This is a genomic window from Streptosporangium sp. NPDC049644 (assembly GCF_040675205.1).
Taxonomy (GTDB): Bacteria; Actinomycetota; Actinomycetes; order Streptosporangiales; family Streptosporangiaceae; genus Streptosporangium; species Streptosporangium fukuiense.
Window position 1 is genome coordinate 57055 of sequence record NZ_JBFAOJ010000007.1, and the last position, 57260, is coordinate 114314.

The 57260-nt window shown below is 70.8% G+C and carries 48 protein-coding genes (2 of these 48 only partly in view); 24 read left to right on the forward strand and 24 right to left on the reverse strand.

The features are described 5' to 3' along the window. The 7 genes in view from AB0J58_RS05830 to AB0J58_RS05860 are tightly spaced (each overlapping or abutting the next) and all read left to right on the forward strand, a layout consistent with a single transcriptional unit that may run on beyond the window. Positions 1 to 1067, forward strand: partial view of a class I adenylate-forming enzyme family protein gene (locus AB0J58_RS05830; protein ID WP_364210789.1) — the 3' portion only. It extends 412 nt beyond the left edge of the window; the window shows 1067 of its 1479 coding nt (coding positions 413–1479); its start codon lies off the left edge, out of view; the stop codon is at positions 1065 to 1067. Further along, on the forward strand, positions 1067 to 2356 hold the full coding sequence (locus AB0J58_RS05835; RefSeq protein WP_364210792.1) for a condensation domain-containing protein: 1290 nt from the start codon (positions 1067 to 1069) through the stop codon (positions 2354 to 2356). The genes AB0J58_RS05830 and AB0J58_RS05835 overlap by 1 nt, the downstream gene beginning before the upstream one ends. Next, entirely contained in the window at positions 2335 to 2574 is a 240-nt protein-coding gene (locus AB0J58_RS05840) for a phosphopantetheine-binding protein (RefSeq protein ID WP_343982507.1), read from the forward strand. Before AB0J58_RS05835 ends, AB0J58_RS05840 begins: the two co-directional genes overlap by 22 nt. Further along, on the forward strand, positions 2567 to 3490 hold the full coding sequence (locus AB0J58_RS05845; RefSeq protein ID WP_364210795.1) for a thiamine pyrophosphate-dependent dehydrogenase E1 component subunit alpha: 924 nt from the start codon (positions 2567 to 2569) through the stop codon (positions 3488 to 3490). The genes AB0J58_RS05840 and AB0J58_RS05845 overlap by 8 nt, the downstream gene beginning before the upstream one ends. Then, positions 3481 to 4464: a transketolase C-terminal domain-containing protein gene (locus tag AB0J58_RS05850; RefSeq protein WP_364210798.1), complete on the forward strand. Its 984-nt coding sequence runs from the start codon at positions 3481 to 3483 to the stop codon at positions 4462 to 4464. The genes AB0J58_RS05845 and AB0J58_RS05850 overlap by 10 nt, the downstream gene beginning before the upstream one ends. Next, positions 4457 to 5620 carry a 2-oxo acid dehydrogenase subunit E2 gene (locus AB0J58_RS05855; protein ID WP_364210800.1) on the forward strand — a complete coding sequence of 388 codons (1164 nt, stop codon included), beginning with the start codon at positions 4457 to 4459 and terminating at the stop codon, positions 5618 to 5620. The genes AB0J58_RS05850 and AB0J58_RS05855 overlap by 8 nt, the downstream gene beginning before the upstream one ends. Further along, complete coding sequence (locus AB0J58_RS05860) at positions 5617 to 11286, forward strand: amino acid adenylation domain-containing protein (RefSeq protein WP_364210803.1); 5670 nt, start codon at positions 5617 to 5619, stop codon at positions 11284 to 11286. Before AB0J58_RS05855 ends, AB0J58_RS05860 begins: the two co-directional genes overlap by 4 nt. A 171-nt stretch (positions 11287 to 11457) precedes the next feature. On the opposite strand, the gene AB0J58_RS05865 is transcribed toward AB0J58_RS05860, so the two are convergent. Beyond that, complete coding sequence (locus AB0J58_RS05865) at positions 11458 to 16485, reverse strand: ATP-dependent helicase (RefSeq protein ID WP_364210805.1); 5028 nt, start codon at positions 16483 to 16485, stop codon at positions 11458 to 11460. Between the two features lie 261 nt (positions 16486 to 16746). Between AB0J58_RS05865 and AB0J58_RS05870 the strand changes: the two genes are divergently transcribed. Both AB0J58_RS05870 and AB0J58_RS05875 read left to right on the forward strand, forming a co-directional pair. Then, complete coding sequence (locus AB0J58_RS05870) at positions 16747 to 17235, forward strand: VOC family protein (RefSeq protein ID WP_364210809.1); 489 nt, start codon at positions 16747 to 16749, stop codon at positions 17233 to 17235. Positions 17236 to 17399: 164 nt separating this feature from the next. Further along, entirely contained in the window at positions 17400 to 17594 is a 195-nt protein-coding gene (locus tag AB0J58_RS05875) for a DUF3046 domain-containing protein (protein ID WP_030904097.1), read from the forward strand. Positions 17595 to 17612: 18 nt separating this feature from the next. Here the strand turns inward: AB0J58_RS05875 and AB0J58_RS05880 are convergent, their stop codons facing one another. Beyond that, on the reverse strand, positions 17613 to 17891 hold the full coding sequence (locus AB0J58_RS05880) for a hypothetical protein (protein ID WP_364210812.1): 279 nt from the start codon (positions 17889 to 17891) through the stop codon (positions 17613 to 17615). 325 nt (positions 17892 to 18216) lie between these two features. On the opposite strand from AB0J58_RS05880, the gene recA reads away from it, so the two are divergent. The 3 genes from recA to rny all read left to right on the forward strand — a co-directional run bounded on the left by recA (position 18217) and on the right by rny (position 22059). After that, positions 18217 to 19341: a recombinase RecA gene (recA, locus tag AB0J58_RS05885; RefSeq protein ID WP_364210815.1), complete on the forward strand. Its 1125-nt coding sequence runs from the start codon at positions 18217 to 18219 to the stop codon at positions 19339 to 19341. 16 nt (positions 19342 to 19357) lie between these two features. Next, complete coding sequence (recX, locus tag AB0J58_RS05890) at positions 19358 to 20164, forward strand: recombination regulator RecX (RefSeq protein ID WP_364211053.1); 807 nt, start codon at positions 19358 to 19360, stop codon at positions 20162 to 20164. Positions 20165 to 20448: 284 nt separating this feature from the next. Further along, a complete protein-coding gene (gene rny, locus AB0J58_RS05895; RefSeq protein WP_364210818.1) occupies positions 20449 to 22059 on the forward strand; it encodes a ribonuclease Y in 1611 nt (536 codons plus the stop codon). Between the two features lie 70 nt (positions 22060 to 22129). On the opposite strand, the gene AB0J58_RS05900 is transcribed toward rny, so the two are convergent. From AB0J58_RS05900 to AB0J58_RS05920, 5 genes are all read right to left on the reverse strand, one after another. Then, positions 22130 to 24019, reverse strand: a complete 1890-nt coding sequence (locus AB0J58_RS05900) for a prolyl oligopeptidase family serine peptidase (RefSeq protein WP_364210820.1) — start codon at positions 24017 to 24019, stop codon at positions 22130 to 22132. Between the two features lie 263 nt (positions 24020 to 24282). After that, complete coding sequence (locus AB0J58_RS05905) at positions 24283 to 25224, reverse strand: amino acid ABC transporter permease (protein ID WP_364210823.1); 942 nt, start codon at positions 25222 to 25224, stop codon at positions 24283 to 24285. Beyond that, entirely contained in the window at positions 25221 to 25889 is a 669-nt protein-coding gene (locus AB0J58_RS05910; protein ID WP_364210825.1) for an amino acid ABC transporter permease, read from the reverse strand. Before AB0J58_RS05910 ends, AB0J58_RS05905 begins: the two co-directional genes overlap by 4 nt. A 60-nt stretch (positions 25890 to 25949) precedes the next feature. Further along, positions 25950 to 26741 (reverse strand): glutamate ABC transporter substrate-binding protein, encoded by a 792-nt coding sequence (locus AB0J58_RS05915; protein WP_364210827.1) that lies wholly within the window; start codon positions 26739 to 26741, stop codon positions 25950 to 25952. Between the two features lie 66 nt (positions 26742 to 26807). After that, entirely contained in the window at positions 26808 to 27563 is a 756-nt protein-coding gene (locus AB0J58_RS05920; protein ID WP_364210830.1) for an amino acid ABC transporter ATP-binding protein, read from the reverse strand. 172 nt (positions 27564 to 27735) lie between these two features. Between AB0J58_RS05920 and miaB the strand changes: the two genes are divergently transcribed. The 4 genes from miaB (at position 27736) to AB0J58_RS05940 (ending at position 31512) form a co-directional block, all read left to right on the forward strand. Beyond that, positions 27736 to 29229, forward strand: coding sequence for a tRNA (N6-isopentenyl adenosine(37)-C2)-methylthiotransferase MiaB (gene miaB / locus AB0J58_RS05925; protein WP_364210833.1), 1494 nt, complete (start codon positions 27736 to 27738; stop codon positions 29227 to 29229). 326 nt (positions 29230 to 29555) lie between these two features. Further along, positions 29556 to 30095: a hypothetical protein gene (locus tag AB0J58_RS05930; protein WP_364210836.1), complete on the forward strand. Its 540-nt coding sequence runs from the start codon at positions 29556 to 29558 to the stop codon at positions 30093 to 30095. Positions 30096 to 30208: 113 nt separating this feature from the next. Next, complete coding sequence (locus AB0J58_RS05935; protein ID WP_364210839.1) at positions 30209 to 30898, forward strand: hypothetical protein; 690 nt, start codon at positions 30209 to 30211, stop codon at positions 30896 to 30898. A 98-nt stretch (positions 30899 to 30996) separates the two neighbouring features. Further along, a complete protein-coding gene (locus AB0J58_RS05940; protein WP_364210841.1) occupies positions 30997 to 31512 on the forward strand; it encodes a methylated-DNA--[protein]-cysteine S-methyltransferase in 516 nt (171 codons plus the stop codon). Positions 31513 to 31548: 36 nt separating this feature from the next. Here AB0J58_RS05940 and AB0J58_RS05945 read toward each other — a convergent pair whose 3' ends face one another. Next, complete coding sequence (locus AB0J58_RS05945; protein WP_364210844.1) at positions 31549 to 31824, reverse strand: antitoxin; 276 nt, start codon at positions 31822 to 31824, stop codon at positions 31549 to 31551. Between the two features lie 74 nt (positions 31825 to 31898). Here AB0J58_RS05945 and miaA point away from each other — a divergent pair, with 74 nt between their 5' ends. The 4 genes from miaA to AB0J58_RS05965 all read left to right on the forward strand — a co-directional run bounded on the left by miaA (position 31899) and on the right by AB0J58_RS05965 (position 37195). Beyond that, positions 31899 to 32804 (forward strand): tRNA (adenosine(37)-N6)-dimethylallyltransferase MiaA, encoded by a 906-nt coding sequence (miaA, locus tag AB0J58_RS05950; protein WP_364210847.1) that lies wholly within the window; start codon positions 31899 to 31901, stop codon positions 32802 to 32804. Positions 32805 to 32978: 174 nt separating this feature from the next. Further along, positions 32979 to 33785 carry a diaminopimelate epimerase gene (dapF, locus tag AB0J58_RS05955; protein WP_364210850.1) on the forward strand — a complete coding sequence of 269 codons (807 nt, stop codon included), beginning with the start codon at positions 32979 to 32981 and terminating at the stop codon, positions 33783 to 33785. Positions 33786 to 34005: 220 nt separating this feature from the next. Next, positions 34006 to 36282, forward strand: coding sequence for a tetratricopeptide repeat protein (locus AB0J58_RS05960; protein ID WP_364210853.1), 2277 nt, complete (start codon positions 34006 to 34008; stop codon positions 36280 to 36282). A 154-nt stretch (positions 36283 to 36436) separates the two neighbouring features. Continuing rightward, entirely contained in the window at positions 36437 to 37195 is a 759-nt protein-coding gene (locus tag AB0J58_RS05965) for an SDR family oxidoreductase (protein WP_364210856.1), read from the forward strand. Positions 37196 to 37269: 74 nt separating this feature from the next. Here the strand turns inward: AB0J58_RS05965 and AB0J58_RS05970 are convergent, their stop codons facing one another. Further along, positions 37270 to 37719, reverse strand: a complete 450-nt coding sequence (locus AB0J58_RS05970) for a peptidase inhibitor family I36 protein (RefSeq protein ID WP_364210859.1) — start codon at positions 37717 to 37719, stop codon at positions 37270 to 37272. 296 nt (positions 37720 to 38015) lie between these two features. Between AB0J58_RS05970 and AB0J58_RS05975 the strand changes: the two genes are divergently transcribed. Then, entirely contained in the window at positions 38016 to 38690 is a 675-nt protein-coding gene (locus AB0J58_RS05975; protein ID WP_364210862.1) for an HNH endonuclease family protein, read from the forward strand. Here the strand turns inward: AB0J58_RS05975 and AB0J58_RS05980 are convergent, their stop codons facing one another. The 3 genes from AB0J58_RS05980 to AB0J58_RS05990 all read right to left on the reverse strand — a co-directional run bounded on the left by AB0J58_RS05980 (position 38691) and on the right by AB0J58_RS05990 (position 41218). After that, a complete protein-coding gene (locus tag AB0J58_RS05980; protein WP_364210865.1) occupies positions 38691 to 39026 on the reverse strand; it encodes a PepSY domain-containing protein in 336 nt (111 codons plus the stop codon). 252 nt (positions 39027 to 39278) lie between these two features. Further along, complete coding sequence (locus AB0J58_RS05985) at positions 39279 to 40538, reverse strand: HAMP domain-containing sensor histidine kinase (protein WP_364210867.1); 1260 nt, start codon at positions 40536 to 40538, stop codon at positions 39279 to 39281. Next, the gene (locus AB0J58_RS05990; protein WP_343979941.1) at positions 40535 to 41218 is read right to left on the reverse strand and encodes a response regulator transcription factor; all 684 of its coding nucleotides are present in this window, start codon (positions 41216 to 41218) and stop codon (positions 40535 to 40537) included. Before AB0J58_RS05990 ends, AB0J58_RS05985 begins: the two co-directional genes overlap by 4 nt. A gap of 93 nt (positions 41219 to 41311) precedes the next feature. On the opposite strand from AB0J58_RS05990, the gene AB0J58_RS05995 reads away from it, so the two are divergent. Continuing rightward, on the forward strand, positions 41312 to 41806 hold the full coding sequence (locus AB0J58_RS05995; RefSeq protein WP_364210869.1) for a hypothetical protein: 495 nt from the start codon (positions 41312 to 41314) through the stop codon (positions 41804 to 41806). Between the two features lie 132 nt (positions 41807 to 41938). Here AB0J58_RS05995 and AB0J58_RS06000 read toward each other — a convergent pair whose 3' ends face one another. The 6 genes from AB0J58_RS06000 to aceB all read right to left on the reverse strand — a co-directional run bounded on the left by AB0J58_RS06000 (position 41939) and on the right by aceB (position 49120). Beyond that, a complete protein-coding gene (locus AB0J58_RS06000) occupies positions 41939 to 42709 on the reverse strand; it encodes an IclR family transcriptional regulator (protein ID WP_364210872.1) in 771 nt (256 codons plus the stop codon). 61 nt (positions 42710 to 42770) lie between these two features. Beyond that, a complete protein-coding gene (locus AB0J58_RS06005) occupies positions 42771 to 44018 on the reverse strand; it encodes a heterodisulfide reductase-related iron-sulfur binding cluster (RefSeq protein ID WP_364210875.1) in 1248 nt (415 codons plus the stop codon). A 1-nt stretch (position 44019) separates the two neighbouring features. Continuing rightward, positions 44020 to 45258: an FAD-binding oxidoreductase gene (locus tag AB0J58_RS06010; protein WP_364210878.1), complete on the reverse strand. Its 1239-nt coding sequence runs from the start codon at positions 45256 to 45258 to the stop codon at positions 44020 to 44022. Further along, positions 45258 to 46715: an FAD-linked oxidase C-terminal domain-containing protein gene (locus tag AB0J58_RS06015; RefSeq protein ID WP_364210881.1), complete on the reverse strand. Its 1458-nt coding sequence runs from the start codon at positions 46713 to 46715 to the stop codon at positions 45258 to 45260. Before AB0J58_RS06015 ends, AB0J58_RS06010 begins: the two co-directional genes overlap by 1 nt. Positions 46716 to 46809: 94 nt before the next feature. Further along, the gene (locus AB0J58_RS06020) at positions 46810 to 47424 is read right to left on the reverse strand and encodes a DUF1016 N-terminal domain-containing protein (protein ID WP_364210884.1); all 615 of its coding nucleotides are present in this window, start codon (positions 47422 to 47424) and stop codon (positions 46810 to 46812) included. A gap of 109 nt (positions 47425 to 47533) precedes the next feature. Next, a complete protein-coding gene (gene aceB / locus AB0J58_RS06025) occupies positions 47534 to 49120 on the reverse strand; it encodes a malate synthase A (RefSeq protein ID WP_364210887.1) in 1587 nt (528 codons plus the stop codon). Between the two features lie 232 nt (positions 49121 to 49352). Here aceB and AB0J58_RS06030 point away from each other — a divergent pair, with 232 nt between their 5' ends. Next, on the forward strand, positions 49353 to 50042 hold the full coding sequence (locus AB0J58_RS06030) for a DUF4097 family beta strand repeat-containing protein (protein ID WP_364210890.1): 690 nt from the start codon (positions 49353 to 49355) through the stop codon (positions 50040 to 50042). A gap of 229 nt (positions 50043 to 50271) precedes the next feature. Continuing rightward, positions 50272 to 51639 (forward strand): GTPase HflX, encoded by a 1368-nt coding sequence (gene hflX, locus AB0J58_RS06035; protein WP_364211056.1) that lies wholly within the window; start codon positions 50272 to 50274, stop codon positions 51637 to 51639. Between the two features lie 51 nt (positions 51640 to 51690). Here hflX and AB0J58_RS06040 read toward each other — a convergent pair whose 3' ends face one another. The 6 genes in view from AB0J58_RS06040 to AB0J58_RS06065 are tightly spaced (each overlapping or abutting the next) and all read right to left on the reverse strand, a layout consistent with a single transcriptional unit that may run on beyond the window. Continuing rightward, on the reverse strand, positions 51691 to 53268 hold the full coding sequence (locus AB0J58_RS06040) for a SpoIIE family protein phosphatase (protein ID WP_364210893.1): 1578 nt from the start codon (positions 53266 to 53268) through the stop codon (positions 51691 to 51693). Then, positions 53261 to 54943, reverse strand: a complete 1683-nt coding sequence (locus AB0J58_RS06045; RefSeq protein WP_364210896.1) for an ATP-binding protein — start codon at positions 54941 to 54943, stop codon at positions 53261 to 53263. Before AB0J58_RS06045 ends, AB0J58_RS06040 begins: the two co-directional genes overlap by 8 nt. Further along, positions 54940 to 55950, reverse strand: coding sequence for an ATP-binding protein (locus AB0J58_RS06050; RefSeq protein ID WP_364210899.1), 1011 nt, complete (start codon positions 55948 to 55950; stop codon positions 54940 to 54942). The genes AB0J58_RS06045 and AB0J58_RS06050 overlap by 4 nt, the downstream gene beginning before the upstream one ends. Then, on the reverse strand, positions 55938 to 56339 hold the full coding sequence (locus AB0J58_RS06055; protein WP_343979903.1) for an anti-sigma regulatory factor: 402 nt from the start codon (positions 56337 to 56339) through the stop codon (positions 55938 to 55940). The genes AB0J58_RS06050 and AB0J58_RS06055 overlap by 13 nt, the downstream gene beginning before the upstream one ends. After that, the gene (locus AB0J58_RS06060; RefSeq protein WP_343979899.1) at positions 56336 to 56716 is read right to left on the reverse strand and encodes an STAS domain-containing protein; all 381 of its coding nucleotides are present in this window, start codon (positions 56714 to 56716) and stop codon (positions 56336 to 56338) included. The genes AB0J58_RS06055 and AB0J58_RS06060 overlap by 4 nt, the downstream gene beginning before the upstream one ends. Further along, positions 56716 to 57260, reverse strand: partial view of an STAS domain-containing protein gene (locus AB0J58_RS06065; RefSeq protein WP_364210902.1) — the 3' portion only. Its footprint extends 319 nt past the window's final position; 545 of the gene's 864 nt are visible here — the last part of the coding sequence; its start codon lies off the right edge, out of view; it ends in the stop codon at positions 56716 to 56718. The genes AB0J58_RS06060 and AB0J58_RS06065 overlap by 1 nt, the downstream gene beginning before the upstream one ends.

Below are 57260 nucleotides of genomic sequence, written 5' to 3' on the forward strand. Positions count from 1 at the left end.
AAACGTCCTATGAGAAGGCCGACCTCGCGGCACCGGAGCCGGGAGATCTCGCCCAGATCCTCTACACCTCCGGCACCACGGGCCGCCCCAAGGGAGTCTCGGCCACCCATGCCAACCTGACCTATGGCTGCGGTTCCGGACGCCGCCCGTTCGCGCACTCCCGGCATCTCGTGCACGCCTTCCCGATCGGCACCAACGCCGGGCAGACGATGCTGATCAACGCGCTCGACGCCCGGCCGGCCGTCGTGACTCTGCCGCGCTTCACCCCCGGCCGCTTCGCGTCGTTGATCGAGTCCTACCGGGCGGGGACGGTCTTCCTGGTCCCCGCGATGGCCATCGAGCTGATCAACGCGGGGGTGGCCGAGCGGCACGACCTGTCCAGCGTGCTGCTGCTCGGCTCGGCCGCCGCGCCACTGCCCTCGGCCGTCGCCCAGGCGCTGACCACGGCCTTCCCCAGTGCGACGATCGCCAACTACTACACCTCAACCGAGGCGGCCCCGGCTCAGACGATCATGATGTTCGACCCGGAGCGGCCGGGAAGCGTCGGCCGTGCCATCGCCGGGGGACGGGTCAGGATCGCCACCGCGACGGGCGGGCCGCTGGCGCGGGGGGAGACCGGAGAGGTCTGGATGCGATCCCCCGCGGTACCGCGCGCCTACTACGGCGACCCCGGCAGCGAGACCTTCCGCGACGGCTGGGTGCGGATGGGCGACCTCGGCTACCTCGACGCCGACGGCTATCTCTACCTCGTCGACCGGGAGGGCGACGTGGTGAAGTCCGGGGCCTTCAAGGTCTCCACGATCCACGTCGAGGAGGTCGTCCACCGGCACCCGGCGGTGATCGAGGCGGCCGCGTTCGGGGTTCCGCACCCGGTGCTCGGAAGCGTCGTCACCGTCGCCCTCGTCACCTCGGAGCCCCTCGCGCCGGAGGAACTGCGGATCTTCCTCAAGGACCGGCTGGCCCCGCACGAGTTGCCCGCGCACGTCGTCACCGTCGGCGCCCTGCCGCGCAACGCCGGCGGCAAGGTCGACAAGAAGGCGCTGCGCCGGACGATGGGGAGCGTGTGATGTCCGGGTCCGAGGTCACGTTCACCCAGCAGGGGATGTGGGTGACCGAGCAGGCCGCGGGCGGCGGCACCGCCTACCACATGCCGTTGATCGTTCATCTCCGCGGCGCCCTGGACACCGGCGCGCTGCTGGCGGCCTGCGCCGCGGTGGTCGACCGGCACCCGGCGCTGGGCGGCGTGGTGGCGGAGGTGGGCGCCGAGCTGCGGCTCGTGCCCGGCGCCGAGGTTCCGGTACGCCGGGCGGCGGCCTTCCCCGCTGATCCCCCGAACGACGTCCCGGGAGGTTCCCCGGGGAGCCCGGACCATGGGCCGGGCGTGCGCGCGTCGGTGCGGGAGGAGATCATGCGCGCCTTCGACCTGGGGAAGGGCCCGCTGGCCCGCTTCACCCTGTTCGAGACCGGCCCCGAGCGGCACCTGCTGCTCTTCGTCGCCCATCACCTGATCTTCGACGGGCAGTCCAAGGACATCCTGGTGCGCGACCTGGCCGCCTTCCACAACGGCGAGCCGCCGCCCCCGCTGCCCGAGATCGACCACGGCAGGGCCGAGCGCGACCGGGTGGCCGCCATGCTTCCCGCCGCGCGCGAGTTCTGGAAGCCCCGCTGGCGAGATCCGGGCGAGACCGTCGTGCTCGGCCGGGCGCTGAGGTCCCGGCGGGCGGGCGAGGGACGGGTGCTCCGGTTCACCCTCGGCCCACAGGTCCCCTCGGTGCCCGGCCTGACCCGGTTCGAGGCGCTGCTGGCCGCGCTGCACGCGCGGCTCCTTGGCTACGGCAACGCCTCGGTGACCACCGCCGTCGACCTGTCCACCCGGCCCGAACAGGCCGTCGGCCACATCGGCCTGTTCGTCAACGAGCTCCCGGTCGCCTCCACCCCGTCCGGGCGGCAGACCTTCCGCGAGTTCGCCACCGCGCTCCGCGCCGAGCTGCGCGAGGTCTACCGGTTCCGCCAGGTGCCGCTCTCCCGGGCGCTGCCCCGCATCCGGCCGCACGCCGCGCTGGTGCCCGTCTCCGTCAGCTACCGCGTCCGCCGCGACGCCGACCCGGCCTTCACCGGCCTCGACACGTCCGTGGAGTGGACGGTCTTCAACCACGGGGTACGCGGCGCGCTGCACCTGCAGTGCGTGGACGGCCCCGGCGGGCTGGAGATCAGCCTGCGCCACGACCCCGAGACGGTGCCCGACGCCGCCAGGGTGGCCGAGGACCTGCGCCTCCTGCTGGAACGCGCCACCGATGACCCCGACCTGCCACTGCACGAACTTCTGGAGAACGAATGGGTTCCGTCACCACGTTGACCGACCAGGTGCGCGAGATCTGGGAGGAGGTCCTGGGCATCTCGCCGATCGAGGACGACGACGACATCTTCGACCTGGGCGGTCACTCGCTGACCATCACCCAGATCATCGCCCGGATGCGCAAGCGCCTGGACATCGAGGTCTCCCTGGACGACTTCTTCGACAATCCGACGATCGCCGGGATCACCGGGATCGCGAGCTCCCTCGGCGATGACTGAGATCCTCGACGGGCTCCGTCTCTCCCGCCTGGCCGACGACGACCTGGAGCTCCTGCTGCTGGTCAGGCACTTCGAGCTCAAGCTCCTGGAGCTGTACGGCAGGGGTGAGCTGGGCGGCACCACCCACACCTGCCTCGGCCAGGAGTACGTCCCGGTCGCGCTCCGCCCCCTGCTCGGCCCGGCCGACCACGTCTTCAGCAACCACCGGGGCCACGGCCACTACCTGGCCAGGTTCCGCGACCCGCACGGCCTGCTCGCCGAGATCATGGGCAGGCAGGGCGCGGTCTGCGGAGGCGTCGGCGGCAGCCAGCACATCCACCGCGACCGCTACCTGTCCACCGGGGTGCAGGGCGAGAGCATGCCGGTCGCCGCCGGTGTCGCGCTCCATCTCAAGCGCGCCGAGCCGGGGGCCCTGGCCTGTGTCCACATCGGCGACGGCACCTGGGGCGAGGGAGCGGTCTACGAGGCGCTGAACCTCGCCGCGCTCTGGCGGCTCCCGCTGCTCGTCGTGGTGGAGAACAACGGCATCGCCCAGTCCACCCCGACCGCGTCGCAGATGGCGGGCACGGTGGCCGGGCGGGCGGCGGCCTTCGGCATCCCGCACCTGCGGGTCGTCTCCACGGACGTCAACGAGATCCGCCTCACGCTGGAGGAGGAGGTGGCGCGGGTGCGCGAGGCGGGGCCGCTGGTGGTCGAGTTCGTCACCCACCGCCTCGGGCCGCACAGCAAGGGCGACGACGTGCGCCCGGCCGACGCCGTACGGGCCGCCAGGGACAACGACTGGTACGGCCGCTACGCCCACCACCATCCCGAGCAGTTCCACCGGATCGACGGCGCGGTCAGGGCCGAGGTCCAGGCCGTCGCCGACGAGGTCGCGGCCCGCCCGCTCTCCCGCTGGGAGGCACCGTGCGGGTAGCGGAGAACCTCAACGCGGCACTGCACGGGCTGCTGGACGACGACCCCACCGCCTACGTCCTCGGCGAGGACATCCTCGATCCGTACGGAGGCGCCTTCAAGGTCACCAAGGGCCTGTCCGGCCGCTTTCCCGGGCGCGTGATCGGCACTCCGATCAGTGAGGGCGCGCTGACCGGCGTCGCGGCGGGTCTGGCGCTGACCGGCAACACGGCCGTGGCCGAGATCATGTTCGGCGACTTCGTGACGCTCGCCTTCGACCAGCTCTGCAACTTCGCCGCCAAGTCGGTGTCGATGTACGGCGGGCGGCTGCCGCTGCGGATGGTGGTGCGCTGCCCGACCGGCGGCGGCCGGGGCTACGGCCCGACGCACAGCCAGAGCCTGCAGAAGCACTTCGTCGGCATGCCGGGGCTGTCGCTGTACGAGATGTCCCCCTTCCATGACAACCGCGCGGTGCTCGCGGCGATGCTGGAACGGGGCGAGCCGTGCGTGTTCTTCGAGGACAAGATCCTCTACACCCGGCCGATGGGCCGGGTGGATCCGCCGTTCCTCCTCCGCCGCGACGGAGACCTGGCCGTGGTGGACATCCGCGACTCCGCGGAGCGCCCCGACTGCGTGGTCATCGCCCCCGGCGGGATGGCCCACCGGGTACTGGCCGCGATGCGCTCCCTGCTGGTGGAACAGGAGATCTGCACCCGGCTGCTGGTGCCCTCCCGCCTCTATCCGCTGGACGCCGACGCGCTCCTGCCGCACCTCGCGGACGTCGTCGTGGTCGCGGAGGAGAGCACCGCCGGGGGTACCTGGGGCAGTGAGGTGGCCCACCTGCTGCACGCCCGCGTCTGGGAGCGCCTGCGCGGTCCCGTCCGCCTCGTCCACTCGCGGGCCGCCGTGATCCCCACCGCCGCGCACCTGGAGAACGAGGTCCTGGTCGGGGAGTCCACGATCCACCGTGCCGTACGGGAGGCCCTGCGTGGCTGACATCCGCGTCCCCAAGCTCAACAACAACGACACCGAGTACCTGATCGTCGAGTGGCTCGTCGAGGACGGCGGGCCCGTCGTCGCGGGGCAGGCGGTCGCTGTGCTGGAGACCTCCAAGGCCGCCGACGAGCTGGAGGCGGAGGAGTCCGGCCACCTCTACCACGCCGCCGCTCCCAACACCTGGATCGCTCCCGGCGCGCTCCTCGCCCGCGTCACCGCCGAGGCCGTCCCCCCGGAGGGTCCCGCTCCCGCTCCGTCCGGTGCCGAGCCGGCGACAGGCGAGGACGAGCCGGAGCTCCGGCCGCTCGTCACCGATCCCGCCCGCGCCGCCATGGAGGAGCTCGGGGTCTCCGACTCCGACGTCGCGTCCCTGGGCCTGGCCGTCGTCCGCCGGGCCGACGTGGCGGCCCTGGCAGCCCGCAGTACCGGGGCGGCGACCGGCACCGTGCGGGCGGACGCGCCGGGACCCGGTACGGACCCGGACAAGGCCAACGGGCGACAGGCGGGCACCCACCGCCTGTCGCGGGTGCAGCGCGCCGTCGCGCGCGCCGTCACCGTCTCGCACACCGCGATCCCCGCCGCGTACACGGTCGTGAGGTTCGAGGTGGGCCCGCTGCTGGCGCGGACCGGGGAGCTGAGCAGACAGGTCCGCAGGCCGGTCGGCCTGGCGGAGCTGTTCGTACAGGCCGTGGCGGCGCTGCACCCCGCCTTCCCGCTCTTCTTCGCCTCGATCGACGGGGACGAGGCACGGCTGGCCGACGCGCCGCGCGTCGGCGTCACGTTCGACCTGGGCGAGGGCCTGTACGTGCCGGTCGTCCGCGACACCGGGTCGCTGCGGGAGATCGCCGAGGCGCTCATGCGCTACCGGCTCGCCGCGGCCGAGGGGGACTTCCGCGAGAAGGACCTCACCGGCGCCAACATCGCCGTCACCCTGCACACCGACGCCGACGTCGTCCTCGCGATCCCGCTCGTCTTCCCCGGCACCGTCTGCGCCCTCGCGATCACCTCGCCGCAGTCCGAGCCGGTACTCGCCGAGGACGGCACGGTGACCGCGCGAACCGTCGCCAACATCGGCCTCGCCTACGACCATCGACTGATCAACGGCCGGGACGCCGCGCTCTTCCTCGCGGCCCTCAGAACGGAGCTGCGGGCTTGAGCGAGACAACGCTGTCGGACGCGAAGAAGGCACTGCTCGCGAGAAGGCTCCGGAACCGGGGGGAGTCGCGCACCGTCGTCGCCCGCGCCCAGGGAACCGTCCCGCCCCTGTCCCACGCGCAGGAGCGCCTGTGGTTCCTGGAGCAGTACCGCCCCGGCACCACCACCTACACGGTCCCTGTCGCGGTGCGCCTGCGCGGGAAGCTGGACGCCGACGCGCTGCGCCGGGCGCTGGACGAGATCGTCGCGCGCCACGAGGCCCTGCGGATGCGGTTCCTCACCACCGAGGACGGCACCCCCGAGCTCGTCGTCGACGAGCCGGGCCCCGCCGAGCTGCGTGTCACCGAGGCGGCCGACGTGGACGCCGCGATCGAGCTGCTCGACACCGAGCTCGCCGTCCCGTTCGACCTGGAGCGCGGCCCGCTCTTCCGAGCGGTGCTGGTCCTCCTGGCGCCCGACGACCACGTGCTCCTGCTCGCCGCCCACCACACGGTCATCGACGGCTGGTCGAGCGACCTGCTCATCCGCGAGCTGCTCGCCCTGCACGACGGTGAGACCCCGCCGCCCGCGCCGGTCGGCTACGGCGACTACGCCCGCTGGCAGCGGGACCGGGACCACCGCCGCGAGCTCGGTCACTGGCGCGACCGGCTCGCCGGGCTGCCCGCACTCGAACTGCCCACCGACCGGCCGCGCCCCGCCGAGCAGTGCCACGAGGGAGCCGCGCTCGACGTCCGGGTGGACGCCGACCTCACCCGGCGGCTGGCCGAGCTGGGCGCCGCGTCCGGCGCCACGCCGTACATGACGTTGCTGGCCGCCTTCCAGGTGCTGCTGGCCCGCTACTCGGGGCAGGCGGACTTCGCCGTCGGCTCCCCGGTCGCCGGACGCGGGCTGCCCGAGCTGGACGGTGTCGTCGGCATGTTCGTCAACACCCTGGTCCTCCGCGCCGACCTGGCGGACGACCCGCCGTTCACCACCTTCCTGGCCCGCACCCGGGAGAGCGCGCTGGACGCCTTCGCGCATCAGGAGCTCCCGTTCGACCAGCTGGTCAGCGAGCTGAACGTGGTCCGCGACGTCAGCCGCTCGCCGCTCGCGCAGGTCACGTTCGCGCTGCAGAACTTCAAGGCGGGCCGGGAGGACGGGCGTCTCTCCTACCTCACCCTCCCGGCCAGGACGACCCGGTTCGACCTCGGCCTCTACCTGTTCGAGAGCCCGGACGGGCTGGTCGGTCACCTCTCCTACAGCACCGCGCTGTTCGACCCCGAGACCGTGGAGCTGCTGGCGGCGCGGTTCGAGACGCTACTGCGCTCGATCGTGGCGGATCCCGGTGCGCGGGTGGGCGAACTCTCGCTGCTCAGCGAGGACGAGCGGGACCTGGTCCTGGGCTTCGGGGCCGGTCCCGCGCTCCGGCCGTCCGGCCACGACCTGCTCCACGACCTCCTCACCGCGCAGGCCGCGCTGACCCCCGACGCGACGGCGGTGGTCCACGGCGGCTCGCCGGCCTCGGGTACGGCGTCCGTGACGTCCGGGGTCCGCGGCGGCTCGCTGACCTACGCCGAGCTCGACGAGCGCTCCACCCGGATCGCCGCCCTGCTGAGGAACCGCCACGGCGTGGGCCCGGACAGCAGGGTCGGTGTCCTCCTGGAGCAGTCCACGGATCTCGCGGCGGCGGTCATCGGCGTGCTGAAGGCCGGTGGCGCGTACCTGCCCCTCGACCCCAAGCAGCCCCGCGACCGCCTGGCGTACATGCTCGCCGACGCCGGGGTCGTCGCCGTCCTCACCGCCTCCGCCCTGTGCGACCTGATCCCCGACCTCCCCGGGGCGCCGGTGATCCGCCTGGACTCCGAGGCGCTGGACGAGACCGGGTTCGAGCCTCCCGGAGTCTCGCCGGACCACCTGGCGTATGTGATCTACACCTCGGGGACCACCGGGCGGCCGAAGGGCGTCGGGGTGCAGCACCGGCAGGTGCTCAACTACCTCACCGGGGTCAGGGAGCGTTTCGAGGTCGAGCCCGCCTCGGTCCACACGCTGCTGCAGTCGCTCTCGTTCGACTTCGGGGTGACGATCCTCTACCTGTCGATCATGACCGGCGGTGAGCTGCACCTGGCCGACCCGCAGGCCCCGGCCGAGGAGCTCGCCGGGCAGCTGAGCAGCACCGACTACCTGAAGATGACCCCCTCCCACCTCGCCTCGCTGCTCGCCGCGGTGGACGACCCCGCCGAGCTGCTCCCGCGCAGGCTCCTCGTCCTCGGCGGCGAGGCCTCGGGGTGGAGCTGGGCCCGCGGACTGGCCGCGCACACCACGGTGGTCAACCACTACGGCCCCACCGAGGCCACGGTCGGCGTCTCCACCCACGCGGTCACCGGGGAAAAGGAGCGGGCGCCGAACCTGCCGATCGGCAGACCGCTGCCCGGCGCCCGGGTCTACGTGCTGGACGAGCACCTGCGGCCGGTCCCGCCGGGCATGACCGGCGAGATCCACCTCGGCGGTGACCGGCTCGCCCGCGGATACCTCGGCCGCCCCGGGCTGACGGCCGACAGGTTCCTGCCCGACCCGTACGGCGAATCCGGCGCCCGGATGTACCGGACGGGCGATCTGGGCCGCTGGCTGCCCTCGGGCGACCTGTGCTTCCTCGGCCGCCGAGATCTGCAGGTCAAGGTCAGGGGCTACCGGGTGGAGCTGCCGGAGATCGAGTCGGTACTCGCCGACCAGCCGGGGATCGCCCACGCCGTCGTCGAGCTGCGCGCGGACCGGCTGGTCGGGTACGTCGTCGCGGAGACCGCCGGCGACCGGAGCAGCGTCAGCGAGCTGCGGGCGAGGCTCGGCGAGCGGCTCCCCGAGTACATGATCCCCGGCCGGTTCGTCTGGTTGGACGAGCTGCCGCTGAAGTCGCACGGCAAGGTCGACCGGGCAAGGCTGCCGGAACCCGACGAGGCACGACCCGACCAGGAGGCCGGGTTCGTCCCGCCGGGAACGCCGCTCGAAGAGGCGATCGCAGCGGTATGGGCGAAGGTGCTGGGACTCGTCCAGGTCGGCGTGCTGGACGACTTCTTCGACCTGGGCGGGCACTCGCTGCTCGCCGCGCAGGTGGTCGCCCGCCTCAGAAAGGCCCTCCCGGAAGGCGGGCGCCAGGTCACCATCCTGGACCTGTTCAAGAACCGGACGGTCCGCGAGCTCGCCCGGCTCGTCGAGACGGCCGACGACGGCCCGCGCATGCTCCTGCACCGGCTCACCCCGGCCCGCGCGGCCACCTCGACCCTGGTCTGCGTGCCGTACGGCGGTGGCAGCGCGGCCATCTACCAGCCGCTGGCCGACGCGTTGCCGGCGGACTGGGCACTGCACGCGGTCGCCGTCCCCGGCCAGGAGATGGGGCTGATCGAGGAGACCCGGCCGGTGGAGGAGGTCGCGCGGGGCTGCGTGGCTGAGATTCTCCGGGACGTCCGGGGGCCGCTCGCGCTGTACGGGCACTGCGGGCTCGGCGTCATGCTGACCGTGGAGATCGCCCGTCACCTGGAGGCGGCCGGCCGCCAGGTCGAGGCGATCTATCTCGGTGGCATCTTCCCCTTCGCGCGCCCCGACTCGCTGCTGGCCCGGCTGTCGAACCTGACCGACCGCCTCCGCAGCGACCAGGTCTGGGCCAACGCCCTGCAGGCCGCCGGTCTCGACGTGGAGGACCTGGAACGCGACCAGCTCAAACTGATGATCGACAACCGCCGCAAGGGCACCAGGGAGGCGGAGCGCTATTTCACCCGCCTCTTCACCGACGGCGTCGAACCGCTCAGGGCGCCGATCATCTCCGTGGCGGGCGACCGCGATCCGGCCACCGAGTTCTACCAGGAGCGCTACCGCGAGTGGCACCTGCTGACCGGCTCCACGGCCGTGGTCGTCCTTGACGAGGCTGGGCACTTTTTTCTGAAATATCGGGCGGCGGAGCTCGCGGCCATCGTCACCGGCACCCACGGGGCCATCGCCTCCGGCGACACGGCGAAGCTGGGCCGCACCGACAGGTCCACCTGGTGGCTCGACGGCGTCTCCGTCCAGGACGCCCGCGCTCGTGACACATCGGCCGGGGCCGCCTGCACCGACCCGGTCCTCGTCCGAGCCGTCACCGCCCCGGCCGGCCCGGTGAAGGACGCGGAGAGCGGAACCGGTCAGGACCCCGGTGAGCGGTCCGTACCCGCCGGAGCCGTCGTCCGGGCTGGGCGGACCCCGGCCATGCCCGCTCTCGCCGGTCCCGGCACGGGTGGCGTGCCACCGGCGGCCGGGCCCCCCGGAACGGCGGTCTCCCCGGTGAGGCCCGGCCCCCAGCCGAGCATGAGGCGGTTCGCCACCGTGGCCGCGGGACAGCTCGTCTCGATCGTCGGGTCTTCGCTGACCGAGTTCGCCGTACCGCTGTGGATCTACATCACCACCGGCTCGCTCGCCAGGTTCGCCCTGTTCTCAGTCCTCGCACTGGTCCCGGGCATGCTGGTCTCCCCGCTGGCCGGTGCCCTCGTCGACCGTTACGACCGGCGCCGGGTCATGCTTGCCGGAGACATCGGCGCCTTCGGCACCCAGCTGGCACTCGGTGTCCTGCTGTGGACCGGCAACCTCCAGGTCTGGCACATCTACCCGCTTCTGGTGCTGCTGTCCGTGGCGCTGACCTTCCAGCGCCTCGCGTACAACTCGGCGGTACCGCAACTGGTCCCCAAGCGCTTCCTCGGCCACGCCAACGGGGTGGTCCAGATGGTCACCGGCACCGCACAGCTGGTCGTCCCGCTGCTCGCGGTCGGCCTGATGGCGGTGATCGGCCTGGAGGGCATCCTCGTCCTGGACGTCGTCTCCTACGTCTTCGCGATCGGGGTGCTGCTCTTCGTGCGCTTCCCGAAGGCCATGGCGTGGAAGCGCAGGGAGTCGCTGGTCGCCGAGATGGTCGAGGGCTGGCGGTTCTCCTGGGGCAACCGGGGCTTCCGCGGCATGCTGTTCTTCTTCGCGGTGCTCAACGTCTTCCTGTCCCCGCTCTTCCTGCTCATCTCGCCGCTGGTCCTCGGCTTCGCCACGCTGGAGGACGTCGGCCGGATCTCCTTCTTCGGAGGCCTCGGCGTCTTCCTCGGTGGCCTGACCATGACCGTCTGGGGAGGCCCAAGACGGCGACGGCTGCGCGGCGTCATGCTCTCCACCCTCGTGCTGGGCGCCTTCTGCCTGGTCACCGGCCTGCAGCAGAACCTGATCCTGATCGGGATCGGTGCCTTCGGGATGTCGTTCTGGCTGACCATGCTCAACGGCGTCTACGCGACGATCATCCAGGTCAAGGTGCCGCAACGGTTCCACGGCCGCGTCATCGCCCTCAACACGCTCATCGCCTGGTCCACGCTGCCGATCGGGTTCGGTCTGGTCGCGCCGTACGGCAGTGCCCTGTTCGAGCCGCTGCTCGCGCCAGGCGGGCCGCTGGCCGGCACCGTCGGCCTCGTGCTCGGCACCGGCGAGGGCCGCGGCGTCGGACTGATGTACGTGCTGTTCGCGGTCGCCATCGCGGTCACGGCGCTGGTCGCGATGCGGACCCGCACGCTGTCCAGGTTCGACACCGACGTCCCCGACGCGCTCCCGGACGATCTGGTCGGCTTCCAGACCATCCGGAGGCGTCAGGAGCGCGAGCGGGACGAAACGGCTGCCCAGGTGATCTCCACCTAGGCCCCGCCCCCTCCTCGCCGGGGTGAGGAGGGGGCGGGGCGGCGCCTCGCGGAATGGAGACTCGCGGGACAGGGGTTCGCGGGACAGGGGAGGGAACCATGGTGTGCCGCGGTGACCGGCGGCGACACGGTGAGGCATCACCCGGCGGGCCGAGGCTCCGGCGGTCAGGTGCTAACTCCGCAGACGCAGCCCTCGGGGGGTCGGGTGGAACCCGGCGGACTCCAGGGCGGCGGCCAGGGGGGAGTCGTTGACGGCGGTGCCGTCCGCGCGCTCGACGGTCAGCTTGCCGAGGGCACCGTCGCGTACGGCGAGCGCGAGGGCGTCGACGGCGGGCTGGAGGCGGTCGTCTCCGGAGAAGGAGAGCAGGGTCCTACCACCGCGCTCGACATAGAGGATCAGGTGCCCGTCGACGAGCACGACCAGGGATCCGGCCTTCCTGCCCGGTTTGTGGGTCACCTCGCCAGGGTGGGCGGGCCACGGCAGGGCCGCCCCGTACGGGTTGGCCGGGTCGGTCGCCGCCAGCACCACCGCTCGGCGGCCGCTCTCCCCCGTGCCCTCGGGCTTCCGGGAGCTCCACGGGTCGGGCACCGGTGCCGCGCTCGGCGGTGCGGCGAGTGAGACGGACATGGCGCGCATCCGGTCGACGGCACCGGGAAGGGCGAACTGGGCGCCGCCCAGCCCCTCCACGAAGTAGCCCCTGCGGCACCGGCCGCTCTCCTCGAAGGCGCGAAGCACCTGGTAGACGGCGGCGAACCCGCCCGGCAGCCGCTCGGCGGCCACCGCGCCCCTGGTCACCACGCCGTACCGCTCCAGCAGCACCTCGGCCTGGGCGTGGGCGCGCTGGGTGGCGTCCTCGGCGGGAGCGGGCAGCGTCCACCAGCGCCCGCCCACCGTGGGCGGGCCGCTCCGGCTCGGCAGCACCGCCCGCCGACGCCGGGTCGGCGCCGGGCGATGCGCGGGGCGTCCCGTCCCGAGCGTGGCCCGCAGTGGTGCCAGCGTGTCACCGGTGATCCGGCCCGACCACACCAGGTCCCACACGGCGGCGGACAGGGCACGGTCGTCCGGGACCGAACCGGCCAGAAGAACGCCGGCCCGGCTCGCCAGCTCGCGGAAGAAGAGCGCGCCCCCGCCGCCCAGCACCTTCAGCACCGCCTCGTGCACCGGGGTCAGCGTGATGTCGGCGGGATCGGGCATCAGCAGCGGCGCGGTGTCGGCGAAGTAGAGCGACACCCAGCCGTCGCCACCCGGCAGGGATCCCTGTCCCGCCCAGATCACCTCGCCGGAGGCCGTCAGCTCGTCCAGCAGCGACGGGTCGTATCCGGGCACCCGCGAGGGCAGGATCAGCGTCTCCAGCGCCGAAGCGGGCACCGCCGAGCCCTGCAGCTGCTCGATCACGCTCACCAGCGCGTCGATCGGCGGCCTGCCCCGCCGCGGGGAGTCGGTGATGCCGTGCCAGGCGGGGGCGAAGACGGCCAGGGTCTCCGCGGAGACCGGCTCCACCTCCTTGCGGAGCCTGGCCAGGGATCTGCGGCGCAGCGTCCGCAGCACTCCGGCGTCGCACCATTCCTCGCCCCGGCCACCCGGCCTGAACTCCCCGCTCACCACCCGCCCGGAGGCCGCCAGGCGGCGCAACGCGTCGGTGACGACCGCGGTGCCGAGGCCGAACCTGGCCGCGGCCGTGCTCGCGGGGAAGGGGGCGCGGGTGCGGGCGTGCCTGGCGAGCAGGTCGCCCAGCGGGTCGTCCACCGGTTCCAGGAACACGTGCGGCACCCCCACCGGCAGCGGCACGCCGAGCGCGTCGCGCAGCCGGGCGGCGTCCTCGATCGCCGCCCACCGCTCCTGCCCCGCCACCCGAACCCTGATCGCCCGCCGGGAGCCCTCCAGCATGGCCAGCCACGCCGTATCACCCTCGCGCACGCTCACGTCCTCGGCCACCAGGGGGCCGTGGGAGCGGAGCAGGTCGGCCAGGTCCTCGGCGTCGCGCAGCGGCCGGTCCAGCCGGGCCAGCTCCCGCTCGGTGTCGGCGATCACATCGGGGTCGAGCAGCTCGCGCAGGTCGGCCTGGCCCAGCAGCTCGGCCAGCAGGCTCGTGTCGAGCGCGAGCGCCTGGGCGCGGCGCTCGGCCAGCGGAGCGTCCCCCTCGTACATGAACGCGCCGATGTAGTTGAACAGCAGCGACGCCGCGAACGGTGACGCCTTCCCGGTCTCCACCTCCACCAGCCGGACCCGCCGCGCCTCGATGTCGCGCATCAGCCGGACCAGTCCCGGAACGTCGAACACGTCCTGAAGACACTCGCGCATCGTCTCCAGCACCACGGGGAACGACGCGTAGCGGCCGGCCACGTTCAGCAGGTGCGACGCGCGCTGCCGCTGCTGCCAGAGCGGCGACCGCCTGCCCGGCACGCGGCGGGGCAGCAGCAGGGACCGCCCCGCGCACTCGCGGAACCGCGCCGCGAACAGCGCCGAGCCGCCGAGTTCCTCGGTGACTATCCGCTCGATCTCGTCCGGGTCGAAGGCGGCGACGTCGGACGGAGGTTCCGCGAGCGTGTCGGGGATGCGCAGCACGATCCCGTCGTCGGAGTGCACGGCCTGCACGTCGACGCCGTGGCGCTCCCGCAGCCGCCGCCCGATCGCCAGCGCCCACGGCGCGTGCACCCGTGCTCCGTAGGGGGAGTGCACCACCACCCGCCAGTCGCCCAGCTCGTCGTGGAACCGCTCGACCAGCAACGTCCGGTCGTCCGGCACATAACCGGTCGCCTGCCGCTGCTCGGCCAGGTAGGCGAGCAGGTTGGCCGCGGCGAACCCGTCCAGCCCCGCGGCCCTGATCCTCTCCAGCGCCCCGTCCCGTGCCGCGTTTCCGGCCTCGGCGTTCTCCGTCTCGGAGCTCCCCGCTCCCGCCTCCGGGTTTCCCGCCCCTGAGCCCGGTGTCCCCGGGCGCGCCGTCCCCGTGCTTCCCGTCCGTGCGTTCCCCGCCACCGAGCTCGGCGTCGTTCGGTCTCCCGCCCCCGCGTCCCTTGGCCGCGCGCTCTCCGTAGCACCGTCTCCCGCCTCGGCGTCCGCGCCCGCCGCGGACATCTGGCGGAGGAACGCGCCGATGGCCCTCCCCAGCTCCGCCGGGCGCCCCGCGGTGTCGCCGTGCCAGAACGGGAGCTTTCCCGGCTGTCCTGGCGCCGGAGTGACCAGCACCCGGTCAGCAGTGATCTCCTCGATCCGCCAGGAGGTCGCACCCAGCACGAACACGTCACCGGCCCGCGACTCGTAGACCATCTCCTCGTCCAGCTCGCCCACCCGGGAGGACTTCTCCCCGACCAGGAACACACCGAACAACCCCCGGTCGGGGATCGTGCCACCGTTGGTGACCGCCAGCCGCTGGGCTCCAGGACGGCCCCGCAGGGTGCCGGCCACCCGATCCCAGACGATGCGCGGTCGCAGCTCGGCGAACTCCTCGCTCGGGTAGCGCCCGGCGAGCATGTCGAGGGTCGCCTCCAGCGCGCTTCTGGGCAGCGTCCGGTAGGGGGCGGCTCGCCGTACGACCTCCTCCAGCTCGTCCACGGTCCACTCGTCCAGCGCGGTCATCGCCACGATCTGCTGGGCGAGGACGTCGAGAGGGTTGCGCGGATAGCGCAGTTCCTCGATCTCCCCACTTCTCATCCGTTCGGCCACCACGGCCGTCTGGACCAGGTCACCCCGGTACTTGGGAAAGATCACACCACGTGAGACGGCTCCCACCTGGTGACCGGCCCTGCCGATCCGCTGCAGGCCGCTCGCCACGCTCGGCGGTGCCCCCACGCAGGCCACCAGGTCCACCGCACCCATGTCGATGCCGAGTTCCAGGCTGGAGGTCGCGACCACGGCGGGCAGTCGCCCGGACTTGAGCGCCTCCTCGATCTGGGAACGCTCCTCCTTCGACACCGACCCGTGGTGGGCCCGTACGATCTCCGGGACGACCCCCTTGGCCGAACCGGCCTGCGCCATCATGGCCGCAGGGGTGGAGAGGGAGGCGGGAGGCTCGGAGAGGTTCTCGGCCCGGTGCGCGGGACCCGCCTCCGTGCCCGCCTCGAACCGCTCCGCCTCGGCGGTCCGCCGCTCCCAGGCCAGCTCGTTGAGGCGGGTGCAGAGCCGTTCGGCCAGCCGTCGTGAGTTGGCGAACACGATCGTGGAGCTGTGCCCCCCGATCAGGTCGAACAGCCGCTCCTCCACATGCGGCCAGATCGACCGCTTGGCCGGGGACTCGGTCGGCCACCGGTCGTCGTCGAGGGCGGGGGAGGCGGGCGGCGTGTCGAGCTCCGTCATGTCCTCGATCGGGACGACCACCTCGACCTCGATCTCCTTACCCGCGGGCGGCTGGACCACGGTCGCCGGGCGGGGCCCGCCCAGGAAGGCGGCGACCTCGCTCACCGGCCGTACGGTCGCCGACAGGCCGACGCGCTGCGCGGGCCGGGCCAGGAGGGCGTCGAGCCGCTCCAGACTGAGTGCCAGGTGCGCGCCGCGCTTGGTGGCGGCCACCGCATGCACCTCGTCGACGATGACCGTCTCCACGCCGCGCAGTGCCTCGCGGGCCTGACTGGTGAGCAGCAGGAACAGCGACTCGGGGGTGGTGATCAGAATGTCGGACGGCCTGGCCGCGAACCGGCGCCGCTCCTCGGGCGAGGTGTCGCCCGAGCGGATCGCCACCGAGATCTCCGGCACCGGCAGGCCGAGCCTTCTCGCGGTCTGCCTCAGCCCGGCCAGCGGCGCCCGGAGGTTGCGCTCGATGTCGACGGCCAGAGCCTTGAGCGGCGACACGTAAAGGACCCGGCACGGCCTCGGCGGCTCCTCGTCCCGTCGGGAACGGCTCCGCCTCCCCCCGGCGCCCGTGCCGCCCGTCACGTCCGGGCCGGTGGCGCCCGCCGGGGCGTCCGTGATCGTGGTGGTGTCCCGGGCGCTTCCGGGGAACCCGGCGTCCCCCGAAGAGGCGGCGTCTCCGGGAGGCCCGATGGCCGAGCGCTGGGCCGCCAGCCGGTCGAGCGACCACAGAAAGGCGGCCAGCGTCTTGCCGGAGCCGGTGGGGGCGACCACCAGGGTGTTGTCGCCCCGGGCGATCGCCGCCCACGCCCCCTCCTGTGCCGCGGTCGGCGCGGCGAAGGCCCCGGTGAACCAGTCCCTGGTCATCCGGGTGAAGTGCCCCAGCGCCCCGTCCGCGCCTGCCGTCTCGCTCATCGCGCCCCCTGTCTCCCGGCTCGGCCGACCAACCGGGCCACCGCCCATACTGCACGGCGCCACCGACAGAACCCGCCACCGCCTGTCGGCTCATCACCTGCGGATACGTGATCCACCGGTGCCACGGCCGGATCACCGGGCCTGTACGCCGGACGCGTTCGAGGGGGCGTCGCCGGTACGGCCCGCCCCAGGAGTAGGTTGGCTCCTGTCGCCACTGGCATGCTTTGGCGAACACAGGACGCATTGAGTGGTGAGCTGACGGTGAGCATCGACTACCAGGCCATCGAGGCGAAACGCGAGCGGATCAAGGCGGAGCACCTCAGGGAGGACCGTCCGCCGAGCAGCGCGAGGGGACTGCACCACTTCGCGCTGATCTCCTCGGACGTCGAGGCGACGATCAGGTTCTACCAGGACCTCCTGGAGTTCCCCCTCACGGAGATCTTCGAGAACCGCGACTACCAGGGGTCGAACCACTTCTTCTTCGACATCGGCAACGGCAACCTCCTCGCCTTCTTCGACTTCCCGGGGCTGGACCTCGGTCCCTACCGGGAGGTCCTCGGCGGGCTCCACCACGTCGCCGTCTCCGTGGACCCCTCCACCTGGGAGCGTCTGCGCGGCAAGCTGGCGGCGGCGGGCGTGCCGCACCAGGTGGAGAGCGGTACCTCCATCTACTTCACCGACCCGGACGGGGCGCGGGTGGAACTGCTCGCCGACCCCCTCGGCGAGATGTACGGCTCCCGCGTGCTCTGACGGACCGCCGCCTCTCCGCCGGTCGCCCCCGGCGGGGTTCCCGCGGGCGTGCGAACCCCGCCCCCGCCTCTCCCTCTCACCGGGACCGGACGACCGGGACGCCGCCGGCCCGCGGCATGCCGGTCGCGGGCCGCGGCACGCCGGGGTGGTCCCATACTTGGGGCATGCGCCTGTCGGATTTCTGGAAACGGATGAAGCTGCACTTCGGCGACCAGTACGCCGAGTCGTGGGCCCATGACTACGTCATCGCCGACCTCGGCGGCCGGACCGTGATCCAGGCGCTGGCCGAGGGGGTCGGGGCGAAGGAGGTCTGGCACGCCGTGTGCGGGGTGACCGACGTCTCTCCCCGGCTCCGCTGAGGAGCGGGCCGGGGGCGGTCAGGAGGGTTCCGCGGGCGGAGCGAGAAGTCTCTCCACCGAGCCGGCCGCGAGCGCGGGGTCGTCGGCACTCTCCTCGCCGTCCGGCGACCACAGAAACAGCCAGCCGCCCTTGACGGGGGTGGCGAAGACGATGGTCTGCCGGCCGCTGTCCGGATGCCATACCCACAGCACCGGAGCGGCGCCTCCGAGGGTGCGGCTCACCAGCCCTCGTTGTCGCAGTTCGGCGGCCAGGGAGTCGAGATGGGCTAGGCGTTGCTGCGTGAACGTGTTGGGCACGTCGGGCACCTCGGGTCGTTTCCCCTCAGGATCACCCCAGGTCAGCCTGGTTACAACAGGCTCAGGACAATTCTCGGAAATGTCGCCTCCCGGATGGGTCCGCGCTCCTCGCCGCCATGGCCCCGCGTCTGTGGCCGGCCCCGTACGGGAGAGTCCCGCGGTGGATCACGGTTCCTGGAAACGTGATGCCAACGGGCCGCGATCGAACAGTCGTTCGGCTATATTGAACGGGCCGTCACTCCTGGCGTGCCCTCCCGAAATTGTCGGCGGCACCCCGTAGCTTTCTGGCAACCGATCCAACCCGCGACCCTCCAGGGGGGCTCCCATGGCAGCTAACGACCGCGAGAAGGCGCTCGAGACCGCCCTCGCTCAGATCGAGCGGCAGTTCGGCAAGGGCTCCATCATGCGCCTGGGCGACGAGACCCGGGCGCCCATCGAGGTGGTCCCCACCGGCTCCATCGCGCTCGACGTGGCGCTCGGCATCGGGGGCTTCCCGCGCGGCCGCATCATCGAGGTCTACGGTCCCGAGTCCTCGGGAAAGACCACGATCGCCCTGCACGCGGTGGCCAACGCCCAGCGTGGCGGCGGCATCGCCGCGTTCATCGACGCCGAGCACGCGCTCGACCCCGAGTACGCCCAGAAGCTGGGCGTCGACACCGACGCGCTGCTCGTCTCCCAGCCGGACACCGGTGAGCAGGCACTGGAGATCGCCGACATGCTGATCCGGTCCGGCGCCGTCGACCTGCTGGTCATCGACTCGGTCGCGGCCCTGGTGCCCAAGGCCGAGATCGAGGGCGAGATGGGCGACAGCCACGTCGGCCTCCAGGCACGCCTGATGTCCCAGGCGCTGCGCAAGGTCGCGGGCGCGCTCAACAACACCGGCACCACCGCGATCTTCATCAACCAGCTCCGCGAGAAGATCGGCGTCATGTTCGGCTCGCCCGAGACCACGACCGGTGGAAAGGCGCTGAAGTTCTACGCCTCGGTCCGTCTCGACATCCGCCGTATCGAGACGCTGAAGGACGGCACCGAGGCGGTCGGCAACCGCACCCGGGTGAAGGTCGTCAAGAACAAGATGGCCCCGCCCTTCCGGGTGGCCGACTTCGACATCCTCTACGGTGTCGGCATCTCCCGCGAGGGCGGCCTGATCGACATGGGCGTGGAGCACGGCTTCGTCCGCAAGTCCGGAGCCTGGTACACCTACGAGGGCGACCAGCTCGGCCAGGGCAAGGAGAACGCGCGAAACTTCCTCAAGAACCACCCGGACATGGCGAACGAGATCGAGAAGAAGATCAAGGAGAAGCTCGGCGTCGGCCCGCGCGTCGACAGCCCGGCCACCCCGCCGCCTGCCGCTCCGGCGACCGCCGCGCCCGGCCGTGGTTCCGGTCCGGCGGCCGCCGCGTCCGGTCGCGGTTCCAAGGCGGCCACTCCCAAGCCGGGTGACGCCTGATTCGGGCTGATCGATGATGACGGGAGCCGACCTTGGTCCGCCCGGTGAGGGCGGGCCGAGAGACTGGGGTGCCTGGCCCGACGAGCCCCGGGGCGGCTCGCCGGGCAGAAGCGGGCGCGGGCGCGGCGATGCTCTCCCCGCTTTCGAGGGAGAGGGCGCAGGTCCCGCCGCCGGCGAGCCGCGAAGCCGGCGGGGACGTGGCTCCCGGCGTGGTGAGCGACGCTCCGGGGGCGGTTCTTCGGGCACCGATCCCGATGGCCTCCTTCCTGACGGACCGGCCGAGGAATCTCCCGCGAGCCGGGGGGCCGGGACCGATCCGCAGGCGGTGGCGCGGGCGATCTGCCTGCGGCTGTTGACGATGGCGCCGCGCACCCGAGCTCAGCTCGCGGAGGCGTTGCACAAGCGTGAGGTGCCCCAGGAGGCGGCGGACGCCGTGCTGGAGCGCTTCTCCGAGGTCGGGCTCATCGACGATGAGGCGTTCGCCGCGGCATGGGTGAGCTCTCGCCACGCCGGGCGGGGGCTTGCCAGAAAGGCCCTTGCCTCCGAGCTCCGGCACCGGGGGGTGGACGAGGAGACCGTGAAGGACGCGGTGGAGCAGCTCGACCCCGAGCAGGAGGCGGAGACCGCCCGTCGCCTTGTGCGGCGCAAGCTCTCCTCGACCCGCGGTCTGGACCCTGCGGTCAGGACCCGCAGGCTGGCCGGCATGCTCGCTCGAAAGGGATACGGTCCTGGCCTGGCGTTTCGCGTTATCCGCGAAGTGCTGGAGGATGATGAGGCAGAAACAGCGCCATTCACGGAAGATTCGGGCTATCCCCTCGACTAGCTCAAAGCAGCCTGACGCCAGGTCTTTGCTTGCTCGTTACCTCTCTGACGCTTAATCTCAACGGCAGTGAGGAGTTACTCCGCGCAGTGCGGATTGTCATAGCGGTGTATACGGACAAACAGGCTTGGCGGATGAGGGCGGGAGAGCGGGCCGGCGGGAAAAGCCGGTGAGTGATCCCTCTGGGTTCACTTCTGTCCCGGCAGCGCCGTCTCTTGGGCTTTCCGTGCCGTGCGTGTGACCCCTCGCGTGCTTGATATTTGCGACGCGAGGAAGGTGAGGCGCGCATGGATCCGGTCGTGGTCGTCATATTGGCAGTGGCGGTTGTGGCTCTTGCCGTGATGACGGCCGTGCTGGTCGTGTTGCTGCGTCACATCGGAGGAGCCGGGCCGAAGGGCCTCACCCCGGAGCAGGAGGCCGAGGTTTCGGCCCAGCTGGAGGAGGCCAGGCGTGAGGCCGCCGGTATCCGGGCGAAGGCCCAGGACGACGCCGGAGAGCTCCTGCGCAAATCGGAGGCGGCGGTCGAGGCGGCGGCCGAGATGCGCAAGGAGGTCGAGGCCGAGGGCAAGGTGCTGAAATACGAGCTCAAGGAACTCCGGGCAGACCTCGAACGCAGGGAGAACCGGCTGGCCGAGCGGGAGCAGCGCCTCGACGATGAGGCCAGGCGCCAGGCCGACCGGGCCCGCAAGCTCGCCGAGACGGAGACCGAGCTGGCCGATCGCCGCGAGGATCTCGAACGGGTGGCCGAGGAGCGCAAGGCCATCTTGGAGCGGGTGTCCGGGCTCACCGGCGACCAGGCCAGAGCCGAGCTGGTCCGGGAGATCGAGAACCAGGCCAAACGCGAGGCGGCCCTGATCGTCAGGGAGATCGAGAGCGAGGCGCGCAAGGAGGGCGAGAAGCGCGCCACCAAGATCGTTACATTGGCGGTCCAGCGGGTGGCCACCGAGCAGACCGCCGAGTCCGTCGTGAGCGTCCTGCACCTGCCGGGTGACGAGATGAAGGGGCGCATCATCGGCCGCGAGGGCCGCAACATCCGTGCCTTCGAGTCGACCACCGGAGTCAACCTGATCATCGATGACACGCCGGAAGCCGTGTTGCTGTCATGCTTCGACCCGGTCCGCCGCGAGACCGCCCGGCTGACCCTGGAGAAACTCGTCCTCGACGGCCGTATCCATCCGCAGCGCATCGAGGAGGCACACGAGCGCAGCAAGGCCGAGGTTCAGGAGCTGTGCGTGCGGGCGGGGGAGGACGCCCTGGTGGAGCTCGGCATCACCGACATGCATCCCGAGCTGGTCACCCTCCTCGGCCAGCTCCGCTACCGCACCTCCTACGGCCAGAACGTGCTCGGCCACCTCATCGAGTCTGCCCACATCGCCGGCATCATGGCGGCCGAGCTGCGGCTCGACACGACGCTGCTCAAGCGCTGCACGCTCCTGCACGACATCGGCAAGGCCCTCACCCACGAGGTCGAGGGCAGCCACGCGCTCATCGGCGCCGAGATCGCCAGGCGGTACGGCGAGCACGAGGACGTGGTCCACGCCATCGAGGCCCACCACAACGAGGTCGAGGTCAAGACCGTCGAGGCCATCCTCACCCAGGCCGCCGACGCGATCAGCGGCGGCCGTCCAGGCGCGCGCCGAGAGTCGCTGGAGGCCTACGTCAAGCGGCTGGAGCGCCTGGAGGAGATCGCCACCTCCTACGAGGGGGTCGAGAAGGTCTTCGCCATGCAGGCGGGCCGTGAGATCAGGGTCATGGTCAAGCCGGGCTCGGTCGACGACATCCAGGCTCAGGTGATCGCCCGCGACGTCGCCAAGCAGATCGAGGAGGAGCTCACCTACCCCGGTCAGATCCGCATCACGGTCGTCCGTGAGTCCCGGGCCACCGAGTTCGCCCGCTGACGCCCGGCACCCGAAAGGTCGCCCGCCGGACGGACGTTCGCGCCGGGGGCGGGAGGCCGCGGGTGAGCGTTCAGACGTGGAAGATCTGCTGGTAGAAGGCGAGTTCGGTGGCCAGTGCCGCGCTGCGGGTCTCGGCGCGGCGGAAGCCGTGGGCCTCGCCCTCGAACGTGAGATAGGTGCAGGGAATGCCACGCTCGGCGAGAGCGTCGACGAAGGACTGTGACTGCTCGGGGGGGACCACGGGGTCGGAGAGGCCCTGCAGGAGCAGCATCGGGCAGTTCACCCCCGCCACCTGGCCGAGAGGCTCGCGCGAGGCGTACAGAACGGGATCTTCCGGTCCGATCAGCCATTCGATGTAGCGCGACTCGAAGTCGTGGGTGGTCGCGCTGAACGTGGCGAGCGAGCTCACACCGTAGTAGGAGACGCCTCCGGCGAACGCGTCGGACGTGCAACAGGCCGCCATGACCGTCCAGCCGCCCGCGCTGCCGCCCCGGATCGCGATCCGTGCCGGGTCGGCCAGCCCTTCCGCGGCCAGCCATTCGGCCGTGGCGATCGAGTCCTCGACGTCGACCACACCCCACTGGCCGCGCAGCCGCTCGCGGTAGGCGCGGCCGTAGCCGGTGGAACCGCCGTAGTTGACGTCGATCACCCCGATGCCCCTGCTGGTGAAGAACGCCTTCTCCAGGTCGAGTGCTCCGGCGCTGTGCCCGGTCGGCCCGCCGTGCACGAACACGACGTACGGCGGGGGGCCCTCGCCGCGTGCCAGGGGGTTGGACGGCGGATAGAGGAACGCGTGCACCTCGCGCCCGAACCGGCTCTCGAACTCCACGGTTCTGGGGAGCGGCAGGTAGGCGGCGTCGGGCAGCTCGTTGATGTCCCTGCGCAGCTCCTGCGCGCCGCCGGTCAACGTGTCGACCCGGACGATCGAGCGGGGCAGCGCCGGGCCGTACCCGATACCGACCAGGGCGTGCCCGTCGGTGGCCAGTACCGGATCCCAGCCGTCGTAGGGCACGTCCAGGTCGCTCAGCAGGCCGCTGTCCGGGTCGAAGACACCCAGCCGCAGGCCGCCCAGCCCGTGCAGGACCGCGAGGCTGCCGTCGGCTATCGGCGCGTACGGTGTCGCGCCGAGCTGCCACAGCGGGCCCGCGAACTCCTCCTCCATCGGGTAGAGGGCCCGGGTCGCGGTGCCGTATATCCCGACCAGGTAGAGATTCCACCAGCCCGACCAGTCGGAGATCGCGTAAAGGTGTCGCTCGTCACGCCACCGCGGGGCGAGCACCGACTCGGAGACGCCCCCCTTGACCTTCCAGGAGGTGCCGTCGGCCAGCCGGCAGACCCGCAGCTCGGTGCCGTTCCACGGCATCTGGGGATGGTTCCAGCAGATGAAGGCCAGGTGCTCGCCATCGGGGGAGATGGTGGGGGAGGCGTAGAAGTCATGCCCGCTGATCCGCTCACGGGGCTCGGCCCCGCCGGAGAGGGGGCCGGAGAGAGGGATCGACACGATCGACCGGCTCACCTCGCCGTCGGCGTGCCGCTCCCTGACGCACCAGATCTGACCGTCGTGGACGAGGAGGTCCGCGTAGCGCAGGGCGGTGGGGTGCTCGGGCTCGGGGGTGAGCGGCCGGGGCTCGCCGCCGGTGGGCAGCAGGTAGAGCCGCTGGTCTGTGAAGTTCGTGAACACCAGGCCCTCGCCGGGCACCACCGCGTACGACCGCCCGCCGTACTCGTGGACCCTGGTCCTGGCGCTCCACGGCGCGCTCAGCAGATCGTGCTGCGTGCCGTCCGCGCTCTGGTGCACGATGGTGGTCCGCCCGCCCTCGGCGGGACGGTCCTCGGTCCACCAGACCTCCCCGCCGAGCACTGTCGGGAACCCGAGGCGCAGCCCGGAGCGGGCGACGTCGGAAGTGGAGATCGGCGAGGGCCAGGTGGCGTACGGCAGGATGGCCTGCTCGGGGGACATGGCGCAATCCTGCCCGATAACCCGCTCCGTGTCGCCGGTATCACGCTCGCGTCACCAGAGATATGCCGCCGACGGTCGGCACGAGCCGCAGGATCGGGGGGAATGAGGGGGTAAAGGTGGTTGATCCGACCTCTTTCGCAGGCCGGGTTTCACCGGCCGCGGGAGCCTCACCTGCCTCGGAGCGCCCGGCCACCCGGTCCGGGGCCCGGCATGGGAGGAGGGCGGCCACCGGACCCGGTGACCGCCCTCGACCGCTGTGCTTCCTACGGTGCCGGATTTCCCACGCCGCCCTCGACCGCGGTCGGTGAGTCGGGCCGGGCGATCGGCTGGGCCGCCGTCTTCCTGCTGCGACGGCTCCGCATCTCCAGCCAGGTGGCGATGGCGCCCACCATCACGTTGATGATGATGTAGATGATCGCGATGACGATCACCGCGGGAATGATGTTGTTGAAGTTGGAGGGCAGCACGCGCGCCCCCGCGTTCAGCAGGTCCTCGAACGACACGATGAAGCCCAGGGCGGTGTCCTTCAGCAGCACCACCAGCTGCGCGACGATCGCCGGCATCATCACGGTGACCGCCTGCGGCAGCAGGATCATCCGCATCACCTGGCCAGGACGCATGCCGACCGCCAGCGCGGCCTCGCTCTGCCCCCGGGGGATCGACAGGATGCCCGCCCGTACGATCTCCGCCAGCACCGAGCCGTTGTAGAGGACGAGGCCGATCACCACCGCCCAGAACGGCGTCACGGTGAGTCCGAAGACCGCGCTGCCGCCGAACATCACCGCGAAGATCATGATCAGCAGTGGGATCGCCCTGAAGAACTCGACGACCGCACCGGCGGCGCGACGGATCCAGGCGTTCGTGGAGAGCCTGCCGATGCCGAAGACGAACCCGAAGGGCACCGCGATCAGGGCGGCGACCGCGGCTGCGGTGAGCGTGTTCACCAGGCCGGGCAGGATCAGGTTGATCCACACGTCGCCGCGCAGGAACGGCGTCCACAACTCGGCGTTGAGCTGGTTCTTCTCACCGAGCTTGGTCACCATCACGTACACCGCGAACAGCACGGCGAGGATGACGAGCACGGTGAGAATGTTGTTGCGTATCCGGGCCTTGGGGCCGGGAATGTCGTACAGGACGCTGACGCGTTCCGAGCTCTCGGCGCGCCGCTTGCGCGCCGGGGGCCGCTCTGTGGTCACCGCGGTCATCGGACCACCGCCAAGCGCTTGGCGAGCCAGCCGAACAGCAGTCCGGTCGGCAGGGTCAGGATCAGGAAGCCCAGCGCGAACCCGGCGAAGATCTGGATGACCGCGTCGCCGTGCGCCTCGAACAGCGTCTTCATGGTCAGGGACGCCTCACCCACCCCGATGGCCGCGGCGATCGTGGTGTTCTTGGTCAACGCGATCAGGATGCTGCCCAATGGGGCGATCACCGCGCGGAACGCCTGGGGCAGCACGATCAGCCTCAGGTTCTGTCCGAACGTGAGCCCGATGGCGCGGGCCGCCTCCGCCTGGCCGACCGGGACCGTGTTGATCCCGGCGCGGATCGCCTCGCAGACGAACGCCGCCGTGTAGGCGGACAGTCCGATGATGGAGAGCCACAGGTAGTTGGTGGACAGGCTCTCGGAGAACGAGACGTCCAGAACCAGGCCGAGCCCCAGCCCGCAGAACACGATCACCAGGGTCAGCGGGGTGTTCCGCAGGATGTTCACGTACGCCGTGGCGATCCCGCGAAGGACCGGCAGCGGGCTGACCCGCATGCCCGCGAGGATCGTCCCGAGCACGAGCGCTACCAGCCCGCTGGCGAGGGTGAGCCGTATCGTCAACCAGAAAGCGTCCCGAATGATCGGGAACTCATCGAAGAGTGCCTGCACTCATCCCTCCAGAGGTCACAGGCCGGGGCATCCGTACGCCCCGGCCAAGGTGTGACCGAATCAGTAGCGCTCGACAGCCGGCGGGTTGGTGAAGAACTTGCCGAACTCACCGAAGTTGGCGTCGATGGCCTTCTTCCAGCTGCCGTCCTTGAACATCTTCTCCACCGCCGCGTTGACCTTCTCGCGGGTCTCCTTGTCCTCCAGCTTCAGGCCGATGCCGTACTTCTCCTCGGAGAAGGGCTGGCCGACGAGGCGGAACTTGCCGGGGGACTGGGTGGCGAAGCCGGCCAGGATCGTCGCGTCGGTGGAGATCGCGTCGACCTGCTTGTTCTCCAGCAGGGGCAGGCAGGCGCCGTAGCCCTGCTGCTCGGTGAGGAAGCCGCTCTTCCACTCCTCGCCGAACTTCTCGACCAGGCGGGCGGGAGAGGACGAGCCCTGGGCGCCGCAGACCTTCTTGGTCTTGAGGTCCTCGACACTGTTGATCGTGGTGTCGTCCGCCCGGGTCAGGATGTCCTGGCCGGTGACCAGGTACGGACCGGCGAAGGAGACCTTCTTCTTGCGGTCGTCGGTGATCGAGTAGGTCGCGATCACAGCGTTGACCTGGCCCTGCTGGATGAAGGACTCACGGTTGGCCGAGATGGCCTCCTTGAACTCGATCTTGTCGTCGGCGTAGCCGAGCTCCTTGGCGACATACCTGGCCACGTCGACGTCGAACCCCTTGAAGGAGCCGTCGGGCTGCTTCTGCCCGAGCCCGGGCTGGTCGACCTTGATACCCACGACGAACTTGTCACTTCCACTGCCGCCGTCACCGCACGCGGTCAGGCCGGCCATCGCCGCGGCGGCTGCGATCACCACGGCTCCAATACGACGTACACGCATTCTTGCTACCTCGTCTTTCGTCAGGGATGAGCAGAGCCGTCAGTGAGTGAGGATCTTGGAAAGGAAGTCCTTGGCCCGGTCGGTCCGGGCGTTGGTGAAGAACTCCTCGGGGATGTTCTCCTCCACGACCTGGCCCTCGGCCATGAAGACCACGCGGTCGGCCGCGCGGCGGGCGAAGCCCATCTCGTGGGTGACGACCATCATCGTCATGCCCTCCTGAGCAAGGCTGATCATGACGTCGAGCACCTCCTGGACCATCTCGGGATCCAGCGCAGAGGTCGGCTCGTCGAACAGGATCATCTTCGGGTCCATGGCCAGGGCGCGGGCGATGGCCACGCGCTGCTGCTGGCCTCCGGAGAGCTGCGCGGGGTATTTCGACGCCTGCGCGCCGATGCCCACCCGCTCCAGTAGCTCCATGCCCCGCCGCTCGGCGTCGGCCTTGGCGATGCCGCGGACCTTGATCGGCCCGAGCGTGACGTTCTCCAGGATCGTCTTGTGGGCGAACAGGTTGAAGGACTGGAACACCATCCCGACCTCGGACCTGAGCTTGGCCAGAGCCTTGCCCTCGACGGCGAGCGGCTGCCCGTCGAAGGTGATCGTCCCCTGGTCGATCGCCTCCAGCCGGTTGATCGTCCGGCAGAGGGTCGACTTGCCGCCGCCCGAGGGGCCGATGACGACGAGGACCTCGCCACGGGAGATCGTCAGATTGATGTCCCGAAGGACGTGCAGGCTGCCGAAGTGCTTGTTGACGCCTTCGAGCACCACCAAAGGAGTCTTGTCCCCGTTCTCCGTCATGGGGGACAACGTAATTCTGTAAAGGGCACCCCGTGCTAACCCTGCGGTACCGATCAGATCACGGCCCACTTACCTCTTGGTCGTCAACGCGGAGTGACCCGCCCGTCACGCCGGGGTCGACGGCTTCCGGGCCGTACTCGAAGGTCCGGCGAGCGCCTACCCTTGTCTTGAGATGACTGCCACCGTGGAGAGCGCCCGCACGTACGAGGTCCGTACCTATGGGTGCCAGATGAACGTGCACGACTCCGAGCGCCTGTCTGGTCTGCTGGAAGACGCCGGATACGTTCCGGCCGCCCAGGGGGAGACGGCCGACGTGGTCGTGTTCAACACCTGTGCCGTACGGGAGAACGCCGACAACAAGCTCTACGGCAATCTCGGGCACCTGCGCCCTTCGAAGATCGGCAATCCCGGCATGCAGATCGCCGTGGGCGGCTGCCTGGCGCAGAAGGACCAGGGAGAGATCGTCCGCAGGGCACCCTGGGTGGACGTGGTGTTCGGCACCCACAACATCGGTTCGCTGCCGGTGCTGCTCGAGCGCGCGCGCGTCCAGCAGGAGGCCCAGGTCGAGATCAAGGAATCCCTGGAGACCTTCCCGAGCACGTTGCCGACCAAGCGCGAGTCCGCCTACGCCGCCTGGGTGTCGGTCTCCGTGGGCTGCAACAACACCTGCACGTTCTGTATCGTGCCCGCCCTGCGCGGCAAGGAGAAGGACCGCCGCCCCGGCGACATCCTCAACGAGGTCCGCACCCTGGTCGACCAGGGCGTGCTGGAGATCACCCTCCTCGGCCAGAACGTCAACACCTACGGTGTGGAGTTCGGAGACAGGCTTGCCTTCGGCAAGCTGCTGCGGGCCTGCGGCGAGATCGAGGGGCTGGAGCGGGTCCGCTTCACCAGCCCGCACCCGGCGGCGTTCACCGACGACGTCATCGTGGCCATGGCCGAGACGCCCAATGTGATGCACCAGCTCCACATGCCGCTGCAGTCGGGATCCGACCGGATCCTCAAGGCGATGCGCCGCTCCTACCGGGCAGAGCGCTACCTCGGCATCATCGAGCGGGTCCGCGCCGCCATGCCCGACGCGGCCATCTCCACGGACATCATCGTGGGCTTCCCCGGCGAGACCGAGGAGGACTTCCAGGGCACCCTCGACGTGGTGCGCGAGTCGCGGTTCGCCAACGCCTTCACCTTCCAGTACTCCATCAGGCCGGGCACCCCTGCCGCCACCATGGACCACCAGATCCCCAAGGAGGTCGTGCAGGAGCGCTACGAGCGACTCGTCGCCCTGCAGACCGAGATCTCCTGGGCGGAGAACAAGAAGCAGGTCGGCCGGACCCTCGACGTGCTGGTGGCCGAGGGCGAGGGCCGCAAGGACGAGGCGACCAGGCGCATGTCGGGGCGGGCCCCGGACAACCGCCTGGTGCACTTCACCCCGGGGGCCGAGGTCCCGCGCCCCGGCGACGTGGTGAGCGCCGAGGTCACCTACGCGGCGCCGCACCACCTGGTGGCCGACGGCCCCGCCCTGAGGCTCCGCCGCACCCGCGCGGGCGATGCCTGGGAGGCCCGCCAGGGCACCCCGGCGGGCTCCGGCTCCGGTGTCATGCTCGGCATGCCCTCGATCGGCCGCCCGGCCCCCCTCCCGGACACCTCGGGCTGCTCCGTCTCCTGAGGTCCCGCGGGAGGCTTCGGGTACGCCTCCGCTGAGTTTTTTTCCGGCTGGATCCTCCCCGGGACGCCCCTTTCGGAGGTGGCCGTCCCGGGGGCGTTCGCTCATGATCGAATAGTTGGAATCCCCTGCGAGAGCGGGGGTTCCGGTGCCGCCGTCTTCTCTGCCAGGGCATATGCCCACGATGACACTACGCGTCCTCTAAGAGACGATATTTCGTGATTCATTTGTGATTGGTGTGCGAGCATTTCCCCGTTGTGGCTACTGTGGTTCGGCACCCTTCGGAAACCGAGGAGGTTTCCCCCCGAGAACCGCAGGGAGTTTTCCCCATGCATGTCCCTCCTTCTCCGGGCAGTCCCGGAGAAACAGAGATCCTCACCGGTCCCGCCGGTGAGCCCGGCAAGCCACGCAGGTCCCGCAGGTCACAGCGGAGAAGCGGCCCGGCCATAGCCGTCTTCTCCGTCCTCGCCGCCGCCCTCCTGGGCGGGGGCGCCGTCTTCGCCTTCGTGAACGGCGACCAGGACGACCCTGGAGCGCCGCCGCCGAAGGCGCCGGAGAGCGCCCAGGAGGCCGCTCGGAATCCCGAGCCCGACCAGAACGCACCGCAGGAGGAGAAGCCGGAGAAGGAGACGGACACCGCCTCCGGCGGCGATGACACCTCCACCGGAGGCACGGGTAGCGACGCGGGCACGGGCGCCGACCGGACGAGCCGGAGCGAGCCGGGAGCCGATTCGGCCGCGGGGAACCCTTCGGCGAACAAGCCGTCGCCACAGCAGAGCGCTCCCCAGAAGCCGCAGGAGGTCCCGGACGACCCCCGCGCCGACGGTGCCACCGGCTACGTGCACCCCCAAGGCCCGAGCGGCGGCTGACAGCCGTACCTCCTCAGTGATGAGCGGGACGCCGGGGCGCGCCGAGAGGATCACCGTGCCCCGGCGCTCTTTTCCGGGGCGGTTCCCCGGGAGGACTCGGTTAGTCTGGCCGGGTGCTTGTCGCCGCGGCCGTGTGCCCGCATCCCCCGCTGCTGCTCCCCGAACTGGCCGGGGCGGCGGCTGTGGAACTCGACGACCTCAGGGCGGCCTGCGCGGCCGCGCTCGGCGCGTTGCGCGATGCCGGCGCCGACACGATCGTGGTGGTCGGCGGCGCGGACCGGACCGCCACGTACGGCGCGGACGCCGCGGGAGGTCTCGCTCCCTGGGGCGTCGACGTGCGAAGCGGCGAGGGGGAGCCCGTCCTGCCGCTGTCGCTGTCGGTCGGCCGCTGGCTCCTCGACCGGGAGCACCTGACCGCCTCGGCGTTCCACGCGATCTCCTTCGACGCGCCCCCGGCGGAGTGCGCGGCCCTGGGCGAGCGGCTGGCGGCCACGGCCGGTCGTGTGGCGATGCTCGTCATGGCCGACGGCTCGGCCTGCCTCACCGAGAAGTCCCCCGGTTATCTGGACTCGCGCGCCGAGCCGTACAACAGGGCGATCGCCCTGGCGCTGGCCCGAGCCGAGATCCCGCCGCTCGACCCCGGAGAGGCCGCCGAACTGTGGGTCGCCGGCCGTGCGGCCCTGCAGGTCCTGGGCGGCTGCGGCGGCACCCTGCGCGGAGAGCTCCTCTATGACGACGCGCCCTACGGCGTCGGCTACTTCGCCGCCCGCTGGACGGAACGGACGGCCCCGCCGACGGACTGACGCGCGAGATGGCAATGAACAGGTGGACCGCAGTGGTCACGGCGACGGACGGGCGCCGGGCCCGAGGTGACGGGGATGCGAGGCCGATGGTGGGAACCGTGGCGTTCGGGAGTGTCGCGACGCAGTTGGGGGACATGGTCGTCGCGGTGACCGAGGAGGGCGTGGTGAACGTGAGCTGGGGTGATCCGGTGGCGTTCAGGACCCGCGCGCTTGAGCGGCTGAGGCTGGACGAGGTGAACGATCCCGGCAGGACGGCCGAGGTGGTCGCCGAGTTGGGCGACTACTACGCGGGCAGGCTGAAGGTCTTCGGCGTGCCGGTGGACTGGCGGCTGACCTCGCCGGTGCAGCGCAGGGTGCTCGGCACACTGTACGAAACGGTGCCGTATGGCAAGGCGGTGACCTACGGAGAGCTGGCGGCCCGGAGCGGGACGGGCGTCCCGGCGCGGGCCATCGGGTCGATCATGGGAGCCAACCCGATCCCTGTCATCGTGCCGTGCCACCGGGTGGTCGCCGGAAACGGCCTCGGCGGGTTCAGCGGGGGCGAGGGCGTGGAGTCGAAGCGGTGGCTGCTGACCCTGGAGGGCTATCTGCAGCCGACGCTCGACTGGGACTGACCGGGATCGGGATCCGCTCCGTCTCGCGGCCGGTGCCTACGGGCCGTAGCGCGGAGGTGTGTCGGGCCGGCCGGTCTGACCGGGATCGGGCGCGGCACCGCCCTGGTCGGTGCCGGGTGTCGTGCCCGGCTGATTGTCGATCTTGTCGGCCATCTCCCTGGCCTTCTGCGCGGCGGTGCTGATCTGCTGGTCGTGCTTCCCTCCGGTCTTCTCCCTGGCGATCTGCTCGGCCTTGTCGATGCCCTTCTTGACGAGCTCCTCGGTCTTGGCATCGCCGCCCAGCATGTTCTTGACCTTGTCGAAGATGGACATGATGTGTCCCCCAATCCCGATGCACGGGATGCATCGCCTCTCCCCCATACCCAGCGGGTTGGCAGAATTACCCCGTGCCTCAGCTACCCGTCATAGCCGTCGTCGGCCCGACCGCCGGCGGAAAGTCCGATCTGGCCGTGGATCTCGCCCTCGAACTGGGGGGCGAGGTGATAAACACCGACTCGATGCAGCTTTACCAAGGCATGGACATCGGGACGGCGAAACTCTCCCTGGGGGAGCGGCGGGGGGTTCCCCACCACCTGCTGGACGTCTGGGAGGTGACCAGAACCGCCAGCGTGGCCGAGTACCAGTCGCTGGTCCGGCCGCTGATCGACAACCTGCGGGCCAAGGAGGTGGTGCCGATCCTGGTGGGCGGGTCCGGGCTGTACGTGCGGGCGGCCCTGGACGACCTGGAGTTCCCCGGTACCGACCCGCGGGTCCGTGCCCTGCTGGAGGCCGAGCTCGACCTGCACGGCCCCGCCCCGCTGTACGAGCGGCTCCGCGAGCGCGATCCCAAGGCGGCCGAGACGATCCTGCCGAGCAACGGCCGCAGGATCGTCCGCGCACTGGAGGTCATCGAGATCTCCGGGCGGCCGTTCTCGGCCACGATGCCGTCGTACGACGCCGTCTACGACAGCGTTCAGCTGGGGGTGGAGGTGCCGAGGGCGGTGCTGGACGCCCGGGTCGAGGCGCGGGTCGAGCGCATGTGGCGGGCCGGGCTGGTGGACGAGGTCAGGGAACTCGCCGCGCATGGGCTCGCCGAAGGCCGTACGGCCAGTCGCGCCCTCGGGTACGCGCAGGTGCTGCGCTTCCTCGGCGGTGAGTGCACCGAGGAGGAGGCGAAGGAGGAGACGGTACGGGCGACGCGCAGGTTCGTCCGCCGTCAGGAGTCGTGGTTCCGCCGCGACCCCCGGGTGATCTGGCTCCCCCAGCAGGAACCCGACCTGCTGGGACGGGCGCTCGCCGCGATTCGCGGCTGACCGCTCTGACCTTCCCGGCCGGGCGGGACCGGGAACCGCACCGAACCGCACCGAACCGGCCCGACCCGCTCTGCGCGCCGGTCGGCGATCCGGCGGTTCCCAGGCCGATGTGCCGGAGGACGGGGCCGTTCCCCGGGGCGACGGGGCGGACACGGGCCTGGATAGAGTTGGGACATGCGATTCGCGAAGGGGCACGGCACCGAGAACGACTTCGTCATCCTTCCCGACCCGGACGGTGAGCTGGAGTTGTCCGCGACACTCGTGGCGGCGGTGTGCGACCGGCGTGCCGGGATCGGCGCGGACGGCGTGCTACGGGTGACGCGGACGAAGCTCAGCCCGGAGGTGTCCGGCCAGGCCGGCGAGGCCGAATGGTTCATGGACTACCGCAATGCCGACGGCGGCATCGCCGAGATGTGCGGCAACGGGGTGCGGGTCTTCGCCCGTTACCTGGTCGACGAGGGGCTCGCCGCGCCCGGGGAGTTCGGCGTCGCGACACGCGGGGGGATCAGGCGCGTACGGCTGGCGGAGACGGGTGACGTGACCGTCGACATGGGGCCGCCCCGGGTGCTGGGGTCGAGCCGCGCGATCGTCGCGGGCCACGAGTACGAAGGCGTCCACGTCGACATGGGAAACCCCCACCTGGCCTGCGTCATCGGCGACCCGGTGGCCCAGCTCGACCTGAGCCACCAGCCCGCGTTCGACCCCGAGGTGTTCCCCTCCGGGGTCAACATCGAGCTGCTCAATCCGGTGGGTCCGCGCCGGGTCGTCATGCGGGTCTTCGAACGCGGGTCCGGTGAGACGCGCTCCTGCGGCACCGGCGCGGTCGCCTCGGCCGTGGCCGCCGCGCGACTGGCCGGTGAGACCAGTGGCACCTGGGCGGTCGAGGTGCTCGGCGGCACCGTCACCGTCACCCTGGACGAGCGGACCAGCTACCTGGCGGGGCCCGCCGTCCTGGTCGCGTCCGGCGAGATCACGCTCTGACCCGCGGCACCGTCGCGGGCGCGCCGGGTCCGGTGAGACCAGGCCCCGAACGGGACGAGCGGGTCCTTCGCGACCCGTGCGGCACCGTCCCGGGTGTGCCGGGTCCGGCGCGGTCACGCTCCGAGCCGTGCGGGCGGGAGCCGTAACGCCGCCCCTCTGGACCGTGCGGGATCGCCAAGTCGTTTGGGGCATGCTTCCCGACCTGGCAGACTGACGTCTCATGGACGTGGACATCTGGGCCTGGGTGGGCGACACCCAGCGGCAACTGCACGAAGCAGGTAACACCGGTCTGGCTATGGTGATCGGAGATGTGCCCGCGCAGGCGCTGGAAGGCCGATACGCGCAGCTCGACGTGCTCGCGCCCGCGATCGCGCAGCAGGCGGAGAACCTGCAGATGCCCTGGCTGGAGTTCTACGCCCGCTACTGGCATCTGATCGGCCGTATCGGCGACCGCGCGCAGGGGGCGGTCGCGATCGCCGACGCCGAGGCACTGGTCGAGTTCACCAGGCGCGAGGACGTCCGCGAATGCCCGGCCGCGCCCGGTGCCGTCGTGGCGCTGGCCCTCGCCCAGGCGAACGCCGACGGCCCCGGTTACGCCGCCGAACGGCTGGCCGCACTCTCGGCACTGGAGGTCGAGCCCGGTTCGCTGGCCTTCGCCTCCGTCGCCGAGCACTATGTCGCGGCGCTCCTCGACGCGGGGCGTGTCGAGGAGGCCGTCTCCCACGCGGAGACCGCCGTGGCGGCGCTGGGCGGCGCGGGCCGTGAGGCGAGCTGGGAGCTGGGGGCGGCCTCGGCCCGCGCGCTGCTCGCCGCGGGCCGCGCCGAGGACGCGCTCACCGCGCTCGACGCCGCGGCCGGTTTCAAGCCGGACGACCCGGTGGCCAAGGGGTATCGCGAGGGAGTGCTCCGTGCGCTCGTGCTCGCGACCCTCGATCGCGTGCAGGAGTCCGTCGACGCCCTGCCCGATCTCGACGTGGTCGGCGAGCACCCCCGCGCCTGGGTGGAGTGGTCGTACGCCGTTCGCGCGCTCGCCGGGTCGGCGCAGATCACCAACACCTGGCAGCTGGGCCGGGTGCTCAAGCAGTGGATCGACTACTTCGCGATGATGGGCGGCTACCGCGCCCGGGTGGAACTGGCGCTCGTCGCGGGGCAACTGGCGGTCGCCCGTCAGGGAATCTGGCAGGCGCGTCTGCTGGCCGACCTGGCGGAGTCGGCGGCGGGAGAGCTCAGGAACTCAGGTGACGTCGCCGAGCGGATCGCCGCGCTGCGTGCCGCGGCCGACGAGGCCACCGCGCCTCCCACCTCGGTCCCCGAGGACGAGCTGGTCGGCTCCTTCGACGCCGCCGACGGTTTCAACGCCGACCCGGAGCGCTGGGTGGGCTGGCTGGCCCCGCTGTCCGGCCGCGACGTGGAGGCCACCCGGCGCCACACCACCACGCTGGGCTTCCTCGGCTACCCGGCGAGGGGGGCCGACATCTACTGGACCATGCTGGTCGAGTCCGGCGACATCGAGAACGCCGACCCGCAGGACTCCGCGTACCTCAGCAGCCTGCTGATCGAGGCTCGTCAGGACGAGCGTCTGGAGCAGATGGCCGAGCGGCTGCCCGCCGCACAGCGCCACATGGCCCTGGGACGTCTGCACACCGCGCGGGAGCGCTGGGAGCAGGCGGCGGCCGAGGGAGAGGCGGCGGTCGCCGCCGGCGGCGGTATCGACGCGGCCAGGCTGTGGTCGGCCGCGGTGCAGCAGCTCGGCGACAACGCCAAGGGCGCGGGCATCCTGCGCGATCTCCTCGACTCCGAGGAGATCGAGCAGCAGGACCTGTGGAGAATGGTCGTCATGGCGACGGCCGCCGAAGACTGGGAGACCGTCCGGCTGGGTGCCGCCAGGATCGGGATTCCGCTGCAGTCGAGCGAGGGGCCGATCGAGGAGGAGATGGGCCTGGTGCGCATCATCCTCCCCGCCCCCGACGGCAGCCAGCGTCAGGTGCTGAGCGTGCGCACGGGCCCCGCGACGGCGCGCCTGGCCATTCCCCAGCCTCCCGGCATGGAGTACAACGCCGGTGACCTGGTCGTCTTCGAGCCGCAGTTGCTGGAGCCGATTCCGGAGAACGCCGAGGAGCAGGAGAAGTTCGTCCCGCCCTTCGCCGCGGTGAGCATGCTCCGCCCCGGTGGTTACACCAGCTGGTTCTTCGACGGTGCCGCGCCCAGTCAGGCCGACTGGACGGAGTTCAACGAGGTCATGGCCGAGCGCGGCTGGCCGATGTGGGTCTACAGCGACGACAACTACACCGTGACCCACCCGACCACGGGTGAGCCGCTGCCCGGCGTGTTCGGCTGGATCGCGGTCCCGCCGGACATCAGCCCGGTCGAGGTCGACGCGCTCCTGGACGACGCCACCGAGCGCTGGGTGCACCCGCTGGCCTGGCTCGACCTGGCCAAGGCCGTCGATGTCGAGGTGGAGCGGCACGAGCGGATCACCAAGGAGTACGGACTGTAGGACGGGTCGCCGCGGGTCGCTCCCGAAGCCCCGGCGCCGCTCGGAGCCTTGAGCCAGGAAAACCGCACCGCCCGTGAGGGAGACCCCTCACGGGCGGTTCTTTTCCTGGTCATTAGGATCTGATTCGGCATGTGGGGTGGACTGGGAGGATCAAATGCTGGACCGATTCCGGCTGGACGGCAAGGTCGCGATTGTCACCGGCGCGTCCTCGGGGCTCGGCGTCGCGTTCGCCAGGGGCCTGGCCGAGGCGGGGGCGGACATCGTGATCGGCGCTCGCAGGAAGGACCGCCTTGAGGAGACCCGCGCCCTGGTCGAGGAGACCGGCAGACGGTGCGTGGCCCTCGTCACCGACGTGGCGAAGCCAGAGGACTGCCAGGCCCTGGCCGAAGCCGGGGTCGCCGAACTGGGTGCGGTGGACATCCTGATCAACAACGCGGGGGTGGGCACCGCGGTCCCGGCGCTGAGGGAGACGCCCGAGCAGTTCCGGCAGGTGGTGGAGATCAACCTGTACGGCACCTACTGGATGGCGCAGGCCTGCGCCAGGGTGATGAAGCCCGGCTCCTCGATCGTCAATGTCGGTAGCATCCTGGGCGAGACGACCGCCGGGCTGCCGCAGGCCGCCTACAGCGCGTCCAAGGCGGGGGTCGTCGGCCTCACCCGTGACCTCGCCCAGCAGTGGACGGGACGTCGCGGTATCCGGGTCAACTGCGTCGAGCCGGGTTTCTTCGCCTCGGAGATGACCGATCAGTACGCGGAGGACTACATGGCCTGGCAGCTTGAGCACCGGGTGCTGATGAACCGTCCCGGAGATCCGGCCGAACTCGTCGCGGCGGCGATCTTCCTCGCCTCGGACGCCGCCTCGTACGTCACCGGTGCGGTGATCCCGGTCGACGGCGGGATCCTGATCACCTGACCGGGACGGTCGCGGATACCTTCTCCCCGAGGCCCGGACGGGCGGGCGCGCGGGGAGAAGAAAGGGGGGCGGGGTCAGTAGCGCCAGTCGACGGCGTCGACGCTGTCATTGGTCTCGGGGGGCTCTTCGAAGGAGTAGCCCGGATACAGCGTGCGCTCCTCACCCTCGTAGTCGATCAGCAGGACGTAGTAGCCGGTGTTGTTGATCCATGACGAGACGTTGTTCGCGGCGGTGGAGGAACCGCCCACGCCACCCGGCATCGGCACGTTGTTCAGATCGGTCGGGTAGCCCGCGGGGATGCTGTATCCCGGCCCGTTGAAGCCGTGGTCGCGGTAGAGACAGAGGCTGTTGAAGGGGCAGCTCGCGTTCTCCGCGAGCTGGACCACTCTCGGCGGCAGGTTGGAGGCCTGCTGCGCGGCCGCCGCGGTGGAGCCGGTAGAGGCCAGGAGCAGGGCGGCCGCGGTGCTGAACAGTCCTGTCGCGGCCCGTGCGAGGTGGGGATGACGCGATGAGATCTCACCCATGCGAATCCTCTTCGTGGTTTTTCGCTCACCCATTGTGAGCGCTCTTGGCCATTAGAGCACCGTTACTTTACGTAGTCGATAGTCGCGTTGAGTAAAAATTTCGAGGCGTGCTTCCGATGGGACGGTGGTCGCAATGTATTTGTGCAGGTCAGATGTGAGACGTGGTTAAGGTGCGGATTGACGCACCGAAAAGCCTCCCGGTCTCCCACAGACCGCTTGAGGCTTTTAGGATTGAAGGAGGTATCTGGAATAATTTGCCGCTTCAGAGGTAGTGAACGCGCGGGAGAGGTGGCATAGTGCGGGCTGCGCTGGCACGAGGGATGGTCATCGCGACGATCGCGTTCACGGTGGTGGGCTGCGGCCCGATCCCGGGCGGTCTGGACGACGGTACGAAGTCCTCCGGCGGCGGGCAGTCCGCGCCCGAGGCGCTCCAGGACCTGAAGAAGCTCGAGGTCAAGGGCCGCGCCTCGATGACCGGTTTCGACCGTGACGAGTTCGGGCCCGCGTGGTCGGACGTCGACAAGAACGGCTGTGACACCCGCAACGACATTCTCATCCGCGACCTGAAGGATGTGACCTTCAAGGAGGGCGGCAAGAAGTGCATCGTCCAGTCCGGCGTTCTCGACGACCCCTACAGTGGCAAGACCATCAAGTTCGAGCGTGGGACACGGACCAGTTCGGCGGTGCAGATCGACCACGTGATCGCGCTCGCCGATGCCTGGCAGAAGGGCGCCCAAGCGTGGACCGAGACCAAACGCAAGGAACTGGCCAACGACCCGCTGAACCTGCTGGCCGTCGACGGGCCGCTGAACAGCCAGAAGGGCGCCGGTGACGCGGCGACCTGGCTCCCGCCGCGCCACGCTTACCGATGCCCCTACGTCGAGCGCCAGATCAAGGTGAAGGTCAAGTACGGCCTGTGGGTGACCTCCGCGGAGAAGGACGCCATGCAGGCCGTACTCAAGGCCTGCTGATCAGTCGTCGTACTCGCGCTTCAACTTGATGATCTTTCCTGTCCTCGCCGACACGTAGACGTCGTACTCCCAGGCGCCCTTGCGCAGCTCGATCTTCCAGGCGCGCTGGCCGTGCTCCCACTCGCGCTCGACCTTGGTCACCCGCGCGCCGGGGACGCGCTTCTTGGCGATCTGCACGGCCTTGCGAGCGGAGATGTCCGCCGCGGTCGTGTCGGCGGCGGCGGTGATGATCGCCGTGCTGCCCGTCTGGTGCGCGGCGAGGGCGACGCCGCTCCCAGCGGTCAGCAGGGCGGCGGTTGCGAGGGTTCCGACGGTGATTCTGGTGATTCGCTTCATGGGTCAAGATTTGCGGAGATTTTGATAGGGGCATGCTAAGAGATCGTTAAGCGAGGGAAACCGGTTTTCGGATCTCCCCCTGGGCGGGCCGGATCGGGCTTCCCGGCTGCCAGGAATGTCCCCCGAGCCGTTCCCCGAACGCGGCCGGACGCCGGTGGAGGACCCGGTGCTCGTGCGCGACGAGCCCCGCCGGAAAGGGGGGAACGCCTCCGCGGCGACCCGCTGAGCCTCTCAGGCGGAGGCCGAGGATCCTCAGGACGTGGCGGCGGGCAGGAACAGGATCACGCCCGCCCCGCCCGCGGCAGAGGTCCGCAGGGACAGCGAGCCACCCGCCGACTCGGCGGTGCGGCGGGCGATGTCGAGGCCGAGGCCGGTCGACCCGGCCCCGCTCTCACCGCGCTGCAGCGGGTCGGAGGTGGCGAAGCCGGGGCCTGCGTCGGCGACGGTCAGCAGCACGCCGCCCTCGGCCGGCTCCAACCGTACGGAGAAGGAGACCCCCTCGGGCGTGTGCGCGAACACGTTGCCGAGCAGCGCGTCCACGCAGGCGGCCAGCTCGTCCGCGGGGACGGCGACCGGCAACGGGCCGGGGGCCAGGTCGAGGGTGAAGTGCCGCGCCTGATCCTCGGCGAGCACCGACCAGAACGCGACCCGGGCCGCGGTCACCGCCGCCGCGTCGCACTCGGCCCGGTCCCGCACCCGCCGTCTGGCCTCGTTGATCACCGAGGTGACGGCGCGTTCCAGGGCGTCCACCCGGGCCTCGATCCTGGCCGACTCCTCCGGGTCGGTCAGGGACTCGGCCTCCAGCCTCAGCCCGGTCAGCGGGGTGCGCAGCCGGTGTGACAGGTCGGCGGCGCTCTCCCGCTCCTCCGCCAGCAGGCCGGTGATGCGCTCGGCCAGATGGTTGAGGGCGATGCCGACCGCGTGCACCTCGACAGGGCCGTCGGGCACGGTTCTGGCGGACAGGTCGCCCGCGGCGAGCCGGTGTGAGACCCCCGCCAGCGCGGTGATCGGCCTGATCACCGCGCGGGCCAGCCGGTCGCCGACCAGCACGCCCAGCCCGACCAGGGCCAGGCCGAGCGCCGCCAGTCCGGCCCAGACCTGGGGCACCCCCCTGGTCAGCCGGTCGTCGTCCAGGAACACCCGGACCACCGCGGTGCCCCCGGGCGCCCCCTGGACCGAGACCAGGATCTCCCTGCCGCCGGGGGCGGCGGCGGTGACGCTGCGACCGAGGAAGGCCAGCTCCACAGCGGTGGAGCGCGGGGCCGGGGCACCGATCAGCCGGCCGTCGGAGAGGAAGACGGTGACCGGGTGCGAGGTCTGTTCCGTGGTGAGCCGCAGGGTCTCGGCGTCCACGGCGCCGACCGCGACGGCCACCGACTCGGCCTCGCTCTCGGCCTCGCTGACCGCCCCGCTCACCGCCACCGTGCGGACCAGGAGCGCCAGCGGGACCATCAGCGCGATCAGTACCAGGGAGGTGGTCGCCGCGACCAGCAGGGTCAGCCAGCGCCTCATGCCGGGGCGGCCAGTCGCACGCCGACGCCCCGGACGGTCTGCAGGTAGCGGGGCTCCTGGGAGGTCTCGCCCAGCTTGCGGCGGAGCCACGACAGGTGGACGTCCACGGTCTTGTCGGCTCCGCCGTAGGGGATCTGCCAGACGTGGGTGAGCAGTTCCCGCTTGGTGACCACCTCGCCGGGGCGGGCGGCCAGGTAGTGGAGCAGGTCGAACTCCCGGGGACTCAGATCCAGCGGCGCCCCGTCCAGGGTCGCCTCCCGGGTACGCGGGTCGATCCGCAGGCCCCCGACGGTGACCGAGCTGTCGGCGCGGTTCTCGCCGGCCACCCGCCGGAGCACCGCCCGGATCCGGGCGTCGAGCTGGGTCGCGCTGAACGGCTTGACCACGTAGTCGTCGGCGCCCGCGTCCAGCAATCTGACCATCTCCGCGTCCCCGTCCCGCGCGGTCGCCACGATCACCGGGACCCGGCTCACCGCCCGGAGCATCCGAAGGAGGTCCAGCCCGTCCATGTCGGGCAGGCCGAGATCGAGCACCACCAGGTCGGGGCGTTCCTCAACGGCCAGCCGGAGGCCGTCGAGAGCGGCGGGAGCGGACGACACGGCGTGACCGCGGTCGCGCAGGCCCCGGGTGAGGGAGGTGCGGATCGCGGCGTCGTCCTCGATGAGCAGTACGTTCGACATTTGCCGCCACGTTAGCCTCCTTCCGCACCACGTCAAAAGCGGGTTATCGGCCCCTTAACCTTGCCTTATCGTTTCAGGTGGCACAGTGAACGCATGCGCAAGCGTCTTCCCCTGGTCGTGGCCGGATGGCTGGTCACCGGACTCCTCGCGACCGGAGCGGGGGTGGCGGTGATCGACCATATCAGCGAGCCGCTGACGACCGCCGGGCTCCGGCCTCTCTCCGCGGCCGAGGTCGACGAGGCTCTCGTCCTCGCCTCGTCGCTTCCCGGCGCTCCCTCCACCGCTCCGACGGCGGTGGGCGGGGCCGGGAACACCCCGAGCCCCGCTCCGACGGCTTCCGCCACACCCGCCGCGGACACCGGCAAGAGCCGGGTGATCGCCACGGCGGGCGGGAGGGTGATCGCCCGATGTGAGAACGGCCTGGTCACGCTCCGCTCGTGGAGCCCGGCCCAGGGCTTCCAGGTCGACGACGTCGAGCGCGGACCCGACGCCCGGGCCCGTGTCGAGTTCGAGTCGGAGGAGACCGAGGTCAAGGTCGAGGTGCACTGCTCGGCCGACGGACTGCCCGTCCACCGCGTCCACACCTGATCGGCCGAGTCGGGGAGCCCCCGCCCCGCGTGGAGCGACATGCCGCCCCCGTGTGCCGAGTCGCCGGTTGCTTCACCAGCCATGATCCGGAAGCGGTCGCCTCCCGTCACGCCCGCTCGGGGGACGAGCGGCTCACGCCGTGCCGTCCGCCTGGGCTGACGTGGCCGGACCCAGTTCGGCGCCGAAGTCGCGCGCGATCCTGCGCATCCCCTCGGTGAGGTCCCGCCGGTCGAGCGCGGAGATCCGCTCGGCGGGCCCGGAGACCGACAGCGCGGCGACGGTCCGCGCCCCGTCGTGTACGCCCACCGCCAGGCAGTGCACGCCGATCTCCTCCTCGCCCAGGTCCATCGCGTACCCGTGCTCGCGCACCCGCTCAAGCTCGGCGAGCATCCCCTGCAGGTCGGTGATCGTGTTGGCGGTCCGCCGGGGCATGCCGGTGCGCTTGACCAGCGACGCCACCTCGGTGTCCGGCCGGTCGGCCATCAGCACCTTTCCCACCGCCGTGCTGTGCGGCAGCACCCGCCTGCCGACCTCGGCGAACATCCGCAGCCGCCGCGGCGAGAGCGCCTGGGCGACGTAGACCACGAAGTCCCCCTCCAGCACCGCCAGGTTGGCCGTCTCGCCCCACAGTTCGACCATCTTCGTCAGGTGGGGCTGCGCCCACACGCCGACCATGCGATCGGCCACCCCGCCGAGCCGTACCAGCGCGCCGCCCAGGGCGTAGCGGCGGTCGGACTCCTGGCGCACGTAGCCCCGCGCGAGCAGGGTGCGCAGCAGTCGGTGGATCGTCCCGTAGGGCAGGCCGGTCCTGGTCGCGATCTCGGAGAGCCCCGCCTCCCCGCCTTGCTCGGCCAGCGCCTCCAGCACGTCCAGTGCCCGGTCGACCGACTGCACAGCGCTCATGTGACCTCCTCGCCGGGCGACCCCGGATCCTTGCCTGTCCCGTGGCCGCCGGACGGCTCGCTCACGGCACCTCCGTGAGCCCGCGCAGCGAGGCGTCGAGGACCTGGGCGGTGTGCGCCACGGGGATGGGCGCGTCTCCCCGGCGGCGGATCGCCGAGGCGATCTGCATGGTGCAGCCGGGGTTGGCCGAGACCAGCAGGTCGGCGCCGGTGGCCAGCACCCGCTCCGCCTTGCGGTCACCGAGATCCCTGGCGGCCTGGGGCTGGAACAGGTTATAGGTTCCCGCGGAGCCGCAGCAGATCGCCGACTCGGCGATCTCCTTCAGCACCAGGCCGGGCACGCCTTCCAGGAGCCTGCGGGGCTCGGACCTTATCCCCTGCGCGTGGGCCAGGTGGCAGGCATCGTGGTAGGCCACGGTGAGCGGCAACGGGTGCCGTTCGGCCACCGGCCCGAGCGCGGCGAGGTACTCGGCCAGGTCGGCGACTCTGATCGCCCGTGCCCTGTCGGCCCACCCGCCTCCCTCGGCTTCGAGGATCTCCGCGTAGTCCTTCATCGTCGATCCGCAGCCGGCGGCGTTGACCACGATCGTGTCGACGCCCGCCCGCTCGAAGGTGGAGATCGTCCGCTTCGCGAATCGCAGAGCCTGCCTCTCCTGGCCCGAGTGCAGTGACAACGCCCCGCAGCAGCCCTGCGACGGCGGGATCACCACGTCGCAGCCCTCCATCGCGAGCACCCGGGCCGTGGCCGCGTTCACCTGCGGGAAGAACTCGCCCTGCACGCAACCGGTGAGCATCCCGACCGTCGCCCTGCGCGGCCCCCGCGCCGGGAGCACGCGCGGCAACTCCTCCCTGGCGGCGGCCGGGGGAGCGAGGTCGGCCATCGCGGCCAGGGACGGGTTGATCCGCTCCAGCCTCGGGGCGATCGCGCGGCGCAGTCCGGCACTGAGCCGCAGCGGCAGCCGCATCGCCCGTAGTCGCCGGGGGTAGGGGAACAGCTGGAAGACCAGCGCCCGCAGCGCCCGGTCATCGGGCTTCCGTACGTGTACCTGCTCCACCTCGGCGCGGGTCTGCTCGATCAGCCGGTCGTACCTCACCCCGGACGGGCAGGCGGACACGCACGACATGCACCCCAGGCACGCGTCGAAGTGCCCGGCCATCTCAGGTGTCAGCGGTGTGCCCTCGACGTGCTGCTTCATCAGATGGATACGGCCGCGGGGGGAGTCCATCTCCTCGCCCCACAGGACGTATGTCGGGCATGAGGGCAGGCAGAAGCCGCAGTGCACACAGTCATTGATCAGCTTCGGGTCCATGTCAGATCCCTCCCGCGAACCGGCCGGGGGACATCCTCCGGTCGGGGTCGAACCGTTCCTTGATCCGCCGCATCAGCGGCAGCGCGCCCGACGGGCCCCAGCGATCCACCCGGCGGGCGACCTCGGAAGGTGCGGTGAGCACGGTCAGTCCGCCGCCGAGCCTGCGGAGGTCGTCGCGCAGGCCCGTCACGAACTCGGCGAAGGCCGCCTCGTCGACGTCCGCGGGCAGGGCGACCCGCAGGACCGCCGAGGCCACCGAACCGCGTACCCGCGCGGGCAGCCCGCGCGCGGCGACCGCCCGCAGTGCCAGGTGCGCGGCGGCGGGCGGGACCCGCAACTCCAGCAGTACGTCCGCACCGGGCGGTACCGCCCACCAGGTGGGCGCCTCCGCGGTGATCAGTGCGCTCCCGTACCCGTCCATGAGCCGGCGCACGGTCTCCGCCCGGGCGCCTGCGGCCACCCCCTCGACGAGCGCGGACATGGTGGGCGGGCCCAGCAGGTCCGGCCAGTCCAGCTCGATCGCGCTCGGCTCGGCCAGAGCGGCCGCGAGCGCGGTGACCAGCTCGGCCGTTCCGTGGCCGGCGCCGGCCAGGGAAGCCGGCTCCACGGTGATCCAGCGGCGGTCGGCCGGGATCGGGTGGAGACGGAAGGTGGCCTCCGTGATGACACCGAGCGTGCCGTACGAACCGGTGAAGAGCTTGCCCAGGTCGTAGCCCGCGACGTTCTTGACGACGCTGCCGCCCGAGGAGGCGATCGTGCCGTCGGCCAGCACGACCGTGATGCCGATCAGCAGGTCGCGGGCGGTGCCGTAGCGGAACCTGCGGGGGCCGGCGACCGCGGTGGCGAGCGTGCCGCCGACCGTGCCGGCGCGCGGGGCGCCGTCCAGGGCCAGTTCCTGCCCGAACCGCGAGAGCGTGGAGTCGAGGACGTCGAGGGAGAGCCCGGCGCTGACCCGCGCCACGAGGTCGCCGGCGGAGTGCTCGACCGCCGATCCGTTGCCGAGGAGCAGGCGGCGGGTGTCGATCAGCAGGTCACACCGCTCGGGGGGATTTCCCCAGCCCAGCTTCGTGCCGCCTCCTGCCGGGACCACGGCCAGGTCGTGCGCGGCCGAGACACGCATCAGCGCGGCGACCTCATCGGTGTTCTCGGGCAGGGCCACCCAGCGGGGGAGGACCCCACCCGCTGTCCTGTCGGGGGTCGCCGGGCGGACCGTCACACCCGTCTCGTGCAGTGCCTCCATCAGAAGTGCTCCGCCTGTCCGGACGCGACCAGCGGGTGCACGCCCTTGCGGACCCCGGGGACCTCGCCGCACAGCCGCGGGGTCGGGAAGATCTTGCCCGGGTTCGACAGGCCGCGGGGGTCGAAGGCGCAGCGCACCAACTGCATGGTGTCGAGGTCGTCGTCCGAGAACATTTTTGGCATATATCGGGATTTGTCCACTCCGACGCCGTGCTCACCGGTGATGGAACCGCCGTGCTCGATGCACAGGTCGAGGATCCTTCCCGAGACGATCTCCGCCCGCTCGCCCGCGCCCGGCTCCGCGTCGTCGAACAGCACCAGCGGGTGCAGGTTGCCGTCACCGGCGTGGAAGACGTTCGCGACCCTGATCCCGTACTCGCGGGAGAGCCCGTCGATCCTCGCCAGCACCTCGGGCAGCGCGGTCCGCGGCACGACGCCGTCCTGGACGATGTAGGCGGGGCTGATCCGGCCCACCGCGGCGAACGCCGACTTGCGGCCCCGCCAGATGGCCGCCCGCTCCACCGGGTCGTCGGCGACCCGTATCTCGAACGCGCCGTTCTCCCGGCAGATCCGCGTCACCTCGCCGAACTGGTGCGCGACCTCCTCCGCCGGGCCGTCCAGCTCCACGATGAGCACCGCGCCGGCCCCCTCGGGGTAGGCGCACGCCACGGCCGCCTCGGCCGCCTCGACGGCCAGGGCGTCCATCATCTCGATCGCGGCCGGCACGATGCCGCCGCCGATGATCGCCGAGACCGCCCGCCCGCCCCGCTCGATGTCCTCGAACGCCGCCAGCAGCGTCGTCACGGCCTCCGGAAGCCGGCTCAGCCGTACGACGACCTTGGTCGCGATGCCGAGCGTGCCCTCCGAGCCGACGAACGCGCCCAGCAGGTCGTAGCCGGGATCGACATCGGTGAGTTCGACGATGTCGCCGTCGGGGGTGACGATCTCCAGGCCGACCACGTGGTTGACCGTGAAGCCGTACTTCAGGCAGTGCGCGCCGCCCGAGTTCTCCGCCACGTTGCCGCCGATCGTGCAGACCTGCTGGCTGGAGGGGTCGGGGGCGTAGTAGTAGCCCAGGTCGCGGACGGCCTCGGTGATCGCCAGATTGGTGACCCCCGGCTCCACGGTCGCCCGCCGGTTCGGCACGTCGACGGAGAGGATCCGCCGCATCTTCGAGGTCACCACCAGCACCCCGTCGCTCCTGGGCAGAGCCCCGCCGGACAGACCCGTCCCGGCGCCCCTGGCCACGAACGGCAGACCGTACTCGTTGCAGATCCGCACCACGGCCGCGATCTGCTCGGCGCTCTCCGGAAGCACCACGACGCCGGGAGTGGCTCGGTGGTGGGTCAGCCCGTCACATTCGTAGGTGCGCAGCCGTACGGGGTCGGTGATCACCGACCCGGGGCCGAGGAGTTCCTCGAACCTGCGGGCCGACTCGTCCAGTGTCTTTGTCGGCATCGTTCCTCCTGCGATGTGACCGAGGGCCCGGCGACGACAGGGACGCCGTTGCTGTCGCCCACCGGCCTACATCAGCCGATTAACGACATAACCCTCATCTTGCATTCTCGCTCAGTGCGGGGGCGCCGGCGTTTCTACCGTGTCTGGGGCCCTCGTCCAGCAGGCCGGCGAACTCCCGTTGGGCGGACCGGCAGTCGGGGACCGGCGAGGTACGGGCGGGGCCTGGCGGGGAGTGGCGGATGCGGAGGTGGAGCCGGCCTTTGATCATCGTGATCAGGACGCCCCTGGCCCACCCCTCGTCCGCGGTCTTGCGCGCGTAGAACTCCCTCGTCGCCCGGTTGTCCAGCATGTCCAGCAGGACGATGTGGTGGCCCCACGGGATCGGCCGCCCGGTCTGTGGGACGGAGTCCGGCCAGGCCGCCGCGAACGCCCTCATGTAGAGGAGGTTGGTCCGCGAGTAGCCCATGGCCTCGGGGAAGGCGCCGCGCAGGTCGATCGAGAGCCGGGGCACCGCCTTCCTGCCCCAGTCATCGTCCGTCTGCCGTTCGAGGATGTGGCGGCCGATCCGCCAGTACTGCCGGATCAGCTCGGCATCGGTGGTGAGCAGGGCCACCCGTCCCCGGCTGCCGGTGATCTCGCGCTTGACGGCGTCGAGCAGCGAACCGTAGTCGCCCCGACCGGCTTCCTCGCCGTTCCTGTCATCACTCATGCACGCAAAGTATCCACTCGGCCCGGCCTCCGCATCCGCCGCCGGTGACCGCCTGGAGTGAGGAATCCTCGTCAGGGGATGAGGATTCCTCACCGTCGGGCCGGTCATGTCATGGCATACGCGCATAGGCAGGGAGAGTAAGGAACTCCGCGAAGTCGTCGTCCAGGGCGACCTCCTTGAACAGCGCGGTCGCCTGGTCGTAGAGGGCCTCGTCGTATCCGGGCTCTTCCTTGATCTTGGCGAGCTCCTCGTCGATGATCTGCTCGACCAGTTCCCTGGTCACCAGGGCGCCGGTGTCGGCGAGCTTGATGTCGTTGTGGATCCACTGCCAGATCTGGGAACGGGAGATCTCGGCGGTCGCCGCGTCCTCCATCAGGTTGTGGATCGCGACCGCGCCCAGCCCGCCCATCCAGGCGGCCAGGTAGCGCAGTGCCACGTCCACGTTGTTGCGCAGCCCCGCCTCGGTGATGTCGCCGGGAGTCTTGGCGACCGCGAGCAGGTCGGCGGCGGAGACGGAGACGTCCTCGCGCAGGCGGTCGAGCTGGTTCGGCCGCGATCCGAGGACGGCGTCGAAGACCTCGCGGCAGATCGGCACCAGGTCGGGGTGGGCGACCCACGAACCGTCGAAGCCGTCGCCGGACTCGCGGGTCTTGTCGGCGGTGACCTTCTCCAGGGCGATCTTGTTGACCTCGGGGTCGCGGCGGGAGGGGATGAACGCGGCCATCCCGCCGATGGCGTGGGCCCCGCGCCGGTGGCAGGTGCTGACCAGGAGCTCGGTGTAGGCGCGCATGAACGGGGCGGTCATCGTCACCGCGTTCCGCTCGGGCAGCAGGAACTCGCGGCCGCGGGTGCGGAACTTCTTGATCACGCTGAAGAGGTAGTCCCAGCGGCCCGCGTTGAGGCCGGCGGAGTGGTCGCGGAGCTCGTAGAGGATCTCCTCCATCTCGAACGCGGCCGGGTAGGTCTCGATGAGCACCGTCGCCCGGATCGTGCCCTGGGCGATGTCGAGCAGTTCCTGGGCCCTGACGAAGACGTCGTTCCAGAGGCGGGCCTCCAGGTGCGACTCCATCTTCGGCAGGTAGAAGTACGGGCCCTTGCCCTTGGCGATCTGCCGCTGAGCCGAGTGGAAGAAGTAGAGCCCGAAGTCGACGAGGGAGGCGGAGAACGGCGTCCCGTCGAGGGTGAGGTGCTTCTCCTCCAGGTGCCATCCGCGGGGGCGGACCACGATGGTGGCCAGCTCGGAGTCGGGCTTGAGGGTGTAGCTCTTCTCCCCGACGGAGAAGTCGATGGTCCGGTCAAGCGCGTCGCGGAGATTGAGCTGGCCGTTGACGGTGTTTTCCCAGGTGGGGGCGTTGGCGTCTTCGAAGTCGGCCAGCCAGACCTTGGCGCCGGAGTTCAGTGCGTTGATCGTCATCTTCCGGTCGACCGGGCCGGTGATCTCCACGCGGCGGTCCTCCAGACCGGGCGCGGGCGGGGCGACGTGCCACTCGGACTCGCGCACGTGCCTGGTCTCGGGCAGGAAGTCGAGGGTGCCGCCCGCGGACAGCTCCGCCTGACGGTCCTGGCGGGCCTGGAGCAGTTCCAGGCGCCGGTCGTTGAACTCGCGCTGGAGGGTGGCCACGAAGGCCAGTGCCTCCGGCGTGAGGATCTCGTCAAAGCGGTCCTGGCCGGGGCCACTGATCTCAACGCCGTCCATGAGCCCTCTTTCCGTATCGTGGAAAATCGTTTCTGAACTGTGGAATAGACGCTACTTGACGGCCGGTTCCCGGTCAAAGGCAGGGTCCCCCTCAGGGCTCGCTCGGGGAATTCCCCGATGATCCGGGGGATGTAGTGGGAGACAGTTGGATCAGCGCCTCCCGGTAGAGGGAGAGGACGGACAAGTCATGAATGGGAAGTGGAGACTTCCCGGAAAGTCGAGGATCGGGCGCATGAAGAGGAACACGATCGTCGCCGGTGGGCTGTTGGGGGCGGTTTTCATGCTCTCGGGATGCGAGTTCGCCCTGGACTTCCGCGACCGGCAGCAGGACGTCGTCTCCTACGACGTCACCGGCAGGGTGACGGCCCTGGACGTCGCCACTGGCTCGGGCGACATCGTGGTCACCGAGTCGGACCGGCAGGCCGTCCACGTGACCGAGACCATCCACTGGCGCGGCGGCGACAGGCCCACCACCGAGCACCCGGTGGACGGTGGCACGCTCACCCTGCGGCACCGCTGTGACGGGCCGAGCTGCTCGGTCGACTACAAGGTCGAGATCCCGCCTGGTCTGACGGCCAAGCTCGACACCGGTTCCGGCACCATCACGCTGCGCGGGCTGACCGGGGGAGTACACGCCGAGAGCGGCTCCGGCGACGTCGAGGCGGGAAACCTGGGGTCCAAGCAGTTCACCGCCGACACCGGCTCCGGCGAGGTCGAGGCGAAATTCACGGTCATGCCCGAGAGGGTGGAGATCGAGACCGGTTCCGGCGACGTGGCCGCCTACCTTCCCAAGGGCAGCTACGACGTGACCACCGAGACCGGTTCCGGCGACGAGACCGTGGAGGTGGTCAGGGACCCCTCGGCGCCGCACAAGATCACGCTGAGGACCGGTTCCGGCGACGCCCGGGTCCTGCTCTCCTGAACCGGGCACCGACCCCGGCACCGCGCCGCTCGGCGGACGGAGCGGTGATAACCAGGTGATGACGGAGCGGTTCCCGTGGCACCATCGGGGGGAAGAGACCCGGGGTGTTCGGGCGTTCACTCATATGAGAAGAACGCATACGGACCCACCATCTGAATGGAGCGACGACATAGACACTCGTGAGCCGCTGGACATCGATCGATTCGACGACCTGCTGGACACCGGCGAGATGGATCTGGCCGAGCGCCAGGCACTGCGCCGGGTGGCGGGCCTCTCCACGGAGCTGGAAGACGTCACCGAGGTCGAATACCGCCAGCTGCGACTTGAGCGGGTCGTCCTGGTCGGCGTCTGGACCTCCGGTACGGCGATCGACGCCGAAAACTCCCTCCTGGAGCTCAAGCTCCTCGCCGAGACCGCGGGTTCACAGGTGCTGGAGGGATTGATCCAGCGCCGCCAGAAGCCCGACACGGCGACCTACATCGGTTCGGGCAAGGCGCAGGAGCTCGCCGACATCGTCTCCGCCACCGGTGCCGACACCGTGGTGTGCGACGGTGAGCTGAGCCCCGGCCAGCTTCGCCAGCTCGAGGAGACGGTCAAGGTCAAGGTCATCGACCGGACCATGCTGATCCTCGACATCTTCGCCCAGCACGCCAAGAGCCGCGAGGGCAAGGCCCAGGTCGAGCTCGCGCAGCTCAACTACCTCCTGCCGCGCCTGCGAGGCTGGGGTGGCAACCTGTCCCGCCAGGTCGGTGGGCGCGCCGCGGGCGGCGTCGGCATGGGCGGTCGCGGTCCCGGTGAGACCAAGATCGAACTGGACCGTCGCCGGATCCGCGAGCGGATGGCCAAGCTGCGCCGCCAGATCGGCGAGATGACCACCGCCCGCGAGACCAAGCGGGCCCGACGCCTGCAGCGCGAGGTCCCCGCCGTGGCCATCGCCGGATACACCAACGCGGGCAAGTCCTCGCTGCTGAACCGGCTGACCGGCGCCGGAGTGCTGGTCGAGGACGCCCTGTTCGCCACGCTCGACCCGACGGTCCGCAGGGCGCACACGCCCGACGGCCGCCTGTTCACGCTGGCCGACACGGTCGGGTTCGTCCGGCACCTGCCGCACCAGCTCGTCGAGGCGTTCCGCTCCACGCTTGAGGAGGTCGGCGATGCCGACCTGATCCTGCACGTGGTCGACGGCTCGCACCCCGACCCCGAGTCGCAGCTCGTCGCGGTACGTGAGGTGTTCGCCGACATCGAGGGCGTCCGCGACATCCCGGAGATCGTGGTCATCAACAAGGCCGACGCCGCCGACCCGGTGGTGCTGGCCCAGCTGACCGCGCGGGAGAAGCACACGGTCGTGGTCTCGGCCCGCACGGGCGCCGGGATCGACGAGCTGAGGGCAGTGATCGAGCGGGAGCTGCCCCGGTTCGACCAGGAGGTCAGGCTTCTGGTGCCGTACGAGCGCGGCGACCTGATCTCCAGAGCGCACGGGGAGGGCGAGGTCCTCGGCATCGAGCACACCGAGGACGGCACGGTGCTGCACGCCAGGGTTCTGCCCGGCCTCTTCGCCGAGCTGGAGAAGACCGCCAAGCCGGTCGAGACCGTCTGATCGGTTCCTTCCGCCGTACCGCCTCCCGAGGCGGTACGGCGGCGTCCTTACTCACCTCTCGCGGCGGAACATGACCAGCGCCACGTCGTCTTCCCTGGCGCCGAACCTCTCGATCAGCCGGTCGCAGAAGGCCTCCAGATCCTCCTCCACCTCCTCGGCCAGGTGCTGTACGATCTCCAGGCTCTCGTCGAGCAGCTTGTCGCGGTCCTCGATGAGTCCGTCGGTGAACATCAGCACCGAGCCTCCCTCCGGCACGTTCACCCGGTCGACCCGGTAGCTCTCCTCGGCCACGCCCAGCAGGAGATTGCCCATGCGGTGGTAGTGGGCCCGTCCGTCGGCGATGAGAAGAGGCGGGATGTGCCCCGCGTTGGCGACCTCCATCTCCCCGGTCACCGGGTCGAGCAGGAGCAGGCAGACGGTGGCGGTCATACCCGGGTGGTAGCGCCGCAGCACGTCGTTGAGCAGGGCCATCGACGTGCCGAGATCCGAGGTGCCGATGATGGAGGCGCGCAGCGCGTGGCGCAGTTCCGCCATGACGGTGGCGGCCAGCAGCGAGTGTCCCTGGACGTCGCCGATGGCGATGAGCACCCGCTCGCCCAGCCGCAGGACCTCGTAGAAGTCGCCGCCGACCTCGACGTTGTCGACCGCCGGCTGGTACCGCCAGCTGATCGTGAGCCCGGGGACCTCGGGAATCCGCGCCGGCAGCAGGCTGCGCTGCAGGGTGATGGCGATCGCGTGCTCCTCGGCGTACGCCCGGAGCGCGTCCACGGCGAGGGCGAGGGCCTGGCCGAGCTGGCGCAGCACGTTGGACTCGTCGGCGTCGAGCGGCGGGACCCCGTCCACCCCGAGGTAGACGGGAGGCCTGCCCAGCTTGGTGCGGCAGACCACGACCGAGGCGTCGCCGCTGATCTTCGTGTCGGGCAGCATCCCCGTCCACTTGGCGGTGGGGACCGTGAAAACTTGGGTTCCCGCGGCATCGCCCAGGGACATCGCGCCCAGCCTGGTCAGCGTCTCCGGCGTCGCGATCTTGGCGACGGCGGCTTTCTCCGGAGGTACGGCGGTGAACCTGCGGATCCGGCCATCGGGAAGCAGCGCGAGCGTGCTCCCCCGCCGCTCCAGGATTCGGGAGGCCCCCTCGACGGCCGTGCTGAGGAGCTCGTCGAAGGTCTCGGCGGAGTTCATCGAGAGCGTGACCTCGGTGAGAGCGGCAAGCCGCCGGGCCATCAGTTCGGCGCGCTGCCGGGCGCGGTAGTAGCGCAGCGTGGCCTCGACCGTCGCGGCGAACTCGTCAGGCTCGACCGGCTCGGCCAGGTAGGCGTCGGCTCCGCGTTCGAGCCCCTGGGCGCGGTCGGCCGGGGTGATCGCCGCTCCGGAGATCTGGATGACCGGTATCGACGACGTCGCCGCGTCGGCCTTGATCTGCTCGCAGACCTCGTAGCCGCTGATGTCGGGCAGTCGTACGTCGAGGACGACCAGGTCCGGCTGGAGCTCCCTGACCTTGGTGAGCGCCTCCAGGCCGCCGGTGGCCTGCACGACCTGGTGTCCCGAGCGGCGCAGCCAGCTCGACAGGATGTACAGCTTGGTCGGGGTGTCGTCCACGACCAGCACCGTCGCTCCGTCGCTACCCATGGGCGTGTCCCAGAGCGCTTCCGATCGCCTCCAGCAGGGTGTCACGACGGAGCCCCTGCTTGGAGATCACTACGGGGGCTCCCTCCGGGGCCTGCCGCGACGTGGCGACGGTCACGATGACCACCGGTATTCCGCGCAGTCGCTCGTCGTCGGCCATCCGCGACATCAGCGCGGTGCCGTCCAGACGGGGCATCAGCAGGTCCACCAGCGCGAGGTCGGGCGGGTTCGCGGCCATCGCCTCCAGCGCGCTCAGCCCGTCGGAGGCCTCGTCGATGTGCGCGGTGAAACCGGTGAGCATCCGCCGTACCGTGGCGCGGAACTCCGCGTCGTCGTCCACGACGAGCAACCGGCCGACCATCGGGGCCTCGTCGCTCCGGTAGGGCAGTCTCAAGGTGGCCGTGGTTCCGGATCCCGCGGTGCTGGTCAGCTGCAGTCCGCCGCCCAGGGCCTCGGCCAGCCTGCGGGCGTACGGCAGGCCGAGCCCGGTGCCCTTGGTCCGCGCCTGGATCTTCCCCGGCACCTGGAAGAACTCCTCGAAGACGCGTTCCAGGTGCTCCTCGGGCACGCCTATCCCCGTGTCGGTCACGGTGAAGACCAGGTCGTGGGTGGCGGCGTCGATGCTCACCGTCAGCTTGACCTCGCCCCGCTCGGTGAACTTCAGCGCGTTGGAGAGCAGGTTCCGCAGGATACGGGTGAGCATCACCTCGTCCACCATCATCTCCAGCGGTGTCTGCGGGATCTCCACCGTGAGCGTCACCTCGTCGTTGCCGCTGGTGGGGTGGAGCGTCATGCGCAGCCGTTCCGCCAGCGCCACCAGGTCGACCATGGAGGGCTGGGGATCGAGCCGCCCGGCCTCGGCCTTCGCCATGTCGAGCAGCTCGCTCACCAGCGCCAGAAGCGTCTGCGCCGAGGAGCCGATGAGGTTTATCTGGTGGAGCTGCTCGGCGGCCAGGGGTTCCCCGCCGGGTCCCACCAGGAGACGGACCAGGCCGATGATCGAGTTGAGCGGGGTGCGCAGCTCATGGCTGACCGTGGCCCAGAACCTGTTCTTCGCCTCGCCCGCCGCCCTGAGCTGCGTGGACTTCTCGTCCAGCTCGGCATAGAGCGCCACGACGCCGCGGTTGGTCTCTTCCAGTTCTTCGGACAGCTGGTTGTAGAGCGCCAGCACTCCCTGGTTGGTCTCCTGTAATTCGCTGTTGAGCTGCAGGACCTCCTCCAGGGTCTCGGCGAGCTCGCGGTTCTGCAGGCGCAGCTCGTCGAGGGCGGTGGTGGGCGCCGCGGCGGCGAGTACGGCGCGTATCTCCTCTGCCGAGAGCCTCGGCTTGCGGCCCTGCGGGAGCCGTTTGACCATGCTTATTCTTCCCTCGGCGGGATCGACCTCGATGAGATCGACGAGACGCCCCGCCAGCGTCACGCCGTCCGATGGGCTGAAACCGGTCTTCGCCGAGAAGCCAATGGTGATGAGCAGGGCGTCCCGCTCCAGTCGGAAGGCGATGGAGGCTTCGATCTCGGCGTCGAGAAGTTCCCTGCCGATCTCGCTCAGCGCGGTGGCCACCCGGATCTGGTCCTGGGCCTCCAACCCGACGCTCTCCGCCACCTCGCGGCCGAGCCTGCGCATGGCGAAGACGTCCTGGTCGCCCCGGACACCGACCCTGATCAGCTCGTCCCCGGTCATGCGCCCGGCCTGACGGCGACCACGCAGGCGTCGTCCCTGCGGGTACCGGCGTCGCGCAGCAGCGTGCCGGCGACGACGGAGGGGAGGCGCGTGACGAGCCCGGGGTAGGAGGTGATGTCCCAGCGCTCGGACAGTCCGTCGGAGTGGAGCAGGACGACGCTGTGCCGTGGCACGGTGTACTCGTACTGGCGCAGGGTCCTGGCCTTGTGGCCGGCGATGCCCGGCACCGAGATCATCCCCTGACGGCCGTCGCCGCGGGCGATCCAGGCGGAGATGTTGCCGAGGCCGGCGAAGCTCACCGTGCCCGCGGCACCGTCGATCCGGGCCACGGCGACGGCGCCGCCCCTGGTGTGGCTCAGGCCGGTGTGGATGCGCTCCAGGACGGTGACCGGTGCGAGGTCCGCGTGCCGCAGGAACAGGCGCACCGCCTCCTGTGAGGCGTGGGCGGCGGCGGGGCCGTGCCCGAGCCCGTCGCAGAGCATCACGGTCATCGTGGCGCCGGTCTCGGTGACCACGAAGGCGTCTCCGCAGACGTGTTCCTCACCGATCGGGCGCGTCAGGCCGCTCACCTGGGACGGAGGCAGCGGAGCGCCCTGCGCGACGAAGTACATGCCGAGCACGGTTCCCCGGCCGGGCACGGAGTGAACCTCGTATCCGCTGGCCATCCGGGCGATGCCCCCCAGCCCGATGCCGAGCGTGCCCGTCGTGGAGTAGCCGTCGCGCAGGGCGCGGGAGACATCGTGCATCCCCGGCCCCCGGTCGATCGCGAGGACCTCGACCGCCGAGTCCAGTTCGGGATGCGGCCGGATCAGCATGACCCCCTCGACCGCGTGCTTCACCAGGTTCGACGCGGCCTCGCTCACCGCCACGGCGACCCGCCCGGTGTCCTCCTCGCCGAATCCCCGGATCTCGGCGAGTGCCACGGCGGTACGGCGGAGCGCGCCGATCGCACTGGCGTCCTCGGCGCGTACCCAGACGTCGGGCTGCGAGCGGATCAACGTGCCCATTTCGTCACCGTGATCAGCGTGCCCTCGCCAGGGGTCGATTCCAGGGCGAATTCGTCGACCAGACGGCGGGAGCCGCTGAGGCCGAGACCGAGGCCGTTACCCGTGGTCCACCCGTCGGTCAGCGCCTGCTCGATGTCCGGGATGCCGGGCCCGTTGTCGCTGAAGGTCATCCGTAGGCCCCGCCGTACACCCTTGTGCACGACCTCGACCCGCACCTGTCCTCCTCCCGCGTAGACCAGGGCGTTGCGGGCCAGCTCGCTGGCCGCGGTCACCACCTTGGTCTGGTCGACCAGGGACAGGCCAACGTTCACGGCGACGGTCCTGACGCGCTGGCGGACCAGCACGACGTCGCCGTTGACGTTGATGGGCAACTCCTCTGCGCTTGTCACCAGGCGGCCGCGGAGGTCTGGGAGCTTTCGATCTGGTTCAGCAGCGCGACGCCCTTCTCCAGATTGAGCGCCGTGCGCACGCCACCGAGGGAGAGGCCGAGTTCGACGAGGGTGATCGCCACCGCCGGGCGCATGCCGACGACGATCGTCTCGGCGTCGAGCATGCGGGAGATCGCCGCGATGGTGGCCAGCATCCGGCCGATGAAGGAGTCGACGATCTCCACGGCGGTGATGTCGATGATCACTCCTCGCGCGCCGGTCGCGACCACCTTCTCGGAGAGGTCCTCCTGGAGCGCGAGCACGCTCATATCCTGCAGGTCGATCTGGATGGAGACGATCAGGATGTCGCCGAGTTTGAGGATGGGCACGCGTTCCATCAGGCCTCCACCGTCCGTACGGCGATACGGGACTGCCCGCCGTTGACGACCTTGACGCCGCTCGCCCGCAACGTGTGGGCCAGCGCGTCGGCGAGCGTGGCCTTGGTCACGATGTCGCCGAACTCGATGCCGAGGGTGACGATGGTGTGGGCGATCTGCGGGCGGATGCCGGAGATCACGCACTCGGCGCCCATCAGCCGGGCCGCCACCACGGTCTTGAGCAGGTGCTGCGCGACCTCGGTGTCCACGGCCGGCACCCCGGTGATGTCGATGACCGCGTGCTCGGAGCCGGTGTCGACGAGCGTCTGCAGCAGCTTCTCCATGACGACCTGTGTCCTGGCCGAGTCGAGCGTGCCGACCAGCGGCACCGCGACGATGCCTTCCCAGAGCTTGACCACCGGGGTGGACAGCTCCAGTAGCTGCTCCGCCTGGTCAATGATGATCTTCTCCCTGGCCGCCGCGTAGCTCTCCACGGTGAAGAGCCCGAGGTCGTCGATTACCCGGGAGAACCAGATGAAACCTCGCAGGGCATCGGGGGAGCCGT

Excerpts from the sequence above, each read along its gene's own strand:
- AB0J58_RS05835 (WP_364210792.1), top strand. The coding sequence starts at position 1,067 with ATGTCCGGGTCCGAGGTCACGTTCACCCAGCAGGGGATGTGGGTGACC.
- AB0J58_RS05930 (WP_364210836.1), top strand. The coding sequence starts at position 29,556 with ATGCATGTCCCTCCTTCTCCGGGCAGTCCCGGAGAAACAGAGATCCTC.
- AB0J58_RS06040 (WP_364210893.1), bottom strand. The coding sequence starts at position 53,268 with ATGGGTAGCGACGGAGCGACGGTGCTGGTCGTGGACGACACCCCGACC.
- AB0J58_RS05845 (WP_364210795.1), top strand. The coding sequence starts at position 2,567 with ATGACTGAGATCCTCGACGGGCTCCGTCTCTCCCGCCTGGCCGACGAC.
- rny (WP_364210818.1), top strand. The coding sequence starts at position 20,449 with ATGGATCCGGTCGTGGTCGTCATATTGGCAGTGGCGGTTGTGGCTCTT.
- AB0J58_RS06015 (WP_364210881.1), bottom strand. The coding sequence starts at position 46,715 with ATGCCGACAAAGACACTGGACGAGTCGGCCCGCAGGTTCGAGGAACTC.
- AB0J58_RS05840 (WP_343982507.1), top strand. The coding sequence starts at position 2,335 with ATGGGTTCCGTCACCACGTTGACCGACCAGGTGCGCGAGATCTGGGAG.
- aceB (WP_364210887.1), bottom strand. The coding sequence starts at position 49,120 with ATGGACGGCGTTGAGATCAGTGGCCCCGGCCAGGACCGCTTTGACGAG.
- AB0J58_RS06060 (WP_343979899.1), bottom strand. The coding sequence starts at position 56,716 with ATGGAACGCGTGCCCATCCTCAAACTCGGCGACATCCTGATCGTCTCC.
- recA (WP_364210815.1), top strand. The coding sequence starts at position 18,217 with ATGGCAGCTAACGACCGCGAGAAGGCGCTCGAGACCGCCCTCGCTCAG.
- AB0J58_RS05965 (WP_364210856.1), top strand. The coding sequence starts at position 36,437 with ATGCTGGACCGATTCCGGCTGGACGGCAAGGTCGCGATTGTCACCGGC.
- AB0J58_RS05960 (WP_364210853.1), top strand. The coding sequence starts at position 34,006 with ATGGACGTGGACATCTGGGCCTGGGTGGGCGACACCCAGCGGCAACTG.
- AB0J58_RS06005 (WP_364210875.1), bottom strand. The coding sequence starts at position 44,018 with ATGGACCCGAAGCTGATCAATGACTGTGTGCACTGCGGCTTCTGCCTG.
- recX (WP_364211053.1), top strand. The coding sequence starts at position 19,358 with ATGACGGGAGCCGACCTTGGTCCGCCCGGTGAGGGCGGGCCGAGAGAC.
- AB0J58_RS05945 (WP_364210844.1), bottom strand. The coding sequence starts at position 31,824 with ATGTCCATCTTCGACAAGGTCAAGAACATGCTGGGCGGCGATGCCAAG.
- AB0J58_RS05865 (WP_364210805.1), bottom strand. The coding sequence starts at position 16,485 with ATGAGCGAGACGGCAGGCGCGGACGGGGCGCTGGGGCACTTCACCCGG.
- miaB (WP_364210833.1), top strand. The coding sequence starts at position 27,736 with ATGACTGCCACCGTGGAGAGCGCCCGCACGTACGAGGTCCGTACCTAT.
- dapF (WP_364210850.1), top strand. The coding sequence starts at position 32,979 with ATGCGATTCGCGAAGGGGCACGGCACCGAGAACGACTTCGTCATCCTT.
- hflX (WP_364211056.1), top strand. The coding sequence starts at position 50,272 with ATGGATCTGGCCGAGCGCCAGGCACTGCGCCGGGTGGCGGGCCTCTCC.
- AB0J58_RS06020 (WP_364210884.1), bottom strand. The coding sequence starts at position 47,424 with ATGAGTGATGACAGGAACGGCGAGGAAGCCGGTCGGGGCGACTACGGT.
- AB0J58_RS06045 (WP_364210896.1), bottom strand. The coding sequence starts at position 54,943 with ATGACCGGGGACGAGCTGATCAGGGTCGGTGTCCGGGGCGACCAGGAC.
- AB0J58_RS05900 (WP_364210820.1), bottom strand. The coding sequence starts at position 24,019 with ATGTCCCCCGAGCAGGCCATCCTGCCGTACGCCACCTGGCCCTCGCCG.
- AB0J58_RS06030 (WP_364210890.1), top strand. The coding sequence starts at position 49,353 with ATGAAGAGGAACACGATCGTCGCCGGTGGGCTGTTGGGGGCGGTTTTC.
- AB0J58_RS05995 (WP_364210869.1), top strand. The coding sequence starts at position 41,312 with ATGCGCAAGCGTCTTCCCCTGGTCGTGGCCGGATGGCTGGTCACCGGA.
- AB0J58_RS05875 (WP_030904097.1), top strand. The coding sequence starts at position 17,400 with ATGCGCCTGTCGGATTTCTGGAAACGGATGAAGCTGCACTTCGGCGAC.
- AB0J58_RS05970 (WP_364210859.1), bottom strand. The coding sequence starts at position 37,719 with ATGGGTGAGATCTCATCGCGTCATCCCCACCTCGCACGGGCCGCGACA.
- AB0J58_RS05905 (WP_364210823.1), bottom strand. The coding sequence starts at position 25,224 with ATGACCGCGGTGACCACAGAGCGGCCCCCGGCGCGCAAGCGGCGCGCC.
- AB0J58_RS06010 (WP_364210878.1), bottom strand. The coding sequence starts at position 45,258 with ATGGAGGCACTGCACGAGACGGGTGTGACGGTCCGCCCGGCGACCCCC.
- AB0J58_RS05920 (WP_364210830.1), bottom strand. The coding sequence starts at position 27,563 with ATGACGGAGAACGGGGACAAGACTCCTTTGGTGGTGCTCGAAGGCGTC.
- AB0J58_RS05980 (WP_364210865.1), bottom strand. The coding sequence starts at position 39,026 with ATGAAGCGAATCACCAGAATCACCGTCGGAACCCTCGCAACCGCCGCC.
- AB0J58_RS05990 (WP_343979941.1), bottom strand. The coding sequence starts at position 41,218 with ATGTCGAACGTACTGCTCATCGAGGACGACGCCGCGATCCGCACCTCC.
- AB0J58_RS05985 (WP_364210867.1), bottom strand. The coding sequence starts at position 40,538 with ATGAGGCGCTGGCTGACCCTGCTGGTCGCGGCGACCACCTCCCTGGTA.
- AB0J58_RS06050 (WP_364210899.1), bottom strand. The coding sequence starts at position 55,950 with ATGGGCACGTTGATCCGCTCGCAGCCCGACGTCTGGGTACGCGCCGAG.
- AB0J58_RS06000 (WP_364210872.1), bottom strand. The coding sequence starts at position 42,709 with ATGAGCGCTGTGCAGTCGGTCGACCGGGCACTGGACGTGCTGGAGGCG.